Source organism: Zhongshania sp. (genome assembly GCF_041623545.1).
Classification (GTDB): Bacteria; Pseudomonadota; Gammaproteobacteria; order Pseudomonadales; family Spongiibacteraceae; genus Spongiibacter.
This window is the reverse complement of the sequence record NZ_JBFJWS010000008.1, coordinates 1-48,870: the sequence shown is the minus strand read 5'-3', so window position 1 is coordinate 48,870 and position 48,870 is coordinate 1. Positions and strand designations below refer to the sequence as shown.

Annotated in this window: 46 protein-coding genes; 25 read left to right on the top strand and 21 right to left on the bottom strand. The window is 51.4% G+C overall.

What is annotated here, in order from left to right; translation table 11 throughout:
* Window positions 1-530: FAD-binding protein (locus ABYT30_RS02530; RefSeq protein ID WP_373095149.1), on the bottom strand; the 530-nt coding region annotated here is incomplete at its 3' end.
* A gap of 238 nt (window positions 531-768) precedes the next feature.
* Here ABYT30_RS02530 and ABYT30_RS02525 point away from each other — a divergent pair.
* On the top strand, window positions 769-1,449 hold the full coding sequence (locus ABYT30_RS02525) for a DNA-3-methyladenine glycosylase I (protein WP_373077869.1): 681 nt from the start codon (window positions 769-771) through the stop codon (window positions 1,447-1,449).
* 61 nt (window positions 1,450-1,510) lie between these two features.
* Here the strand turns inward: ABYT30_RS02525 and ABYT30_RS02520 are convergent, their stop codons facing one another.
* The 6 genes from ABYT30_RS02520 to ABYT30_RS02495 all read right to left on the bottom strand — a co-directional run bounded on the left by ABYT30_RS02520 (window position 1,511) and on the right by ABYT30_RS02495 (window position 10,425).
* Complete coding sequence (locus ABYT30_RS02520; RefSeq protein ID WP_373095147.1) at window positions 1,511-3,361, bottom strand: DmsC/YnfH family molybdoenzyme membrane anchor subunit; 1,851 nt, start codon at window positions 3,359-3,361, stop codon at window positions 1,511-1,513.
* A gap of 105 nt (window positions 3,362-3,466) precedes the next feature.
* Window positions 3,467-5,650 (bottom strand): molybdopterin oxidoreductase family protein, encoded by a 2,184-nt coding sequence (locus tag ABYT30_RS02515; RefSeq protein WP_373077864.1) that lies wholly within the window; start codon window positions 5,648-5,650, stop codon window positions 3,467-3,469.
* Between the two features lie 446 nt (window positions 5,651-6,096).
* Complete coding sequence (locus ABYT30_RS02510; protein ID WP_373077862.1) at window positions 6,097-7,200, bottom strand: OmpA family protein; 1,104 nt, start codon at window positions 7,198-7,200, stop codon at window positions 6,097-6,099.
* A 242-nt stretch (window positions 7,201-7,442) separates the two neighbouring features.
* Window positions 7,443-8,138 (bottom strand): DnaA regulatory inactivator Hda, encoded by a 696-nt coding sequence (gene hda, locus ABYT30_RS02505; protein ID WP_373077860.1) that lies wholly within the window; start codon window positions 8,136-8,138, stop codon window positions 7,443-7,445.
* Window positions 8,138-9,229 (bottom strand): AI-2E family transporter, encoded by a 1,092-nt coding sequence (locus ABYT30_RS02500; protein ID WP_373077858.1) that lies wholly within the window; start codon window positions 9,227-9,229, stop codon window positions 8,138-8,140. Before ABYT30_RS02500 ends, hda begins: the two co-directional genes overlap by 1 nt.
* Complete coding sequence (locus ABYT30_RS02495; RefSeq protein ID WP_373077902.1) at window positions 9,226-10,425, bottom strand: DUF2066 domain-containing protein; 1,200 nt, start codon at window positions 10,423-10,425, stop codon at window positions 9,226-9,228. Before ABYT30_RS02495 ends, ABYT30_RS02500 begins: the two co-directional genes overlap by 4 nt.
* Before the next feature lie 43 nt (window positions 10,426-10,468).
* Between ABYT30_RS02495 and purM the strand changes: the two genes are divergently transcribed.
* From purM to ABYT30_RS02480, 3 genes are read left to right on the top strand one after another with little or no spacing between them, the layout of a single operon-like run.
* Window positions 10,469-11,518 (top strand): phosphoribosylformylglycinamidine cyclo-ligase, encoded by a 1,050-nt coding sequence (gene purM, locus ABYT30_RS02490; RefSeq protein WP_373077857.1) that lies wholly within the window; start codon window positions 10,469-10,471, stop codon window positions 11,516-11,518.
* 3 nt (window positions 11,519-11,521) lie between these two features.
* Complete coding sequence (purN, locus tag ABYT30_RS02485; RefSeq protein WP_373077855.1) at window positions 11,522-12,172, top strand: phosphoribosylglycinamide formyltransferase; 651 nt, start codon at window positions 11,522-11,524, stop codon at window positions 12,170-12,172.
* Entirely contained in the window at window positions 12,126-12,989 is an 864-nt protein-coding gene (locus ABYT30_RS02480) for a DUF3108 domain-containing protein (RefSeq protein WP_373077852.1), read from the top strand. Before purN ends, ABYT30_RS02480 begins: the two co-directional genes overlap by 47 nt.
* A gap of 241 nt (window positions 12,990-13,230) precedes the next feature.
* Here the strand turns inward: ABYT30_RS02480 and dcd are convergent, their stop codons facing one another.
* Complete coding sequence (gene dcd / locus ABYT30_RS02475; protein WP_373077849.1) at window positions 13,231-13,797, bottom strand: dCTP deaminase; 567 nt, start codon at window positions 13,795-13,797, stop codon at window positions 13,231-13,233.
* Window positions 13,798-13,838: 41 nt separating this feature from the next.
* Complete coding sequence (apbC, locus tag ABYT30_RS02470; RefSeq protein WP_373095145.1) at window positions 13,839-14,936, bottom strand: iron-sulfur cluster carrier protein ApbC; 1,098 nt, start codon at window positions 14,934-14,936, stop codon at window positions 13,839-13,841.
* A 159-nt stretch (window positions 14,937-15,095) separates the two neighbouring features.
* Here apbC and metG point away from each other — a divergent pair, with 159 nt between their 5' ends.
* The 7 genes from metG (at window position 15,096) to ABYT30_RS02435 (ending at window position 23,294) form a co-directional block, all read left to right on the top strand.
* On the top strand, window positions 15,096-17,159 hold the full coding sequence (gene metG, locus ABYT30_RS02465) for a methionine--tRNA ligase (protein ID WP_373095143.1): 2,064 nt from the start codon (window positions 15,096-15,098) through the stop codon (window positions 17,157-17,159).
* Window positions 17,160-17,334: 175 nt separating this feature from the next.
* Window positions 17,335-17,913 carry an electron transport complex subunit RsxA gene (rsxA, locus tag ABYT30_RS02460; protein WP_373077844.1) on the top strand — a complete coding sequence of 193 codons (579 nt, stop codon included), beginning with the start codon at window positions 17,335-17,337 and terminating at the stop codon, window positions 17,911-17,913.
* 4 nt (window positions 17,914-17,917) lie between these two features.
* A complete protein-coding gene (gene rsxB / locus ABYT30_RS02455; RefSeq protein WP_373095141.1) occupies window positions 17,918-18,511 on the top strand; it encodes an electron transport complex subunit RsxB in 594 nt (197 codons plus the stop codon).
* A complete protein-coding gene (gene rsxC / locus ABYT30_RS02450; protein WP_373095139.1) occupies window positions 18,508-20,874 on the top strand; it encodes an electron transport complex subunit RsxC in 2,367 nt (788 codons plus the stop codon). Before rsxB ends, rsxC begins: the two co-directional genes overlap by 4 nt.
* 28 nt (window positions 20,875-20,902) lie before the next feature.
* Window positions 20,903-21,943 carry an electron transport complex subunit RsxD gene (gene rsxD, locus ABYT30_RS02445; protein ID WP_373077838.1) on the top strand — a complete coding sequence of 347 codons (1,041 nt, stop codon included), beginning with the start codon at window positions 20,903-20,905 and terminating at the stop codon, window positions 21,941-21,943.
* 2 nt (window positions 21,944-21,945) lie between these two features.
* Entirely contained in the window at window positions 21,946-22,584 is a 639-nt protein-coding gene (gene rsxG, locus ABYT30_RS02440) for an electron transport complex subunit RsxG (RefSeq protein WP_373077900.1), read from the top strand.
* On the top strand, window positions 22,581-23,294 hold the full coding sequence (locus tag ABYT30_RS02435; RefSeq protein WP_373077836.1) for an electron transport complex subunit E: 714 nt from the start codon (window positions 22,581-22,583) through the stop codon (window positions 23,292-23,294). The genes rsxG and ABYT30_RS02435 overlap by 4 nt, the downstream gene beginning before the upstream one ends.
* Before the next feature lie 151 nt (window positions 23,295-23,445).
* Here the strand turns inward: ABYT30_RS02435 and ABYT30_RS02430 are convergent, their stop codons facing one another.
* The 4 genes from ABYT30_RS02430 to ABYT30_RS02415 all read right to left on the bottom strand — a co-directional run bounded on the left by ABYT30_RS02430 (window position 23,446) and on the right by ABYT30_RS02415 (window position 28,391).
* On the bottom strand, window positions 23,446-24,462 hold the full coding sequence (locus ABYT30_RS02430; RefSeq protein ID WP_373077834.1) for a GDYXXLXY domain-containing protein: 1,017 nt from the start codon (window positions 24,460-24,462) through the stop codon (window positions 23,446-23,448).
* Window positions 24,455-25,789 carry a DUF2157 domain-containing protein gene (locus tag ABYT30_RS02425; RefSeq protein WP_373077832.1) on the bottom strand — a complete coding sequence of 445 codons (1,335 nt, stop codon included), beginning with the start codon at window positions 25,787-25,789 and terminating at the stop codon, window positions 24,455-24,457. Before ABYT30_RS02425 ends, ABYT30_RS02430 begins: the two co-directional genes overlap by 8 nt.
* A gap of 138 nt (window positions 25,790-25,927) precedes the next feature.
* Window positions 25,928-27,487, bottom strand: coding sequence for a cation:proton antiporter (locus ABYT30_RS02420; RefSeq protein ID WP_373077830.1), 1,560 nt, complete (start codon window positions 27,485-27,487; stop codon window positions 25,928-25,930).
* Between the two features lie 37 nt (window positions 27,488-27,524).
* Window positions 27,525-28,391: a DUF1295 domain-containing protein gene (locus ABYT30_RS02415; RefSeq protein WP_373077827.1), complete on the bottom strand. Its 867-nt coding sequence runs from the start codon at window positions 28,389-28,391 to the stop codon at window positions 27,525-27,527.
* A gap of 211 nt (window positions 28,392-28,602) precedes the next feature.
* Here ABYT30_RS02415 and ABYT30_RS02410 point away from each other — a divergent pair, with 211 nt between their 5' ends.
* The gene (locus ABYT30_RS02410) at window positions 28,603-29,478 is read left to right on the top strand and encodes a TIGR00730 family Rossman fold protein (RefSeq protein ID WP_373077826.1); all 876 of its coding nucleotides are present in this window, start codon (window positions 28,603-28,605) and stop codon (window positions 29,476-29,478) included.
* A gap of 59 nt (window positions 29,479-29,537) precedes the next feature.
* Here ABYT30_RS02410 and ABYT30_RS02405 read toward each other — a convergent pair whose 3' ends face one another.
* Entirely contained in the window at window positions 29,538-29,783 is a 246-nt protein-coding gene (locus ABYT30_RS02405) for a DUF6868 family protein (protein WP_373095136.1), read from the bottom strand.
* Window positions 29,784-29,897: 114 nt separating this feature from the next.
* Between ABYT30_RS02405 and ABYT30_RS02400 the strand changes: the two genes are divergently transcribed.
* Window positions 29,898-31,352, top strand: a complete 1,455-nt coding sequence (locus ABYT30_RS02400) for an ATP-binding cassette domain-containing protein (protein WP_373077822.1) — start codon at window positions 29,898-29,900, stop codon at window positions 31,350-31,352.
* 15 nt (window positions 31,353-31,367) lie between these two features.
* On the opposite strand, the gene mrcB is transcribed toward ABYT30_RS02400, so the two are convergent.
* A complete protein-coding gene (mrcB, locus tag ABYT30_RS02395) occupies window positions 31,368-33,662 on the bottom strand; it encodes a penicillin-binding protein 1B (RefSeq protein WP_373077819.1) in 2,295 nt (764 codons plus the stop codon).
* Window positions 33,663-33,742: 80 nt separating this feature from the next.
* On the opposite strand from mrcB, the gene ABYT30_RS02390 reads away from it, so the two are divergent.
* On the top strand, window positions 33,743-34,741 hold the full coding sequence (locus ABYT30_RS02390) for an adenosine kinase (RefSeq protein WP_373077816.1): 999 nt from the start codon (window positions 33,743-33,745) through the stop codon (window positions 34,739-34,741).
* Window positions 34,742-34,870: 129 nt separating this feature from the next.
* Window positions 34,871-35,326: a thioredoxin TrxC gene (gene trxC, locus ABYT30_RS02385; protein ID WP_373077814.1), complete on the top strand. Its 456-nt coding sequence runs from the start codon at window positions 34,871-34,873 to the stop codon at window positions 35,324-35,326.
* Window positions 35,327-35,550: 224 nt separating this feature from the next.
* Here the strand turns inward: trxC and ABYT30_RS02380 are convergent, their stop codons facing one another.
* The 6 genes from ABYT30_RS02380 to ABYT30_RS02355 form a co-directional block, all read right to left on the bottom strand.
* Window positions 35,551-35,898 (bottom strand): DUF6488 family protein, encoded by a 348-nt coding sequence (locus ABYT30_RS02380; RefSeq protein ID WP_373077811.1) that lies wholly within the window; start codon window positions 35,896-35,898, stop codon window positions 35,551-35,553.
* 14 nt (window positions 35,899-35,912) lie between these two features.
* A complete protein-coding gene (locus ABYT30_RS02375) occupies window positions 35,913-36,785 on the bottom strand; it encodes a HupE/UreJ family protein (protein ID WP_373095133.1) in 873 nt (290 codons plus the stop codon).
* 1 nt (window position 36,786) lies between these two features.
* Window positions 36,787-36,933, bottom strand: coding sequence for an efflux RND transporter permease subunit (locus tag ABYT30_RS02370; RefSeq protein WP_373077897.1), 147 nt, complete (start codon window positions 36,931-36,933; stop codon window positions 36,787-36,789).
* 237 nt (window positions 36,934-37,170) lie between these two features.
* On the bottom strand, window positions 37,171-37,761 hold the full coding sequence (locus tag ABYT30_RS02365) for a YajG family lipoprotein (RefSeq protein WP_373095130.1): 591 nt from the start codon (window positions 37,759-37,761) through the stop codon (window positions 37,171-37,173).
* Entirely contained in the window at window positions 37,762-38,796 is a 1,035-nt protein-coding gene (locus ABYT30_RS02360; protein ID WP_373095128.1) for a DUF2333 family protein, read from the bottom strand. It abuts the gene before it with no gap.
* Window positions 38,796-39,299 carry a copper chaperone PCu(A)C gene (locus ABYT30_RS02355; RefSeq protein ID WP_373077803.1) on the bottom strand — a complete coding sequence of 168 codons (504 nt, stop codon included), beginning with the start codon at window positions 39,297-39,299 and terminating at the stop codon, window positions 38,796-38,798. The genes ABYT30_RS02360 and ABYT30_RS02355 overlap by 1 nt, the downstream gene beginning before the upstream one ends.
* A gap of 171 nt (window positions 39,300-39,470) precedes the next feature.
* On the opposite strand from ABYT30_RS02355, the gene ABYT30_RS02350 reads away from it, so the two are divergent.
* The 10 genes from ABYT30_RS02350 to ABYT30_RS02305 form a co-directional block, all read left to right on the top strand.
* The gene (locus ABYT30_RS02350) at window positions 39,471-41,168 is read left to right on the top strand and encodes a protein-disulfide reductase DsbD family protein (protein ID WP_373095125.1); all 1,698 of its coding nucleotides are present in this window, start codon (window positions 39,471-39,473) and stop codon (window positions 41,166-41,168) included.
* A 185-nt stretch (window positions 41,169-41,353) separates the two neighbouring features.
* Complete coding sequence (gene aroQ, locus ABYT30_RS02345; RefSeq protein ID WP_373077798.1) at window positions 41,354-41,794, top strand: type II 3-dehydroquinate dehydratase; 441 nt, start codon at window positions 41,354-41,356, stop codon at window positions 41,792-41,794.
* 34 nt (window positions 41,795-41,828) lie between these two features.
* Window positions 41,829-42,293 carry an acetyl-CoA carboxylase biotin carboxyl carrier protein gene (accB, locus tag ABYT30_RS02340; protein WP_373095122.1) on the top strand — a complete coding sequence of 155 codons (465 nt, stop codon included), beginning with the start codon at window positions 41,829-41,831 and terminating at the stop codon, window positions 42,291-42,293.
* A 48-nt stretch (window positions 42,294-42,341) separates the two neighbouring features.
* A complete protein-coding gene (accC, locus tag ABYT30_RS02335) occupies window positions 42,342-43,682 on the top strand; it encodes an acetyl-CoA carboxylase biotin carboxylase subunit (protein WP_373077792.1) in 1,341 nt (446 codons plus the stop codon).
* Between the two features lie 90 nt (window positions 43,683-43,772).
* Complete coding sequence (gene prmA, locus ABYT30_RS02330) at window positions 43,773-44,660, top strand: 50S ribosomal protein L11 methyltransferase (protein ID WP_373095120.1); 888 nt, start codon at window positions 43,773-43,775, stop codon at window positions 44,658-44,660.
* A 26-nt stretch (window positions 44,661-44,686) separates the two neighbouring features.
* Window positions 44,687-45,520, top strand: a complete 834-nt coding sequence (locus tag ABYT30_RS02325; protein ID WP_373077786.1) for a zinc-ribbon and DUF3426 domain-containing protein — start codon at window positions 44,687-44,689, stop codon at window positions 45,518-45,520.
* Window positions 45,521-45,648: 128 nt separating this feature from the next.
* Complete coding sequence (gene dusB / locus ABYT30_RS02320) at window positions 45,649-46,644, top strand: tRNA dihydrouridine synthase DusB (RefSeq protein ID WP_373077785.1); 996 nt, start codon at window positions 45,649-45,651, stop codon at window positions 46,642-46,644.
* Window positions 46,641-46,949, top strand: a complete 309-nt coding sequence (gene fis / locus ABYT30_RS02315; RefSeq protein WP_008246420.1) for a DNA-binding transcriptional regulator Fis — start codon at window positions 46,641-46,643, stop codon at window positions 46,947-46,949. Before dusB ends, fis begins: the two co-directional genes overlap by 4 nt.
* Window positions 46,950-47,011: 62 nt before the next feature.
* Window positions 47,012-48,592, top strand: coding sequence for a bifunctional phosphoribosylaminoimidazolecarboxamide formyltransferase/IMP cyclohydrolase (gene purH, locus ABYT30_RS02310; protein WP_373095117.1), 1,581 nt, complete (start codon window positions 47,012-47,014; stop codon window positions 48,590-48,592).
* A 167-nt stretch (window positions 48,593-48,759) separates the two neighbouring features.
* Window positions 48,760-48,870 (top strand): phosphoribosylamine--glycine ligase N-terminal domain-containing protein (locus ABYT30_RS02305; RefSeq protein WP_373095150.1); only part of this gene is annotated, 111 nt, incomplete at its 3' end.

The following is a 48,870-nucleotide window of genomic DNA, read 5'->3' as shown; positions in this document are numbered from 1 at the left end:
GCCGCCTCCACCTGAGTAAAATAAATTCGATTAAACAAGCGCATCATGTGATGCGAGGGGCGCAGCCGTTTCACATCATCGCCCAGCAAAGAGGAGTCAAAGCGCGCGGGCTCCATTGAACGGTGTCCAGTGCGCGAGCCTTCTATATTGGTATAGTAATCGGGGTAGTGTTCTAAGGTCTCGTAGCGAACATCACTGCGCTCGTGCAAGAAGTCGATCATTTTCGGGCCGTTGCGCAAATAGCAATCGACCATTTCCTCAGGCACGGCGCCTGCTGGCGTGGTATTTAATAGATAAGCTTTGGCGTCATCAAAGCTATCGTCGGCCCCAGCAGCCTTGGCATAGCGATTACAGGGAATCCATACCCCTCCGCCCGACGTTGCACTGGTGCCGCCAATCTCGGCTGATTTTTCGACAATTAGAACGTCCTTCACACCCATCTCATAGCTACTAAGGGCAGCGGTAAGCGCACCATTACCACTACCAACAATTAATACGTCTACGCTATGATCCCAGCTTGTTTCGGTCATTATTCATTCCTGCGTTCAATCTTAAATCGCAATGGCATTATTGATCGTATAAGCAACTGCCGGTTTGATTAAGATATGTCATTGCCGTATTGGCGATACGATGCCCATATTTGCCCTATAATAAACACCTCTGGGGCTGAACCACTATCATCCGTCTGCAGTACGCGACAGCAACTATGACGATTGCGCACACATTTTTAGGCTAGCAGAATAGCCCCGCACCAAGAGATTCCACATTATGGCGACACTTTACAACACCTTTCTTGAGCGTGCGCTGGCCCAGCACGGCACACTAGCCGCTATTGAAGACAAGCTGCCCAGCACCCTCACTCCTGAAGAACTGTGCGCTATCCCAGATAAACAGTTTTTGGCGGAAATGGCAGCATGCGTGTTTCGGGCAGGCTTTGTATGGCGAGTCATTGCACTCAAGTGGCCAGGATTTGAGGAGGTGTTTAATGGGTTTTTACCCATTTGGGTGGCGTCGCGATCACCAGAAGAGATTGAAACTATGGCCACCGACCAACGCATTGTGCGCAATTTAACCAAGGTTAAATCGGTTCAGGACAATGCCTTGTTTATACTCGACATCCAGCGCGAACACGGTAGTTTTGGCAAATTTTTAGCTAATTGGCCTAGCGACGATATTACTGGCTTGTGGGCGTACCTGAAAAAACATGGCAGTCGCCTTGGCGGGAATTCTGGCCAGTATTTTCTGCGTTTTAGTGGTAAGGACACCTTCATTTTAAGCCGCGACGTATGCACAGCATTACTCAGCGTTGGCATCATCGATAAAACTCAAGTCACTGCTCAGCGTGATCTCAAGAAGGTGCAGCTAGCCTTTAATGAAATGCAGCAGGAGAGTGGCCGCTCCATGGCCGAGTTAAGTATGATTTTGGCCCTATCCATCGGCCCTCGTTAACCTCGGCATGTGTAATTAAAAGAAGATAGCGAAGAATAGCTCTTCGCTATCTTCTTCCTCATTAGTGCGCGTGCGCTACAACGCCCACTTGGGGCATATTGGCCAAACCAATATCTCTGGCATGCTCTTCAAAGTCTTTGTTCTTCCAAAAGAACGCACCAGGCATGGTTGTCGGCACTACCAAAACATAAAACAAGCAGCGGCCAATAAGTGCGGTTACCATTATTGAGACACACAATAGCGCGCTAACCGCCAAACTCAGCAGCCCAGCTTCGGCAGTACCTAGCAGAATAATCGCGATAGCGAAGTTGCCCAACAACATTAGATTGCGCAAGGTATAACTCTTACCGAACAGCGTGCATTGAATATAATGGGACACACTGCCTTCATTGTTTGCCTTATCCATAGCAATGCCATGACGCCACAAACCAAAGCCTTCCAGAGCTGAGCCTACAACCACACTCAGCACGCATAGTTTTAGGAGCCCCAGCGCGTCCACACCAAGCAATGTTAATGTTGGCACGCCGATGCCCCCTAATACCACGCCGCCTAAACTAAGCGCTGTGCCCAAAAATGAACTACCAGTCTGCCAGTGGTTCCAGAATGGCCGAGCCGGTATGCGGTAGCAACGATACATATAATAAATACCGACTGCCCCGGCGATTAACGCTAAAAAGCCCATAGCCGATGCAGTTGCCCGAAAGCTACCCCACTCACCCATAATAGAAATAAACACAGCATTTTCAGGTAACATCGCCAATAAATGCAGACCGGCAAATACCATGAACAAGCAGATACCCAAGCCCTCGCGGCATACTGGCGAATGACGCAAATTATTAAAGCCTCGATAAAAACGCCATGGCTTACCAAGGTGCGTCGCCGACATCAGCATACCCAGACCAGCTAAGCCTACTGCTACCGCGATTAAGGGCACATACATCACCGAATCGCGAACAGCGACAATACTATCTATACCTAGCTGCGCGCCAAGGAAACTCAATAAAAAAGCGCCGAACGCCGCTTGGCCGACCAAGGTAAATATGACCAGCGGATTCTCCCGTGAGCTGAGTTTGCTAAAGCTCCACTTTTTCTCTACGCCTTTTTTCTGATCAACAACTGGGCGATATTGTCCGTCGTCGCCTTTGTGGTATTTCACTTCCATACCGTCGGGGCGGGTTACCTCGTCAGGCATATTCTTAATTTGCTGAAAGCGGATATTGGGGTGGGTAATCTCGGGATCAGGGAAACCTGGGATCGTTAATTTTGCTTGCTCTCTGTTCTCCGGCAAATCTTCGACTACGCCAAAATTAAGCGCATTACCCAAACACGCAGACACGCACGCAGGCTTAAGGTTTACCTCGAGGCGATCTACACACATATTACACTTAGAAACCTGCCCTTTTATCGGGTCGAGCTGAGGCGCGTTGTAGGGGCAGACCCAGGTACAATATCCGCAACCAAAGCACGTTTCAGGGTCTTGAAGCACCGCGCCATACTCTACGTGCTTGGTATACGCGCGAGTTGGGCAGCCTTTTAAGCACACTGGATCGTCACAGTGGTTGCAGGCCATAGAGATGTTCATGCGTTTAAAGTCGGGGTAAGTGCCACCCTCAACATAGCCAACAGAACGGAAGCTTATATGCGCTGGGTTGTCGTTTTTCTCGCTACAGGCCGCTTCGCAGGCATGGCAGCCAATGCAATTGTCTGCGGTAAAGTGGAACGCGTGCTGCTTATTGCGATTGGGGTTATTGCCAACTCCAGGCTCTTCATTGATAAACATTTCACGACCAGCAGGCAAAGCCCCACCGGTACGAGCAATTAGGTCGATGGGGGATTCGTAATAATTTACTTCTGGCGCAGTTGGTTCTTTGAGAAAGGCGTAACTGGGTTCATCATCTCTAACTTTCCACATATTTAAGACCTTTTGACGAACGCCTCGCACTAGGGTGATACGAGGCTATTCTAAAAACAATATGACAATCTACTCGGTGTTCTGCGCGACTAATCGCCGCGCCAATTAATACGCCCTGCGCTCTACATTTAGACGTCCAGCTTCTTTCTGGTCGATCTGTTCAATGCGCACTGCACACTGTTTAAAGGCTGGCTGACGCGAGTAAGGGTCAAGCAAGCCCAATGACAAGCGATTTACACAGTCGTGGTAGTGCATTGGAATAAAAACCATATTGTGGGGTACCCGCTGGGTAAGCTGGACCATCACCACGGCATCGCCGCGCTTTGACACCAAACGCACATAACTCTGGTGCTTAACGCCCTGTTCACGCGCAGAATCGGGATTCATTTCCATATATGGCGTTGGGCTAAACTTGTTTAGATTGCCGATTTTGCCGGTCTTAGTACGGGTGTGGAAATGCTCAATTACCCGCCCGCTGTTTAGCCAGAACGGATAGCTGTCATCGGGCACTTCATTGTCTTCGATATAGTCCATAGCCAATAAATTGGCTTTGCCATTCGGTGACGGGAAAATGCCATCGCTATACAAGCGCGGATTACCTGTATCGTCGCCCTCCCGCATTGGCCACTGGATACCGCGCTGAGATTCAATCAGATCGTGACTCATGCCGGAGATATCAAGGTTTCGCGCAGCACCCTTGGATAGCTGCTTCATCTCATCAAAAATATCAGAGGTACTGTCCGGGAATGTCATTGCACGGCCGCGCTCAAACCGTTTCGCCAGCTCATTGAAAATCCAGTGGTCGGCTTTAGCATTACCCGGTGGCTCAACGAATTTACGCACCAAGTTCACTCTGCGCTCGGTATTTGTCAGCACACCCTCTTTTTCGCCCCACACTGCTGCGGGAAAATACACATGAGCAAAGTTGACGGTCTCACAGTCTTTATAGCCGTCTTGCACGACCATAAACTCGAGTTTTTCAAGTGCCTTTTTTATCCGAGGCTGGTTCGGCATAGAAGTTAAGGGATTGGTCGCGACAATCCACAAAGCTTTTATTTCACCAGATTCTATGGCCGGAAAAATATCCGTTTGCTGTAAGCCCCGCTTGGCTGGGAAGAAACTCTCATCAATACCCCAAAACTTGGCCACCTCATCGCGGTGCTCTTGCTTTTCTAGGGCTCGGTAGCCTGGTAAACCAGAGCAAGACGACCACTCTCGCGTACCCATCGCGTTACACTGGCCGGTTATTGACAAGCTGGTGCCACCGGGAATACCGATGTTACCAGTAATTAAATTGAGGTTATTGATACCGCAAACACCATCGGTACCATGGGTACTTTGGTTGATACCCATAGTCCAGATACTCATCGCCGATGGCGCCTTGGCATAAATTCTCGCCACGTTCTTAATCATATCGGCATCGATACCGCAGATCCGCGATGCGGTAACGGGATCGTATTTGGCAACGGTCGCTTTCAATTCATCAAAACCGTTACAGTGGGCTTGAATATAAGCCTCGTCCTGCAGGCCCTCAGCCAAAATAACATGAGCAAGCGCATTCAATAAGACGAGATCAGTACCGGGGGTAATCGGCAAGTGGATATCGGCAAACTGGGCGAACATGGTAACTCTGGGGTCGACCACAATCAGCGGAAATTTGCGTTTTTCCAGCGCTTCCTTTAAACGCCAATAAATAATGGGGTGCTGCTCTGGTAAATTTGAACCAAACGCCATTAAGCAGTGGGTATTTTCAAAGTCGTCATAACAGCCCGGAGGGCCGTCTGCACCAAAGGACCGCTTATAACCTGAAACCGCTGACGCCATGCAGAGAGTGGTGTTGCCATCGTAGTTATTGGTGCCAATAACACCGCGCACCAATTTTCCTAGGGTATAAAACTCCTCCGTCAGCAACTGGCCAGTAGACACAACCGCTACGCTGTCGCGACCATACTTTTCCTGTATCCGCATAAACTCCGCTGCGGTTTTATCGAGCGCTGCATCCCAACTGGTCGGCTGAAATGCGTCATAGATTTTATTGCGAATCAGGGGCTCCACGCCGCGTCCGGCGCTATCACTCAATTCATGCTCAAAAATGCCCTTAATGCATAACTTGCCCTGATTAACGGGCGCATTTCCTTTTCCTCTACTCGTCACGGGCTTACCCTGGGCATTCAAGCCAACCTCAATTGAGCAGCCTGTCGAGCAATAACCGCATACAGCGTATTTCCACTCAACAACTTTCTTGTCAGTGATCGTTATTGGTTTCCGATTCTTACGGCCAAAGATCATCTATAACTCCCCTTTTCACCGCAGCACCAAATTGGAGCACACGGACAATTACAGGCCACTACAAAGCGCACCATTATGGTGATTTGTTACCGGTTTGCGGCGCTATCTGACTAGAATCTACAAGAACCGTGCCAGTTCGAAGAGGTCCCGAAAAGTAAGGGGTGTCGGGGGTAATTCAATCGATGCGAAAGCCCTAAACCAGCTCAGTTTAGATCGACAGCCAAAGTGGGAGCACTCAAGCCTAGCCGAACGCTATTCGTGGCAGAGCAAATCACCAAGCAATCAAAGCAGGCAGAAACCGACTGGGATGACCGAGGGAAAATTCAACTCTCAAGGTAGGAATACAGACATTTATTTCGTGGTAGCGCGTTCACTAGCGCTTTATACAAATCATTCAAGCATAAAAAAGGGGCCGAAGCCCCTTCTCTTACAGCGATTACTGAAGTTTATTCAGCAACTTCAGCCTGCATTACCGCAACTACACGACGGTTAGCACGACGGCCTTCCGCAGTTTTGTTGTCAGCAATCGGACGTTCTTCACCGTAGCCAACTGCGCTGAGACGATTCTCTGCAATATTGAAATCGCGAATCAGTGCATTGCGCACAGCATCAGCACGACGCTGAGACAGCTGTTTGTTGTAAGATGCCGCGCCATTACTGTCCGCATGACCTTCAACAACGGTTTTCACGCCGCCAAACTTCTTCATAAACTCAGCAACCTTTTTCAGCTCGCTCGCATAAGCCACTGGAATCGCGTCTGAGTTGTTCGGGAAGTTGATTTCAAGCTTGATGCTTTCGGTGTGCTTAAGCACAAACTTACAACCGAATTTATCAACCTGACGACCAGCAGGCGTATTTGGACACTTGTCACGGTAGTTAGGCACGCCGTCACCGTCTTTATCCAAAGCACAACCTCTAGCGTCTACAGCAACACCTGCAGGTGTACCTGGACACTGATCAACACCATCTTCTACGCCGTCGGCATCAGAGTCAGCAATCATAGGCATTGGCGCTGGCTTAGGCGCAGACGCACCAATCGCATAGCTCAAACCGATCGACGCGTTGCCGTCGCGAGTTTCATGGTCAGTACCATAAACCAAACGCGTGTCACCACGAACCGACCATTTCTCGTCAATCGCATAACGTACACCACCACCCACATTTAGCTGTGTCTGGCTGTCATAACGGCCGCTTTCGTAATCCGCCTCTATTACACCCATACCAGCCGCAACATAAGGAGTGAACTTACTGTCGTTGCTGAAATAGCGCAGCATATCAACGCTGCTACCAAGGATCTTTTGATCTAAAGCGCGAATATTGCGATCGCTCGCCGCAACACTGTACAAGCCGCGCAATTCAACACCCCAGTCTTTGCTGAGAACATATTCCGCACCGAACAAAGCAACTTCGGTACTACTTAAGTCGCGCGAACCATCAAACACTTGGTAACCAATAGCTGGGTTTAAATACCAAGTACCTTCCTCAGCTGCAGACGCCACTGTTGGCAACATGCAACTTGCAACGGCCGCACCTAATAGAAATTTACGCATAACACTCCCCTTCATTTTTTTAGAAACTTCCTTTGCTATGCCGTGAAAGCACGCCATGAACTCAGAATAACACGAGCTTCAATGCTTGCACGCCTGATTTTGTGTAATTTTACCACGCGACCCCGCATACAATGCACCACTAAAATCAGCACTCCGAACACTTACACGCTGGCAAGTTCCCATGCACACGCTAAAAATAGTCGTATTTAGGGCCATTACCAAATTTTATAATAAAAAATCGCTCACCAATCCATTACTTTTTTTATAAATGGGATAGTCAACTTTCGCTGCTCCACCAAGCTGACTTGGTCCAGAGTATTCAATATACCAAACAAACTCGCAAGGTCTCTTTGGCAACGCATATAAATATATTCAGCTACAGCGTCTGAAATAGTTATACCTCGCAGTTTAGCCCGAAACTGGAATGCCGCAAGTCGCACCGTTTCATCTGAATCACGCAGTCCGTATACACTGAAGCTTTGTAAGCGCGAATGCAAGTCTGCCAGCGCAATCCCCTGCTGAGCGATCGGCTTAGCCGAGGCCGCCAACATACGGGCCCCCGTTGCTAACATTTGGTTGTAACAATTAAACAGTGCCCGCTCCCAATTCTCTCGTCCCGCGACAACATCAAGGTCATCCAAACAGAGCAAATCCAAATATTCTGAGCCCTCCAGCAGGGCCTCCGGTTCATAATCCACGACGTCGGCAAGTGGGATATAGCGAGCATAAAGGCCATTCGCGTCTGCTAAATGGCAGCAGGCTTGTAAGAGGTGGCTGCGACCTACTCCACCGCTCAGATAAATCCACTTTTCACCCTGCGCTATTGCCTGCAGGCGAAGCTGATTAACCAACAGGCGGTGCTCGTCGGCAATGTAGAAGTTGTCAAAAGTAGCATCGTTGTCGAGCTTTAGGGCTAATGGTAGTTGCTGACTAGCCATCAATCACCAAGCTCCCGCTCTTCCGTCGACACGGGAACAGCACCATAGAAGCCGGATTGTTTATAATATTCATGTAAATGGTTAATCATCACCTTAATAACTGCTGCAAAAGGCAGGGCCAACAATATGCCAACAAAGCCAAACAGCTGACCACCCGCCAGAATAGCAAAAATAACCATTACTGGGTGTAGACCAATTTTATCCCCAACCAACAATGGCGTTAGCAACATCGACTCTAATAACTGACCGACCCCAAACACCGCAGCCACACCCGCCAATGGCCAAAGACCATCAAACTGAAAAAACGCCGCCGTACCCGCCGCACCAATTCCAACAATAACGCCCAGATAAGGCACTATACTCGCTAGACCAGCAGCCAAACCCAGAATCAAGGCCAAATCTAAGCCTACTAGCCAAAGACCCAGGGTATACACCACCGCCAATGCCAACATCACAAGTAGCTGGCCCCGAGCGAAGGCGCCAAGAATCTCGTCACACTCATTGGCAATTTGGACGGTGCGAATCTCAATCGAACGCGGCAATAAATTGCGAATCGCGGCCATTAAAACATCCCAGTCCCGCAGCAAATAAAACGTCACTACAGGCACCAGGGTCATATTGGCCATCCACGTAATCAAGGCCAGACTAGAGCCACTGATTTTATTCCACAGATAAAAAAGAATGCCGCCGGCACTTGCCCAGTGCTCGCTAATCGCTTCCCGGGCACTCGCCATTGGCCGAGTTTGTTCAGGCAGATCCAAATACTCACGCAGCTTAGGCAAGCCAGTGGACTGTACCCAACGCACGCCATCGTATAAGCGTTCCATTAATAGTTGGAGCTGCTCAATCAGCAGCGGTAGGGTAACCAGTAAAATTAACGCCCCGCCCAGACTGAGCGCAGCGAACACTGCCACTACCGCCCACGTGCGCCCCATACCGCGTGCTTCCAGCCTGTCAGCAAGGGGGTCACCCATATAAGCCAATACCGCCGCCAGCAAAAACGGCATTAATATGGGCGCCAATAAATGAATCACTAATGCGATTAGCGCAAGGCCGACAATTACCCACAGGGGTTTGGGCAGAGCATTCACAAACGTTTACCCGACCAGCGATAAAATCCGCGCATGGGCAGCGCCGTAATGCCCGCAACAACCGCACTAGAGGGCTCTTCCACTAATTGACCATCAAGATTGAGGAAGCGTTTCACTTTTTCCATATCGTCATTTAATACAAGTTCTAAAATCAATTCATTATCTGACAACCACACCGTATTGGCGTGCTGAACCACCGCCAAGCCCTCTAAGTACGTTATCATATCGGCGTAGGCCGCAAAGTTAGCGACACCACTAATATGTATTAAGCTATTAGCGCTATTTATACTTCCAGTAGCCACCACCGAATATTTTGAAGCCTGCAGGTCGGCGAGAGAATTCACTGGGCCTTCCAACAGATCCCGTCCATCTAATCCTTCGCTCTCTAGACGGATTACCTCGTCACCCTGCAATATCATCCAACTCGCAATCCACTGTCCGGTGGAAAACTGGGACGCGCGGCCCATCAGCACAAATGGCGCCGAATAACGCGCCGACGCTCTACGAACATCATCCACTGACATCTGCCAAAGTTGATCGCTCGTTAAATTTGTCGAGTCCGCCAAATCAAATAGCGGCAATTGCAGGTCCAAACCACGGCGTTGCGCCACTTCCTTTAAATCATTCAGGAGTTCACCCTGGCTATCTGCGCCCACAAACTGACGCCCTTCAGCCGTATCAGCTAAAAGCCAAACTAATACCGCAGGTCGATTTGCCGACCATACCGGCAAACCTGCCGACTGCAACTCCGCATTCACTTGGCGAGGAGAAAAACTCAGGCTAAGCTGCAGTATATCTTCGCCGTATTGATCTTTGCTGCGCTGATAGCGATATTGGGTAATCAAAGGTTCAGGCCTAGCTAATACCGCCGCCACAGCGGCATTGCGGCCCGCATCGCCGCGACCGGACACCCGCACAAAAATTCTTTCCAGCGCTTCAGCGGCGGCCTTTTTAAGGGATTCCGGCGACTGAGACTCCACCACCAACTGCTCGTCGTATAAATTAGCCACGGTACCGGCCATTACCGCCCCCACCCCCGCTACGACAAATAGCCAGAGAACAACCGACACCCTTATAATTTGCTTCACTTGTTTTAAGCCCTTTTGCCCGTCGTAAGCCGCCATTGTAGCAAGCAACCGGGAGATCGTCGTGAGTAGTGGCAAAAAGTCGCGCTTTTGCTGCTGAATTAAACTCACAATCAAGCTAGAATGGCGCCCTCTTAGAGGACAGCCAACGACTATGACTGACACCAGTAAGCCCAGCTTAAGCTATAAAGATGCCGGCGTTGATATCGATGCCGGAGATGCGCTCGTAGAACGCATTAAAGATGTTGCCAAACGCACCCGTCGCCCCGAGGTCATGAGTGGCCTCGGCGGCTTTGGTGCCCTGTGCCAAATTCCAACTGGCTATAAAGAGCCGGTGCTGGTTTCAGGCACTGACGGCGTCGGCACCAAACTCAAACTCGCAATGGATGTTGGTATTCACGACACCATCGGTATCGATTTAGTCGCCATGTGCGTCAATGACCTGCTGGTAACCGGTGCCGAGCCGCTCTTCTTCCTCGACTACTACGCCACTGGCGCCCTGAATGTCGACATTGCCGCCAACGTCGTTAGCGGCATTGGTGCCGGCTGTGAGCAAGCAGGCTGTGCATTGGTCGGCGGCGAAACCGCTGAAATGCCTGGCATGTATGAAGGCGATGACTACGATTTAGCGGGTTTCTGCGTTGGCGTGGTGGAAAAGGCCAACATCATCGACGGCAGCTCAGTCAAAATCGGCGACAAACTGATTGGCATCAACTCTTCGGGACCCCACTCCAACGGGTATTCCCTTGTGCGCAAGATCATTGAGCACAGCGGCGCCACCTTAGACCAAGCCTTTGGCGACAGCAGCCTCGGCGAAACGCTACTGGCCCCGACCCGGATTTATATCAAACCGGTGCTGCGGGTGATCAAACAGTATAGGGTCAATGCCCTTGCCCACATTACCGGTGGCGGCCTGCTCGACAATATCCCCCGCGTTCTGCCCCGCAATACCAAAGCCGTCATCGACAGCAGCACTTGGCAGCGCCCAGCCATTTTTGACTGGCTACAAGAACAAGGCAACGTCGAAGCTCGGGAAATGTACCGCACCTTTAACTGCGGTATCGGCATGGTAATGGCGGTTGCCGCCGATGACGCCGAAGCCGTCATCGACATGCTAACCCAGCAAGGTGAAATTGCGCAGGAGATCGGCAGCATTGAAGCAGCAGGGGAAGACGAGCCGCAAGTCACAATTACGGATATGTAATTAATGTCCTGCAAACTTGTCATACTGCTATCTGGTAGCGGCTCTAATCTACAGGCATTTATTGATGCCAACAGAGATGGGCTGCTACCCAACGTCGAAATCTGCGCGGTCATCAGCAATAAGCCACAGGCTTTTGGCCTCGAACGCGCCAAGCAAGCGGGCATCGCCACTACCTGCATCGATCACACACTCTTCGCCAGTCGGGAAGCCTTTGATGCGGCGCTGCAAGCCTGCATCGATAGCTATTACGCTGACTTGGTGGTGCTCGCTGGCTTTATGCGGATACTTACCCCCGGCTTTGTTCGCCACTATTTAGGTCGGCTGATTAACATCCACCCATCCTTACTACCGAAATATCCTGGCCTGCACACCCATCAGCGGGCGCTGGACGCAGGCGACAGCGAAGCGGGTGCCACCGTGCACTTCGTTACCGAAGAACTTGACGGTGGCCCAGCCATTATTCAGGCAAAAATACCGGTATTTCCTGGCGACGATGCTGCAGCACTTGCAACTCGGGTACTGTCCAAAGAGCATACGATTTATCCTCTTGCGGCACGCTGGTTTGCTGAAGGGCGATTGGTTTTGCAAAACTCAAAGGCGATATTCGATGAGCAAGTCTTACCCGAAAATGGCATTCTTTTTCAGCAGGGTTAGCCTACCCCTACTGCTACTTTTCACCTTAGCAAACCATACACTGGCAAGTGGCGGCGGCATCAGCGCAATCCCCGATACTGGACCCAAAATGCTAGTTCCCGTCCAACCTACTAAAGCCAAACCAATTGACGCCGAACAGCCAAAGACTGAGCAGCTTAAGACTCCAGTCGCCCCAAAAAGTGAAATTCTCCCCTACCAAGCTGAGTACAAAATTAGTAGCAATAGCCTGACCACCACGGCTACACGCAGCTTGAGTAAGCAAGGAGATAATTGGCAGCTGTCACAACACGCCAAACTCATGTTTATCAAAGTCAGCGAAGAAAGCACCATTGAAGATGGCGCTATGGGCCTTCGCCCACTGCGCTATGAATACAGCAATAGCTTTAGCAGTAGACAAGATCAAAAAATTAAATTCGATTGGCCAAAAGCTTCGGCCAGCGATACAAAATACCGCAGACCGTGGACTGCACCGCTAAGTCCAGGCACCTTTGATCAACTCAGTGCCCAACTACAAATGCGCCAAGCGCTGATCTTCGGCCGTTTCGACACCGCCATGGTGCAAACCGTCGTCAATCGCGGCAAACACAAAACCTATCAAATAGAAAAAATCGGCGAAGAGATTATCGATAGCCCCGTCGGCAAATTGAATACCGTCAAGCTGCGCCGCAGCCGTGAAGGCAGTGACAGCGAAACCATCGTATGGTTGGCAAAAGACTGGAATTATTTGATCGTTCGGCTTGAACAAACCGACGAAGACGACACCTACTCCCTCGAGTTACTCAGCGCGACCCTCAACGGTAAAAAAGTTAGGGGCTAGCTGCGGAAGTGCTACCTATGTGGCCGGGCTAAGCTGTAACCCATGTGACCGATTTGTACCTGTAACTACAGAGAATTTATTCGGCCGTCGCTCCTGCGAAGGCAGGAGCCCATCTTAGCAGCGGAGTACAGACCTAGGTTTACATGGATAATGGCCTACAGAGGCATGACTACTCTGTAATCGCAGGAGATTTATCTGGTCTTAGCGTATACCGTCTCCCATCAAGCGTTTAGCTCATGCCTTAGGTCTTCGGCAGGGTCACCCCAGTTTGCCCCTGATACTTACCACCGCGATCTTTGTAACTCACTTCGCAAATTTCGTCTGACTCAAAAAACAGCATCTGCGCCACGCCTTCATTAGCGTAGATTTTAGCCGGCAATGTAGTGGTATTAGAAAATTCTAAGGTCACGTGACCTTCCCACTCGGGCTCCAACGGCGTGACGTTTACAATTATTCCGCAGCGCGCATAGGTCGATTTACCCAAACACATCGTCAATACACTGCGCGGAATCCGAAAATACTCCACTGTGCGTGCAAGCGCGAATGAATTGGGGGGAATAATGCAGTAGTCCGCAGTGATATCCACAAAGCTTTTTTCATCAAAGGCCTTGGGATCAACGGTTGCAGAGTAGATATTCGTAAACACCTTAAACTCGTTGGCGCACCGCACATCGTAACCGTAGCTTGAAGTGCCATAGGAAATAATCTTAGAGCCACCCTGCGCCCGCACTTGGCTCGGTTCAAAGGGTTCAATCATGCCCTCATTCTCAGCCATGCGGCGAATCCATTTATCCGACTTGATACTCATTGTGTCCCCTTCTTAATAAACCGCGGCTTGATAAAATTGAATTAATCGTCACTGATAGAAATATTTGGAAAGGCGTTGCTCTGCACCCGCTGGCGCTTGGCCAACTCCGCGGTCATGCCAATTGCCACACTGCGATATAAGGCCGCTGCGTCACCAGATGGATCTGCCACCATAACCGGCTTACCACAATCGGCCTGACTGCGAATTTGCATCGACAAAGGCAGTGAGCCCAGCATTGGCACCTGATAATTACTCGCCATTCGCGCACCGCCACCCTCACCAAACACATGTTCATGATGACCGCACTCACTACAAATATGCACGGCCATATTCTCGACAATACCCAGCACCGGTACCGATACTTTGCGGAACATTTCTATACCTTTCTTGGCATCAAGCAGGGCGATGTCCTGGGGGGTGGTAACCACAATTGCCCCCGATACCGGCACCTTTTGCGACAGGGTCAGCTGAATATCACCGGTTCCCGGCGGCATATCAATAATCAGATAATCCAAATCCTGCCAATAGGTTTGATTCAATAACTGCTGCAGCGCGCCGGTTGCCATCGGTCCCCGCCACACCATAGGTGTATCTTCGGTGACTAAATAGCCCATCGACATCGACTGCACGCCGTGCGCCTCGATCGGCAGTAAATAATGAGTGCCATATTGCTTAGGCCGCACACCGTCGGCAACACCCAGCATCATCTGCACGCTGGGGCCGTAAATATCGGCGTCCAAAAGGCCAACTCGCGCCCCCTCTGCAACCAGCGCCAAGGCCAAATTAACTGCGGTAGTCGACTTACCCACCCCGCCTTTGCCCGAGGCTACCGCAATAATATTGCGGACATTCTCCATGCTTTTAATATTTTGCTGTGCGGCATAGGGGGCGATCTTCCATGTCACCCGCACGGCGGCATCGGCAACACCATCCAAAGTTTTGATCGTGGAGCTCAGCACTTGCTCGTATTGCTGTTGCGCGCTGCGCGCTGCAAAGCCTAATTCAATAACCGCATCGATACTGCCGCCCTTTACCGCAAGAGATTGAATATCGGCGAACTGTGCTAAAGGCGCAGACAAACCCGGCAAAACTACCGTCATTAACGCTTCGCGAACCCTAGATTCCAATTCTGTCGCCATTTCCCGCCTCTGCTCAGATAAATCTTTTAATCAGCGGGCGAGTATACGCGGCAGACAAGCATCGAACAACGCCATAGCAGATGCATGAGTGGGCCAAAAACGCTATAGTATGGCGCCTCGGAATCCACCCGCGTCGCCAGCCACTTCGCTGCCGCCGCCATGCTTACAACAAGGACACTCATGTCGCGCCAGATCCTCGTCACCAGCGCTTTGCCCTATGCCAATGGCCCTCTTCACCTCGGCCATTTACTGGAATCCATCCAGACTGATATTTGGGTACGTTTCCAGAAACAGCGTGGCAATGACTGCATCTATTTATGCGCCGACGACGCCCACGGCACGGCGATTATGCTCACCGCGGAAAAACTGGGCATTACGCCAGAAGAGCAAATCGCCCGGGTAAAAGCCGAACACGAGCGAGATTTGGCCGGATTTTTAATCCGCTTTGACAACTACCACTCCACCCACTCCCCAGAATGTAAGCATTACTCCGAGGAGATTTATCGTCGCCTCGATGCCAATGGCCATATCGAGCGCAAAGACGTTACCCAGCTATTTGACCCTGAAAAAAACCTATTTCTCGCCGATCGCTATATCAAGGGCACATGCCCTAAGTGCAAAACCGAAGACCAATACGGCGACAACTGTGAAGCCTGCGGTGCGACCTACACCCCCGCAGATCTGATCAACCCCCGCTCGGCAATCTCTGGTGCCACCCCAATTGAGAAAAGTTCTACCCATTTTTTCTTTAAGCTTGGCGACTTTGAAAATCTGCTGCGGCAATGGACTAGCAGCGACGCCCTGCAGCCACAAATCGCCAATAAACTCAAAGAATGGTTAGAGGCGGGCCTACACAGCTGGGATATCTCCCGCGATGCGCCGTATTTTGGCTTTGAAATTCCCGGTGCCCCAGGCAAATTCTTCTATGTCTGGCTAGACGCGCCCATTGGCTATATGGCCAGCTGCGCCAACTGGTGCGAAGCCAATGGCCGCGATTTTGATGACTACTGGGGTGTCGACTCGAAAGCCGAGCTCTACCACTTCATCGGCAAAGACATTATTAATTTCCACGGCCTGTTCTGGCCCGCCATGCTCGACTCTGCTGGCTTCCGCCAGCCTACCGCCATTTACGCCCACGGCTTTTTAACGGTTAACGGCAAGAAAATGTCCAAGTCGCGAGGCACCTTTATTAAGGCCGAGACCTATCTTGAGCACCTGCCTGCCGAATACCTGCGCTATTACTTTGCCGCCAAACTATCTGGCGCAGTAGATGACATCGATCTAAACCTAGAAGACTTTATCAACCGAGTGAATTCTGACCTCGTCGGCAAACTCGTCAATATCGCTAGCCGCAGCGCAAAATTCGTACACAAAGGCAATGCCGGCAAACTATCTAGTCGACAGCACAACCCAGCGCTTTGGAAGCGGGTCACTACTGCCAGCGATGCCATTGCCGAACTCTACGAGCAGCGCGAATACAGTAAAGCGGTGCGCGAGATCATGGCACTGGCCGACGCCACCAATGAGTATTTTGACTCCTGTGAACCGTGGAAACTGGCAAAAAGCGAAGACACAGCAGGGCAAGCCGCCGACGTAGCCTCCCAGTGTATCGATATTTTCCGGGTGTTAATGACCTACCTCTTACCAGTACTGCCGGAGCTGGCGGTGCAAGCCGAAGCCTTCTTAAACTGCAAACTGACATGGCAGGGTGAATTTAGCCCACTGCAAGACCACGCCATTGCGCCCTTCAAAGCAATGATGAGTCGCGTTGACGCCGACAAAGTTGCGGCAATGGTCGCCGCCAGCAGTGACAGTAGCACCGCCGCGGCGCCAACAACTCCAGCAAAAACTAAAACAAAAAAGGCGGCGAAGGACAAAGACATGGGTATCGCTGACACAATTGCCTATCCTGATTTCGCTAAAATCGACCTGCGGGTAGCCGAGATCGTCGCCGCTGAAAACGTTGATGGCGCCGACAAATTGCTTCGCCTCACCTTAAGCCTTGGCGAACACGGCGAGCGTCAAGTCTTTGCTGGTATCAAAACCGCTTACACTGCAGAACAACTAGTGGGGAAACTCACGGTAATGGTCGCCAATCTCGAGCCCCGCAAAATGCGCTTTGGCCTATCAGAAGGCATGGTCTTGGCCGCAGGCCCAGGCGACCAAGATATTTGGTTACTCAGCCCCGACAGTGGCGCCACGGCCGGAATGAAAATCCAGTAAATTCAAGCCGCTGCGCGGCCCATCGGCGCGCTAGCGTTACAGGATTTTAAATTGAACGCTTGATCGAAATAAACTAAGATCCGAGCTATAAGTGTCTTAGGCAGCACAAAACAGCTGGTCACTGCGCCTCACCACTCCGCGCAGCGTAAACACAGAACTACATGAGGCTACAATTGTGTTAGCAGACTACTCAATACTGTTAATCGGCGCCATCCTGGTTAACAACTTTGTACTGGTACAGTTTCTGGGGCTGTGTCCCTTTATGGGGGTCTCCAATAAATTGGAGACCGCCATTGGCATGTCCAGCGCTACCACCTTTGTACTCACCCTAGCCTCGATTTGCAGTTGGCTGACCTACGAGTGGTTGCTCGTACCCCTCGGCCTTGAGTACCTGCGCACCATTACCTTTATCTTAGTGATCGCCGTTGTAGTGCAATTCACTGAAATGGTAGTACGCAAATCTAGCCCCATGTTATATAAAGTTCTTGGTGTCTTCCTACCGTTAATCACCACTAACTGCGCGGTACTCGGTGTTGCCCTGCTCAATATCAACAAAGATCACAGCTTTGTCGAATCCGCCCTATACGGCTTTGGCGCTGCCGCAGGCTTCTCGATGGTATTAGTCTTATTTGCCGCCATGCGCGAACGTATCGCCGCCGCCGATGTGCCCCAGCCATTTAAAGGTCCTGCGGTCGGTATGATCACCGCCGGCTTGATGTCACTGGCCTTTATGGGCTTTGCCGGCTTGGTATAAAAAAATGATTGAATTGATTGCCCAAAACCCGTTTATCGCGTCATTGCTCGCACTCGTTAGTCTCGGTGTGGTGTTCGGCGCCCTGCTAGGCTTTGCCGCGGTGAAGTTTAAAACCGAGGGCGACCCCATTGCCGACCAAGTTGAGGCCCTGCTACCGCAAACCCAATGCGGCCAATGTGGCTACCCCGGCTGTCGACCCTATGCCCAAGCAATCGCTGACGGCGACGACATTAACAAATGTCCGCCAGGCGGCGAAGCGACGATCGCCGCACTGGCCGACTTACTTGGCGTGGAAGCAAAACCCCTCGACGCCGTCGAAGAGTCGGTGCCATCGGTCGCCTATATTCGCGAGGACGAATGTATTGGTTGCACCAAGTGCATTCAAGTCTGCCCCGTCGATGCCATACTAGGCTCCGCCAAACATATGCACACCGTTATCGCCAGTGAATGCACTGGTTGTGATCTTTGCGTTGAACCCTGCCCCGTCGACTGTATAGAAATGCGCCCCATCGAAACCAGCTTGCAAACATGGCACTGGGACAAACCTAAGCCTCCCGAAGACCTGATCGCCACCGACCGCAGTGGAGCCCACGCATGAGAAAAGTATGGGATATTCACGGCGGTATACACCCAGCAGAAAACAAACAGCAATCCCTGCAGTCACCTATTCAAGCTGCCGGCATTCCACCGCAGCTGATCTTGCCCTTGGCTCAGCATATTGGCGCGCCAGCTAGCCCGATCATTAGCGTCGGCGACCGCGTCTTGAAAGGCCAAATGATTGCCGAAGCAAAAGGCTTTGTCAGTGCCCCAGTCCACGCACCAAGCTCTGGCACGGTCGTCGCTATTGAGCCCCGCTTGATCCCCCATCCATCTGGGATGAGCGGCAACTGTATCGTTATCGACACCGATGGCCAAGACGAATGGGTCAAACACAGCGGCGTAGAAGACTTTCGCAGCTTAAGTAAAATCGATTTGATCGACCGTATTCGCCAAGCCGGTATCGCGGGCATGGGTGGCGCGGGCTTTCCTTCGGCGGTCAAACTTAGTACCCGCGACGACAAGCCGATTGAGACCCTAATTCTCAACGGCACCGAGTGTGAACCTTATATCACCGCCGACGATATTCTGATGCGCGAACGCGCTGCGGAGATCATTGCCGGCGCCGAAATTCTTCGTCATTTAATCAGGCCCAGTAAAGAAACCTTAATTGGCGTTGAAGACAATAAGCCCGAGGGCATTGCCGCGCTACAAAAAGCCGCCGAAGGCACCGGTATCGAGATTGTACCCTTTCCCACCAAATACCCCTCCGGTGGTGAAAAGCAATTGATTCAAATATTAACGGGCAAAGAAGTTCCCGCTGGCGGCCTGCCCGCAGACACCGGTATCGTCTGCCAAAACATCGGCACCGCCACCGCAATCTACCGCGCTGTTTGCTTTGGCGAGCCACTGATCTCACGCATCACCACCATAACCGGCGAAGCCTGTAGTCAGCCCCGCAACTACGAAGTACTACTCGGCACCCCGGTACAATTCCTGCTGGATCAGAGCGGTTTTAACAAAGACAACTGCATTCGCTTGGTCATGGGCGGCCCAATGATGGGCTATACCCTGCAGGACACCGCAGTACCTATTGTGAAAACCAGTAACTGTGTGCTCGCGCCCAGCGTTGCCGAATTACCACCGCCACCGCCAGCGCAGGCCTGTATTCGCTGTGGGATGTGCGCCGAGGTCTGTCCGGTATCACTATTGCCCCAGCAAATGTACTGGTTCTCCCGTGCCCAGGAACACGAGAAACTCGAAGAGCACAAACTCTTCGACTGCATCGAGTGCGGCGCCTGCTCTTACGTTTGTCCCAGCAATATTCCGCTAGTGCAGTATTACCGCGCCTCAAAAGCGGAGATTCGCCAAGCCCAGCAAGACAAGATAAAAGCTGAGCGCTCCAAGGAGCGTTTTGAAGCGCGCACAGCGAGGCTCGAGCAAGAAGAAGCCGAAAAAGATGCTAAACGCGCCGCGCGCCTAAAAGCCGCCAAAGATAAAGCGGCCGCCGCCGCAAGCAACCCCGACAGCGGTAAAGCTGATCTTATCCAAGCGGCGATCGAACGCAGCAAGGCCAAAAAGGCTGACGCCGCTGATCCCGCCCACGATGCGATTGCTAGGGCACAAGCCAAACGCGAAGGCAAAGTCGAAGAAGAAAGCCCTGCAGCCAAGACCGAACGCCTGCAATTACTCATTGCCAGCGCCGAGCGGCGCCTCACCAGCGCCCGTGAAAAACTCGCCCTCGCCAAGGAGCAAGGCGGGGAAAACGTCGAAGCCTTTGCCACTGCGGTAATCAAAACCGAAGATAAGCTCACTGCGCTGCAAAAAGAAATTGCCGAGCATCAGGCTAGTTTGACAACTGCACCTAGCAAAAATGAGGAAGCTGACCCCGCTCAGGCCGCCATCGCTCGCGCGATGGCCAAACGTGCCGGCAACAGCACCGACGAGAGTGATGAAGACAAAACTCAGCGCCTGCAAAATCTCGTCGCCACCACCGAGAAGCGCCTCGCCGCGGCCCAGCAAAAACTGAGTATGGCCCAGGAGCAAAACGACGCTAATGTGCCAGCCTTTGCCACCGGCGTTGAAAAAACCCAAAACAAGCTAGACGCTGTAAAGCGCGAGCTGGCCGAGCACTTAGCCGCACTTTCTGCCAAGCCCTCTAGCGCGTCTGAAGCGCCTGCAAACAGTGACGATCCTGTGCAGGCCGCAATTGAACGAGCTAAAGCTGCACGCTCCGCACAAGCGAATATGAGCGATGAAGACAAGCTAAAGCAAAGCATTGCCTCCTTAGAAAACCGCATTGCTCGAACCCAAGAAAAGCTGCAAGCGGCCCAAGCAAGCGGCGACGATAAAGCTGAGATTCTCGCCGATTCAATAGCGAAGTTAGAAGACAAACTGGCCAGCGCTAAACAGCAGCTGGGCTAATACCCTTATATAGAGCACAAAGCAGACTATGGGATTTTTAAAAGTCAGTTCACCCCACGCCCACGGCCCCATGAGCACCGCCAGTGTCATGCGCCTTGTGTTGCTGGCAACCCTGCCCGGTATGCTAGCACTGACCTGGTTCTTTGGTTTTGGCACCATCATCAACGTACTGTGGGCCAGCGTTACGGCCTTGGCGTTCGAAGCCATGGCGCTGCGCTGGCGCAAGCGCCCTATTGGCTTTTACCTCAATGACTACAGTGCCCTCGTCACCGCTTTTTTGCTCGGTATCGCGCTGCCGCCCGCTGCGCCCTTCTGGCTCATTATGATCGGTACCGGCTTTGGTATTTTGATTTGCAAACAGCTGTATGGCGGCATGGGCTACAACCCCTTCAACCCCGCGATGGCCGCCTACGTCATGCTGCTGATCTCCTTTCCGGTAGAAATGACCACATGGATGGCACCAAAAGGCAGTTTTGCCGGCGACTTGCTCGGCCCAATTGACGCGCTGCGTTACTGCTTTGGCTTTGGCCGTGAAGCCATTGATGCTATTACTATGGCCACCCCACTGGATGTACTCAAACAAAATAACGCCCTGCTGATCGACGACCTGTGGTCGCAGTCACCGCAATTTGGCCAATTGGCGGGTAAAGGCTGGGAGTGGGCGAACGCCGGCTTTTTACTCGGCGGTGCCTACCTAATATACCGCCGTATTTTTACCTGGCACGCGCCGCTGAGCATGCTTGCCGTACTCACCCTCATGTCGCTGCTTTTCTACGACGGCGGCAGTTCTGCCTCTGGCGGCTCACCATTTTTCCACCTATTTAGCGGGGCCACCATGCTTGGCGCCTTCTTTATTGTTACTGACCCCGTGACCTCGGCGGTGTCTAATCGCGGCCGCCTCATTTACGGCGCCTTGATCGGCCTGCTTATTTATATAATCCGCGTATGGGGCAACTACCCTGACGCGGTCGCGTTCTCAGTGCTCCTAATGAATTTTGCTGCGCCCTTTATTGATCACTTCACCCAACCTCGCACCTACGGGCATAAAACGAAGGGAGCCGAAAAATGAATATTCTCGGCCAATCGATCAGTAAAAACAGCCTTTTACTTGGCCTGTTTGCCGTGCTCACCACCGGCGTTATTGCCGGTACCTACCTATCTACCCGCGGCTTAATTCAAGAAAATATTCGTCACGCCGAAGAGCGCGCTTTGCTGCAGATCATTCCTAAAACTCGGCACGACAACTCCATGCTCGACGATGTCGGCGCCGTCTCTGACAGCGAGCTATTGGGGCTGCGTGAAACTAAGAAATTCTACCGCGCGACACAGAATGCTAAGTTCGTCGGCGTCATTTTGCCCGCCACTGCCCGCGACGGTTATACCGGCGATATTGATATGATCGTCGGCATTAACCTCGACGGCAGCATTGCTGGGGTGCGGGTTTTGTCGCATCGCGAAACCCCCGGTCTTGGCGATCAGGTAGACTACAAAAAAAGCCACTGGGTAGACGGTTTTCTTGGCAAGAGTCTAACAAACCCAGAACCAAGCAAATGGACGGTAAAGAAAGACAAGGGCGTATTTGACCAATTTACCGGTGCGACCATCACCCCCCGCGCCGTCACTGGCGCGGTACACCGCGCCCTACTTTATTTTGAGGCCAATCGCAGCTCGATTACCGGTATCAATCCAACACAGGAAACACAGCCATGAGTGACATCAGCTATCGCGAGATCTCCCTGAACGGTTTGTGGAAGAACAACCCTGCCATTGTTCAGCTACTCGGCTTGTGCCCTCTACTCGCGGTTACCGGCTCAGTGATAAACGCACTGGGCATGGGGCTAGCAACCATGCTGGTCCTCACCATATCCAATACCTGTGTGTCGATGATTCGCAGCTTTGCCTCAGACGCCATCCGCCTACCTGCGTTCGTCATGATAATCGCGGCGGCCGTAACCTGCATCGAATTATTAATGCAGGCCTTTGCCTATGAGCTGTTTCAAATCCTCGGGATTTTTCTGCCGCTGATTACCACTAACTGTGTCATTCTCGGTCGCGCCGACGCGTTTGCCTGCAAGAATAAAGTGCTACCCGCCATGTACGACGGTTTTATTATGGGCGTTGGCTTTGCGGTTATTTTGATGTTACTCGGCGCGGTACGGGAAATTATTGGTACTGGCGCTATTTTTGCCAATATGGACTTACTCTTTGGCGAGAGCGCCAAGACGTGGAAGATTGTACTCGTTGAGGATTACACCGCGGTGCTGGTGGCCATCCTACCACCCGGCGCGTTTATCTTTACCGGCATGATTATCGCGCTGAAAAACATTATCGACGACGGCATTAAAAAGCGCGAAGCAGCTAGAACAATAGAATCTGCGCCCACTAGCCGCCGAGTCCGCGTTACCGGCAATATTAGCTAATTACCTGCAATACTTTGGGGCTGTTGATGCAAAAAGCACGCAGCCCCACACGTCTCCAGTTCATAATCACTAAGCGTTTTCAAAACCAGAGGCAGCCATTATACCAAGTAGTTTAAACTAAGCTTGTTGGCTGCTTCTAAATATACCCTGCTCAATCCACCCGCCCCCGAACACTAAATGCCGGCGTCGCTAAACTACCTCGCCACAACGATGGTATATCCGCGCCAGACAAGACCCTAGGCGCTTGGTAAACCAATCTAAAACGCTCATTCGCCGCACTTGCCACCAAGGCAGATGACACGGCGCTGCCGCGCTCTACTACATACCAGCGCGGCGAGCCCATATTCAACTCTATGCGGTAAGCCTCACCGGGCGCTAAAGTAATAAGATCGTCCTCGCGCAGGACAAAAGATAAGCAGCTATTATCCGCCGGACTAAAGCTGCGGCTAGTATCCCCTAGCGACTGCAAACTAAAACCACAGTGCGTTTCATTATCCGCGATCTTCAGTTCAGTATCCGACACATTTTGCAATGTGATGACCATCACTGGACTGCGCTGAGCGATTGTTGCGCTGTCCCAGTTAAGCGAAATACTCTCCGTGTTATTTGCCGGATTTATTTGCTCAAATCCGATGCCAAGTTGACTCCAGCGATAACCGCGAAGCACACTCAAACCGTTACTCCCGACCGCAACCGCCATTTCCAGCGGAACTTGAATACCATCACGGCCATCACGCCTGCTTTCTATTGCTCGCCCACTACCTTGCTCAACAAAGTATTGCTCGATACCATAGCTTACGGCGATATGGCCTGACAGTACGTCTCTGTTCACTTGGCCGCGGAGATAGATACCGCCAGGCGGCGCCTGATCACTCAAATAATCTAACTCATAGACGTCGTCTGCCCCACCTTTAAGTAAGGCATACACTGGCGTTCCACGCTTAAGCTGTGCTGCGGGGATTTTTCCGCGATATCGGCTGATATCGACTAAGTTCAAACCGTAACTGAGGCTAACGTAGTCACCGCGCATCGGATCGCGGGGATCGATTGGCGCAGTTCGCAAATAAATTTGCTCTCCGCGCTGACGTATCCACTCTCGCTCGCCAGCCATATAGGCAAGCACCCCAAACTGAGTCAACACCAGCGCTAAAATTAATCCTTTACGCACGAGGCTTCTCCAGCTTGCGACGAGTATTCTGCTTGGCGTAGCGCTGACCTATTACAAATAGCAACAAACCGAGTATTAGGAATACGCTGGACCGCGCTAGTAAGCTGTAAAACAAATCGGTGAACCGAGCGAAGGCTAAAACACTGAGCATAACGCAACCCAGCCCCAATATTTTGCCCCGCCCATATTCAGTGCCGCGATAAATAAGCAATAAGCTGTAGCCGAGGAAAGCCAAGTTGAATACAAGTCGGCCCACACCCGACACATCTGCGCCAACCATTGCGGGCAGCACGGTCAGTAGTAAAACGCCAATTATTAGACCGCTTTCGCACCAGCCCTCTAGCCCGGACGGCCGCGTACTAGGTTTTGCCAAAGCCCACAACCACACTGCCACCGCGATCAGCAATGGTATAAGTATATGTAGCAAACCAAATCCAGGTAGCTCGGACATCCCCTGTAATTTAGGAATACCAATAAAGCTGCCAATAAAAATCAACGGCAGCCAAAGCCATACCGCGACACCGTAAAACACAGGCTCTGCCGCAGGATAAGCCAAACTGGCGGTAAGCTTAGCAATCGCAAAATAGCTTCCTACCAGCAGTAATAATACCGGCATAACAAACTGCTCACCCAAGCCCCAGAGGCCAAAGAGGTAAGACAGCGGCAAACTTAACAAAACTACTGCCAGTAAGCTCGCCGAACGCTGCCACCATGCAAGGGGCAGCAAGGCGCACAGCAGAATCCAACTGGTTTGTGGCAAATGCCGTTGATACTCGAAGGTTTCTAAACTACTCCACAGCAGAACCAAAACAGCGGCCAAGATGCCGTGGGCAGCGGACGGTAGGGCCCACGCCAAACTCAGGGCCGCAATAAACCACAATAGAAAGCCATCAGGGTAATGGGCGTCAAAATGATAAATTTGGGCAACCAGCCAAATCCCAGCACCGAATAAGATTGTGCCAAGTAAATGCAGGCTTTCGCCGATGTGCCGGCGCTGACTGTCAGTGCGAAACAGCGCCATACCAGCCCCGTGCGCGAACAACACCGAGACACCAATAACAGTCAGCTTAAGATAACGATGCATGTCTGCCCAGTTATAGGCAAATAATAAAATAACCCCCATGCCAAAAATGGCAACGCCTAAGGCCGCGAAAATCACCTTACCCCAACGACCATCACCACTGCGCAAGCGAGGACCAACAGCGCCCCGTGTATTTACCGTTGCAGGATAACGAGCGTAAAGAATTTTGGCCTGTTCGTCACTGATAACGCCTTCCCTGAGCCACTGAGCAATTTCAGCTCGCAACCAAGGATTGTTATTTTCCATAATACCCCTACAAACTACTCATTTGCCGGACGGATAGATCCATCTACCTATCAATTGGTTCCCGTTCATTATGCGTATTTTTTGCAAAGGCTAAAAGCGCTCAAGATCGGTAGAAAGCACATAAAACACCGTCAATAGTCAGGACATTTCTTCCAGCACGCGCTCGGCAAAACCGTGGCCAGCTTCGGCGTAGAGATTAAAGGTAACACAGCCCATGCGCAGCAATTCATCGTGTTGATCAGGAAATCGTGACACCACCGCAATCTTACCCTGATAATTAAGTTGATTGAGTAATTTCACAACCTCAATATTTTCCTCGTGATTACTGAGGCTCACTAATATCATTCTGCGACGCTGTAGCTCTGCTCGCTCTAAAAAGTCCCTATCACTGGCATCACCAGCGACACAATTCACCCCGCCCAATTTCAGTTTTACGGCTTTGTCAGCACTTTCTTCAACACCCACAATTTTTTCCGGGTAGTGCTGACTGAGATAGTCATAGGCGCCACTACCAATTCGCCCCATACCAAAAATGATAATCTCGGCTTCACCCATGTTAACCGGGCGCTCCTGCACTAGAAGCTGCTTCCTTTCCAATTTTTGCAAGCGTTCCGCAATACGCGCATACAAACTGTGGACATGAGTATTAAACGGCACAGCGATAAACAGAGAAAGCGCCATTGCCACCGCCAGCGTCGTTAGCCACTCCGCCGGCAAGGTACCTGCTTTTACAGCCATAGCGGCTACAATTAATCCAAACTCACTGTAATTGAATAAAGATAGCCCAACCAATAGTGATGTGCGCGCCCGCATACGGAATAACAGCAACAAGACAAAGTATATAAAGGGTCGTAACAAAATAAGACCGGCGAGAGCAAGCGCCACGGTTAGCATCGCGCCACTCGGCATACCGGCATAACCAATGCTCAAGAAAAAAGCGGTAAGGAAAATATCCTTAAAATTAATTAGGCCCTTGTACAGCTCCACACTTTTGTTCGTTTTAGACAGCAGCACGCCAAACAGCAGTGCCCCTAAACCACCTTCGAGATGCACCACTTCGAACAAGGCCGCTGCACCCAATGCCGTGCCAATACCAAACAATACCAGTAATTCACCGTGCCCCGCCTGCTTCAGCAATGCCGCCAATATTGGCCGCAATAACGGGATCGCCAGCAGCGCGATAGCCCATTGTGATGGCTGCTGTTCAGCAGAAAAGACTAAAAAGCAAACGGCAAAAATGTCTTGTACGATTAAAATACCAATGGCAATTTTGGCATGCAGTGCCGCGCCTTCGCCACGCTCATCGAATATTTTTACCGCAAACACTGTGCTAGAAAATGATAAGGCAAACGCCAGCATCCACGCCACCGAGGTCTCAACTGGTTGAAAGTGAGGAATTACCCACTGCAAACTCAATAACATCAAGGCCGTCAAGGGCACCACAACGACAGTGTGCAGACTTGCCGTAGCCCATATCTGGGGAGCAAAGAGCTCTCGTATATTGAGTTTTAAGCCGATCGTAAATAGCAGTAGAATTATGCCCAATTCAGACAGGGCATGAATTACCTCAGGGTCGCCCAATTGCAAGCCACCAGCCAAAAAGCCCGCCACCAAATACCCCAATAGCGGAGGCATACCAAGGCGCTTAAATACCAAGCCGGCTATAAAGGCAAGTCCGACCAGCATGGGTTCAATCATTACAACTCACTCGTCAATAAATATAAGAAAATTAAAATTATGGTCTACGCGGAATTAACACTGGAGTTTGAGCCTTGTATACCTCGTAGTCAGGATCTCCGCCCCAACGCTTATTAGCACTGGCTTCAAGTAGCGGAATTCCCGTCACCTTAGTCAACACTAAAATAACGAATAGCGGCGACACTAAGCCCAAGTACAACCAGCCACTCAAGACTGGTAAGGCGACAATACTGATCCCAACCCACACCAGTATTTCGCCAAAATAATTCGGGTGTTGAGACCAAGCCCATAGCCCGTGGCGAATAAATTTCCCGCTATTACTAGGCTCTGCGCGAAACTGCCGCTTTTGTACGTCTGCCGTCACCTCCAGTATGAAGCCGAGGAGCCAACACGATATTCCTAATCCAGCCAGCCAATTTAAAGGCTCGTCCACCCCCGATGCCATTGCCAAGATTGCACTAAGTGAAATCACAAAGACCCACAGCGCCTGCAATGTCCAGGTTATTAAAAAGCGATAAAAATTGACTCTAATTTTAACAAAACGCGTATCACCACCGTCCGCACATACTCGCCAAAATAGAAAACTACCGAGTCGCACAGCCCAAATAATGATTAAACCGGCAAGCAAATAATTCCGCGCAGTCGCCGTACTTAGGCTAAAGCAAAAAACGACGACGGTGATATTGCTCAATGCGCCGGTTAAATCATAGAACCGCTCAGTCTTCATTAAATAGGCAGGAATAAAAACCAACCACTGCACCCCAAAAGCAATCACCAGAGACCACATCGGCAAACTCAGACCGCCAAAAGTAGGCAAGCCCTGGCCAGAGATAATCGCTATCGCGAGGCCAGTTAATGCCATACCCAGCACCGCAAGCATCGCGATCAGCTTAGACTTTTTCATTACCGTCAACCCCGCGGGCTCTGCTTCTAAAAATGAATACAAGGCAATCTCAACGGTTTTCTATGCCCCGCGAGACTACCTCAAGATCATACTGACTCCGACCAGCAACACAATGCTTTCTATTGTGTTTCGACGCTATGCAATTGTAGCGATTCACCGCTATGCTTATCGCTAAGCGAGAATAATACTGAAACTGCGCAGGAAACAATCAATGACCGATAAGTCTAAGTTACGTGGAGCCAATTTCCCCTCAGCAAGAGATGAATTGCCCAGTAATCAGCAAAACCAACCTGCGGCCTACCGGCTTGCTTATACGGATCAGGACTTTTTGCTTCGCGAAGAGCTACGTGGTCTGCGTTTCCATTTAGAATTACAAAAGCCAGAGATGACGCTAAAAGAACACGGTGTGGAATCTACCATTGTCATTTTTGGCAGCGCGCGCTTTCCCTCGCCCAGCGAAGCTGATGCCGCACTGCTCATAGCTCAGGACAGTGGCGACCCCGCCAAAATACGTTCAGCCAAGCGTGATCAGCGCAATAGCCACCATTACGAACAAGCTCGACGTTTAGGCGAGCTAATCGCCTCGCACTCGGCTAACTGTGACCCTGCGGAACAGCTTTATGTGGTAACAGGTGGCGGTCCCGGCATAATGGAGGCAGCCAATCGTGGCGCCAGCGATGCAGGCGGCAAATCCATTGGCCTAAACATTGTGCTGCCCCACGAGCAGGAACCCAACCCCTATATCAGCCCCGAATTTTGCTTCCGATTCCATTATTTCGGCATTCGTAAAATGCACTTTATGCTGCGAGCTAAAGCCGTAGTGGTTTGCCCCGGTGGCTTTGGCACCTTTGACGAATTATTCGAGGCCCTCACCTTAATTCAAACCGGCAAGTCGAGGCGCGTACCCATTATTCTCATCGGTCACGAATTTTGGCGACATGCGATTAATTTGGAGTTTCTTCGCGACGAAGGCGTTATCAGCCCCGAGGATGTCAACATGATCAATGTGGTCGACACGGCTGAACAAGCATGGCAACACATAGTCGATTTTTATCAGCTCAGCCCCGGCGAGAGTATTCGCTGCTAGTAATGCAATTTGGCAAACTAAGCGGGCAGGCGTGGCGGACCAGCCATCCCATTGCCCGTCTAATGACCCATTATTTTCAGCGCAATATAAGGCGCAAGGGCAAAAACCAGTGTCGCAATTTTATAGTTCGCCAAAAAATCGAAATACTTGGCATGTAATTCTGCGTCGTCTAAGCCAAATAATTTACGGTGAATTGCCGCAACTGGCCTCCGCATAAACACCAGTATAATTGTCGCTAATAACAGATAAACTATATTGATGACCGAAACCCAACCTAGCAAGGCTGTTAATTGTGAAATAGTCATTCCCACTGCACCTTAAAGCCATTTATCACCATGACACTCTGAGCCTAAGTGCCACATATGGCAATGACAAATATGGTATAGTTGCGGCTTATTTAGACGCTAACACGGTTACCCATGCCCACCCCAATTATTCGTTTTGACGCTGTACGCTTTGCTTACCAACTCGACCCTATTCTTGAAAATTTCAGCTGGCAGTGGCCCCGCGGTCAACACATCGCCATTCTCGGTGGCAATGGCGCTGGCAAAACCACTCTCGCCAAGCTGATCACCGATCAACTCCGGCCTAATCAGGGCAATATTAGCTATGCATCGGACTTCGGCCCTGATGACATCGCCCATATATCCTTCGATTTGCACCGCGAATTAATGGAACATGACCGCCGCTTTGACGACAGCGAGACGCGAGAGGATGCCTTTGATATAGGTACGCCAGTACGCAATATCATTCTTCAAGGTCAACCCGCCGACAACGAATTTTTAGCGCTCTGCGAGCGCCTTGGTATTAGCCATATTCTCGATCAGGGCATTCGGTTTATCTCAACAGGCGAAAGCCGTAAAACCCTATTGGCGCGCGCCCTATTCGCCAACCCGGCCGCCCTAATACTCGACAACCCCTTTGAGGGCTTAGACATTCACGCCCAAGCTGAAATGCGGGCAATGCTTGATGAACTGCTCACATCGCCGACACCGCTGATACTATTGACGAAAGACGCCACCGACATACCCGATGCCATCGACACCGTATATACCATGCGCCAGGGTAAGTTGACTGGGCAGTGCACCGCCGCTGAAGCAAAGCGAGCCAGCGCCAAAGTGCATCACTACGCTAAACCGATGCCCATTGCTGCGGCGCCCAGCCACCCCAGTGATACGGCGCTTCTGGAACTGCGTAATATCAATGTGAACTTTAGGGGGAAGCAGGTACTTAGCAATATTAACTGGCGGCTAATGCCAAACCAGCACTGTTGCATCAGTGGCCCTAACGGCGCCGGCAAGTCGACGCTACTTGGCCTACTGTGCGGCGAAAATGACAAGGCCTACGGCCAAGAAGTCATTTTATTCGGCAAACGTCGGGGCAGCGGCGAAAGCATATGGGAAGTGAAAGCGCAATTTGGCTTGCTCAACACCAGCATGCAGATGAGCAATTTAAAGCGTACCAAAGTGATCGACGTCGTCGCGTCGGGTTTGTTTGATTCGGTGGGTTTGTACACCAATTACAGCGAATCGCAGCGCCAACTATTGCTGGCATGGTTAGACTCCTTAGAAATACTGCCCCTCAAGGAGCAGCGCTTTGACCGCCTGTCTTTTGGCGAACAACGTATGGTTTTATTGGCAAGGGCAATGGTGAAATCACCTCGTATCCTGATTCTCGACGAGCCCTGCATCGGCTTAGATAATGAGCAAAAATCCAAGCTGCTTGGCGCCGTCGATCAAATCGCCGCCCACGGCCAAACCCGAATTTTATTTGTGAGCCACCGCAGCGAAGAAGTACCCGCGTGCATAAATCAGTTTATGGACTTAATTCCCGCAGCTGAAGGCGGCTATACCGCCCAGATTCGCGAGTCTTAAGGCGGCATACTGGGTTTAATCGAAAACGCTGCGGAACCACCCCCAAACCTTCTCTGCCTCTGGCGCGCAGCCGCCATGCTCACTAGGTGCACTGCCACTCATAAATGGCATATAGCGCGCGTTTTCACACCACGACTGACTCAACTTACCACTGATGCCGTCCACCCATTCGTATTCCACGCCTGAGACAGGGGAAAAAGGCATCTGCTCAGTACTCGCCTCGGCCATAAATTGCCGCCAAACCTGCAAAGCACCACTGGCACCAGTCAAACCTGTCGACGTATTATTGTCCGTGCCCATCCACACGACTGCCATATAATCTCCGGCAAATCCGGCAAACCAAGAGTCGCGAGTATCGTTACTGGTGCCGGTTTTCCCCGCCACGCGATAGTCCTTGGGCAACACCTGATACACCCCTTTGCCGGTACCTTCACGTACGGTTTCTAACATCGCGTATTGCAGCAGATGGACAGCTGCCGGATTAACGACTTGTTTTGGCTTTTGGGGATAGCGCGCCAACAACTCACCCTTGCTATCAGTAATCGCGTAAATGGTGCGCAAAGGCGTGTAACGCCCATCTGCCGCTAAGGTTTGATACATGGCCGCCACTTCAATGGGAGCCAATTCCGCTGAACCCAATAGCATCGACGGCACTTCCAACAACGGGCGCTGCACACCCAGCCGCTGAAACATGTCCATGACATTCCCCAGCCCAACCTGCATACCCAGCCTGGCCGTCGCTAAATTATAGGAATGCGCCAACGCTGTGTGCAGCGGTACATCACCATGGGATTTGCGATCGTAATTGGAAGGCCGCCACTGGCTACCATTGGCATTGCTGATCGACACTGGCTCATCTGATACCTTAGTCAACAAATTATAGCGATTGGGCTGATTTAAGGCGGCCAAAAACACCGCGGGTTTTGCGAGAGAACCAATGGGCCGCAATGCATCCAAGGCGCGGTTAAAACCAGCGTATTTTGGTCGTTTGCCACCGATAACAGCAACCACATCACCGCTATTCACCTTGGTGACTACCATCGCGACCTCTAAGTCTTTTTGTTTATCTTCTAGGCGCTTTATGGATTTGACTGTGGCGGCCTCGGCCCGGCGCTGAAGAACCGGATCAAAGGGCGTAAATATCCGCAGTCCACTGGTTTGTAATTCCTTGCTCTGGTAATCACGACTCAATTGCCGGCGCACCAAGTCGACATAAGCAGGATACACACCGGCTAGCGCCGATGTTTTAGCTAGGTCCAGCGGTTCTTTTTGCCATGCCGTCAACTGCTGAGCAGTTAACCAACCCTCTTCTTCCAGCTCGCCCAATACGATATTGCGGCGAGTCTTGGCGCGCTCAGGATGACGCCACGGGTCGTAATACGAAGGCCCTTTGACAAGTCCGACTAGCATCGAAACCTGCGCTAAATTCAACTCCTCCAGAGGCCGATTATAATAATGTCGGGCGGCAAGGCCAAAGCCATGAATGGCGCGATTGCCCTCCTGACCAAGATAAACCTCATTAATATAGGCCTCAAGAATACGGTCTTTGCTGTAATGCATCTCGGTTAAGATCGACATCACCGCTTCTTTGGCCTTGCGCCATAAGCTGCGCTCATTGCTCAGAATGGTATTTTTAACCAGCTGCTGGGTTAATGTACTGCCGCCCTGCACCGTGCGCCCCGCCTTAATATTGGCAAGCATGGCCCGCACTATACTGCGCGGCGAAATACCAAAATGGCTATAAAAGTGCTGATCTTCTACTTGCAGCAGAGTTTCGATCAACATCTGCGGCGCTTCGGCCAAACTAAGCATTAAGCGGTCTTCGTGGCGGCCCGGATACACCCCGCCGATCACCATGGGGTCAAGTTGCTCCTCAGCAATACGATCACCCAATTTATTACGTACCACAGCGACGGTGGTCGAATTAAATTCGACCACGATCTTACGGGCGGGTTGCGACCCATCAGCAAAGGCAAAGGGCCGGAGATAAATAGTAAAATGATCACCTTGACGGAAATAGCTCCCAGGCTGGTCAACTAATCGGCGACTGCTGTAACCGATTTCAGCCAGCTCAGACTCGAGTTCATAGGGCGTCAGGATCGCTCCCGTCGCCAAGACCAACGGCCTAGCGTAAACCTTGGCCGGTTGCTCATAGCGCTGCCGATCAAAGGCGCCACGCACCTTGGCATCGCAATAGGCGAAAAAAACCATCATTAGCACCACAAACACCAAGCACAGCTTGGCGAAAAGGCTCCACCATGAAAATGTTGCAGTGGCCGCGCCACTCCCTTTAGATGCTTTCTTAACCATTCAATACGACCAGATACATTGCAAATCAGAATTCAAACCGGATAATAGCGGCACTTTACCGCAAGTTACTGGCAAATCAGATGAAAAAATACCACCTCTATGGAATTGGCGCCGCACTGGTCGATACCGAGATCGAAGTTAACGACGCTGAACTGAAATCCCTTGGCGTGGATAAAGGCCTGATGACGCTCGTCGATGCCGCCCGTCAACAGGAGCTCTTGGACAAGCTCAGTGGCCATATGGTTCACGCCAAGCTCGCCAGTGGCGGCTCCGCGTGTAACTCGATTGTAGCGGCGGGCTATTTTGGCGCCAGCAATTATTATTCGTGTAAAGTCGCCAATGACGATCACGGCCAATTCTTTATGAACGATATCAAAGCCGCTGGCGTCGACGCCGACTTTGATGGCGACAAGGCAGCGGGCGTTACCGGCAAATGCCTCGTGCTAATCAGCCCAGACGCTGAGCGCAGCATGAACACCAACCTCGGCATTAGCGAAACACTCGCCGTGAGCGAGATCAACGAGGCAGCCCTCGCCGTCTCAGAATACTTTTATATGGAGGGCTATTTAGTCACCTCCGACAGCGGTCGCGCCGCCGCCATTGCCGGCCGTGAAATCGCCGAGCGCAACGGCGTAAAAACCGCACTGAGCTTTTCAGACCCCGGCATGGTGAGCTTTTTCCGCGACGGCTTAGTCGACATGCTCGGCAATGGCGTAGACCTAATCTTCTGCAACGAAGCCGAAGCGCTGGGCTGGGCTAACAGCGAATCGATTGAGGAAGCCGTAGCCGCACTAAAACGTGTTGCCAAAACCTTTGCGATCACACTCGGCGCCAAGGGCGCACTGGTGTTTGACGGCGGACAGCTGCATCAAATTCCAGGCCACAAAGTCACTGCTGTAGACACCAACGGCGCGGGCGATATGTTTGCCGGCGCTTTTCTCTACGGCATTACCAACGGCTACAGCTACGCAAAGGCTGGGGCACTGGCCAGCCGCGCCGCTGCCGAGGTAGTGTCCCAATACGGTCCTCGCCTATCAGGCCCACGACATCAAGAATTACTTAAGGAGCTCAATCACTAAGTAATGCTTTCCACGGTTTTCTCGCCCGCGCCAACGCCGAGAAAACCGTGCCCACCATCCTGCACACCTTGAATTCCCTATACGCAGACCTCATATCACCGGTATAACCCGCTGCATTTAGGACCCCAGATGAGCAATACACTCGCACTACAATTGATATGCCCAAGCTGTACTGCGATTAATCGCGTGCCCGAACAGCGCATCAACGATGCACCAGTTTGCGGGAAGTGCAAACAGCTATTACTGAACGGCAAGGTAATAAGCGCCAATGACGCCAACTTCAATCGATACATCCAACAGAGCGGGCTACCTGTCCTAGTGGATTTTTGGGCACCGTGGTGCGGCCCCTGCCGTTCATTCGCGCCGGTGTATAGCGAGCTTGCCGCCGAAATGCCTAGCCGCGCCAGTTTTATTAAGTTAGATACTGAAGCCAATCAAAACACCGCTGCGCAATTTCAAATTCGCTCAATTCCAACTCTAATGCTCTTCCATCACGGCAGAGAGGTAACACGGCTGTCTGGCGCTCTGCCCAAAGGGCAATTTAAGCAGTGGCTAAATCAGCAGCTGGCTGGTTTACGCAATTAATTAATAGTTATTCAAAGGTCCTGTTGAATTGGCGACTTATTCTAATCGCGAGCTAAGCTGGCGATTAAAAACGGCAAAGTACAAATACGAAATTAGCACCCCAAACAAGAGCCTTTTGGTAAAGGTGATGCTGATTGCGGATCGTTATGTTCTATGCAAGAAAAAAAAGCTAGAAAAAAATCAATGGTAGCGCGGCAAACATATAGGCAGCCATAGGCTCACCGTTAATTGACGCCGTCAAACTTACCGCTGGTATTCGCATCATAGACTTCGCCTTCGGCTGACATCAGTATATAAAGTGCGCGCTCGTCATTCGGATTGACAACTTTGACGATACGGTAGCCTTCACCACTTTGGTAAATCGTTGCCGCATCACTCGCAATATTTGCCCAGCTCGCGGGTACTTCCCCAAAACCAAGTTGGGGGTCGATATTGGCAAAACCTTTAACAATTTGAGTCGCTATGAGCAAAGCCTTTTGCTCAGTAATTGGCGCGTGACCACTGCCATGAGCCAAAAGATTTGAGCTTATAAACAAGCTTACGAGTAAACACAGAGTAATGCGAATTTTCATGTTTTCACCTTTATTTAGTGGCTATGGTAGGCACCATCGCCATGCTCATGGGGGCCTTGGTCATGCTGTGAAGACTGAGGGCTAATAATACGCCGAGGATAGCGATCGAGGATATTTGATTTCGCTTCCGCCGCCATATCTTCGTGGATATGGGCGTGATCATCATTATTAACCGGGAAATTATCAGCAAACTCGGTATGCTGGTAGCCGTGTAGCTGATGTAGGAAAAGCAGTCCACCAATGATGACGAGCAATGTATTGGCCATAACGCTAAAGCGCTTGAATGAGGCAGTTTTTCGCCACCCGGCTAACAGTGCCAACATGGCGGAGAGAGCCGCGATTTGACCCAGCTCGACACCCACATTGAAGGCCAGTATTTTCATAACGATACTGCCCTCCCCCATGGGCAGCTGCTGCAACCGAGTAGACAGGCCAAAACCGTGTATCAAACCAAAGCCAAACACCATATACATCAGGTTTGGCGAGCCCACACTAAAATAGCGTTTAAAACCGCCTAGGTTCTCGAAGCCCTTGTAACAGACTGTGAGCGCGATAACCGCATCAATCAGGAAGTAATTTGCCTGCACGAAATAAAGCGTGGCAAAAACCAGTATAATCGAGTGCCCCACCGTGAACGCCGTGATGAATTTTACAATATCGCTAAAGCGGCTGAGAAAGAAAACAACACCAAACAGAAAGAGCAAATGGTCATAGCCGGTGAGCATATGTCCCGCACCCAACACAAGGTAATCTGGGAGGCCCGCTTCTATCGCGCGCTGTTTATCTGCATCAGACATACCGTGGGCTAAAACACTTACACTACTGAGCATCGCCACTATTATGGCAATGAGCGCATAAATACGGCCTCGAATCATTGTTTTTGCCACTTCATACCTCCAGTTCAGTTCGACGCAGCATACTGCATAAAGTCGGCAGTACAAATAAGGTCAGCAGCCTCGACGAAAGAATGCCGCCAATCACCATGGTGGCTATAGTCCGTAGCATTTCTGAGCCTATGCCTGAACTCAGGGCCATTAGCATGAAATGAAAGACCTAAAAGATTGCAAGACTTTAACCGGCGCCCTATTGGCTCGGTACTGAGTCGACTGAGGAAGACCAGTCCACCATCTTATTATCCACTTACGAGCTACCCCCAAGATATAAAAGCTAGGCGCGTATGCCGCAATCGAGCAACGCTACTCGTCGACATTCAGGCACAAAAAAAGGCGGTGCAATTAACGCATCCGCCCTTCTCGAAATTACCCGCGTTTACTAATTTTTTCGTAAAAAGCCAACTAATTTCGGGTCTTCAAACATGCTGTTCAGTACCTCTACCACAAGGCCGTTAACCAACTCAGCATTGTGAGATTCACTTGGTGCATTAAAAAATTTCTGCTTACGCTTAACTCGATAGCGGCCTTCGTAGCGTTCATTACCGCGGCTTGCCATCACATTTACAACTGCAAGCATGTCCATGTCATAGCCAACGCCATCTTCTTTGGGGTGGTTATAAACCAGTGATTCAAAGATAACATGGAAGTCCGCCGTGTCGGCGCGAAGGCTGTCGGTATCGTAGCCCATCGCCGCCATGTGCTTAGCCAAGGGCTTTTCTACTGCCAAGGACAAATCATTGGCCAGTGTGACCACCGACGTCTCACGATAAGTGCCACCGCGACTACCCAATACTTTGTTCTGGCGCTGATCGCTAACCCTGACATGGACAGGGCTATTATTGCCAATACGCGCACTCGGCGCAGTAAATTGCGGCGCAATCTGAATCGCTTGCGGACTAGATGCGCACGCGGTGAGCCACACACTGGCGGCCAGTACACAGGTTTTAAGCAAAGTTGAGTAAACCATCATTTATCCTTGAGATAACAAGTCACGTAAATCAGTTATAGCACCATTGGCACGGCTAATATAAGACGCCATCACCAAAGAATGGTTTGCCAAAAAGCCAAAGCCGCTGCCATTTAAGACCATTGGGCTAAACATTGCCTGCTGGGTTCCCTCAAGCTCGCGAATTATTTGTCGCAGGCTTACCGCGGCGTTTTTATTGGCCAAAACATCGGCAAAATCCACTTCAACCGCCTTTAGAAAACAAATCAAGGCCCACGCCGTACCGCGAGACTCATAAAACACATTATCAATTTCTAACCACGGCGTCTTTACTTGCACCTCAGACGAGGCTGCCGTTGACTGCCTAGCATTCGGGTCATTGGCGAGATCGGTATTCAGCCGTGGCCGACCAACACTCGCGCTCAAGCGCTGAGACAAACTTCCCAAACGCGATTCCACCCCCGCCAACCAATAGCGCAAATTGTCAGCGCGGGCGTAAAACTGGGCCTGAGGCTGGTCAACATCGGCAAGTCGACTGCGGTAAGCCTTAAGAAATTTAATCCCCTGACGGTACTCCGACTCAGAGGCGGGTACCGCCCAGCTATTATTGGAAAAGTTAAATCGTGGCTCAGCTTTAGACAAATCGCCATCTTCCTGAGATTGCGACTGGGAGCGGCTAAAGTTTTCACGCATGGCGCGGCTGAGATCCCGAACTTGGATAAGCACGCCATATTCCCAGGCCGGCATATCGTCCATAAAAATGCCTGGCGGGCTAATATCATTGCTAATGAAACCGCCGGGTTTGTCGAGCAGTGTTTCAGTAACATCTATTAACGCCGAGGTTGTCGCAGTACCAATAACGCCGACACTTGTATCTTTTTGTAAATACTGAGTATTGGGCATATCTGGCGTAAAGCTCCAATAAACCCCAAATATAACCACGATCACCAAGTATACCGGGACAAGCACTGCGGCGACTTTTAATATAAGTCCGTTGCCAAGCCAATCCTGAGCCCCCTCCTTCGCGCTTGTTGCGAGGTCTTTTATTTTCTCAATCATTAATGCATTCCTGTATGTTCGGTCGAGCCCATCTTAGAGGTAGAGGTGTTGTCGCTAGGCGCGGGTTTAAGCACACTGACTACAGGGGCGTCGACAACAATAAGCTCACCTGCACTGGTTTTAAGAGTAAATTGCACTTTATCGCCATCTGCCAGCGGCCGCGTCAAGTTGATTAACATCAAATGATAAGCCCCCGGTGCAAAGGCAAACACACCACCTGGGGCCACCGTGACCTCGTCCTCGCGCTGCATCGACATCATGCCATTGCGGTGCTGGTGGCCGTGTATTTCAAGGGTTTCGGCGGCATCACTGTGACCGGCAATAACCTTAATCGCTTGATCACGGTGATTATGCACACTAAAAAACGCCGCGGTATTGCGCTGGCTTGGCGGCAATCCCCTCACATAGGCGTTTTCTACCGTAATTTGATCGGGCTGAGCTTGAAGCACACCGCTGAGTAACAACGTGACCACCAAACAACCACGCATCCGTTTACAATTCACAAATCCTCCACGGCGCCACCGCTTGCTTATCGGCGACACAATTATTCGAACGAGCTAGCCGGCACTAATACCTTCACCGCAAAACCTGTAAACTCGCTAGCAAGTTCTAGCTGAGCATCGAAACAAGTCATTATGACGTATCATAACGCTACCACCGCAGTGATTGTATTTATGAAGCCGCTTTTATTATCGCTTATTTTTCTGGTCTTTGGCGCCAGCGCCCATAGTCAGGATTTTTTTAACACCACACCGCAAACTTTTGGCGATAGCAATCCCAGTTTTTTACCTGTGGAACAGGCCTATCAGTCAGAGTTACAGTGGAATAATGAAGAAATGTTACTAGGCTGGAAAATTGCGGAAGGCTATTACCTCTACCGCGAACGCTTTCAGGTCAGCGCCAGCACCGACGGCAAGCCACTAGCCATTTCCAGCCGATATGAACCGGGTAAACTCAAGCAAGACCCTTATTTTGGCGAAACCGAGGTTTATTACCACAACACCGCCATTGCCATTAGCAATATACCCGGTGACCGTGCATTCACCCTGAGTATTACCTCGCAAGGCTGCGCGGACGCAGGTTTGTGCTACCCCCCCCAGACCGAGTACTACCGCGTTGACCCAAGCAGCCAAGCAATTGCAAAAACCACGGCGCCAAGCGTTGCTGCCACTTCCAATATACCCAGCACCGCCGACACTCAGGCGCTTTGGTTAATACTGATTTTTGCCGCACTGGGCGGCGCTATACTCAATTTAATGCCCTGCGTGTTCCCTGTGCTTGGCCTAAAAGTACTCAGCTTTGCCAATGCCCGCAGCGGCAGCCCGGCGAGTCACGGCCTTGTTTACAGCGCCGGGGTCGTCTTAAGCTTTATCGCCGTTGCCGCTGTTTTGATTTCACTGCAACAAGCTGGGCAGGCTATTGGCTGGGGCTTTCAATTGCAAACACCATGGTTTGTCGGCCTGCTGGCCAGCCTGTTTTTTGTGCTGTCATTAAATTTGCTGGGACTGTTTGAAATTGGCGGCAATTGGATGAACATTGGCGGCGACCTCAGCCGCCAATCAGGTTATAGCGGCAGCTTCTTTACCGGCGTACTGGCGACCGTGGTGGCCAGCCCCTGTACCGCGCCGTTCATGGGAACCGCTGTTGGCTTTGCGGCCAGCCAACCCCCCGCCATTTCACTGCTAGTGTTCGCCGCAATCGGCATTGGCATGGCCCTCCCTGTATTACTCCTCACCCTCTACCCTGCGGGACTGCGCAGCCTGCCTAAACCAGGGCAATGGATGGTAAAACTTCGGCAATTACTCGCCTTTCCACTCTTAGCAACCGCCATTTGGCTCAGCTGGGTAGTCGGTCGCCAAACCGGCGCCAATGGTATGGCCGCCATTTTATTAACGTGGCTGCTCATTGGTTTTGGTCTGTGGCTCTACGAGCATGGCAGGCTAGCCAAAATAGTTGCGGTAGCCATCTATATTGGCGCGCTGGTATTGATGCTTAGCAGCCTAAACAAGCCTATTCAACAGGCCACAAGCCAAGCAGGCTTTGATCCACGTGTCATTCAAACGCTCCGTGAAAGTGGCCAAAATGTGTTTTTGGATGTCACTGCCGACTGGTGCATTACCTGTGCAGCGAATGAAGCCCTTGTCTTGCACACTGACACTATTCGCGCTGCGTTCATCCTCCACAATGTTAACTATGTCACAGCAGATTGGACCCGCTACGATCCAGCAATTACCCAATTACTGGCGGACTATCAGCGCAACGGCATCCCCCTCTATGTTTACTACCCTGCAGAACTCAGCGCGACGCCAATAGTGCTACCCCAGGTCCTAACCAAGGCAATGATACTCGAATTGCTCGGTGAACCACTTTAGGGATCAAAATCCGCCCACTCAGTGTTAGCACCGAAAACACTGAGTGGCACAAAATTCCGCTTAACTTCTGCAAACTTGCAGCTAACTTCACTCTATCTCAAAAAATTCATGAGATGGGTTGGACTCATAAAACCAATTGAGGCACAATCGCTCTATATATTGAATATGCAACGAGAAATCGATTTATGGCGTCAATACTTGTACTTCACGGCCCAAATCTAAATCTGCTTGGCAGCCGTGAACCGGAGGTTTACGGCAGCTTAAGCCTCGCCGACATCGACACTAAGTTACAGTTGTCTGCCAAATCTGCAGGTCACCACCTGCAATCCATGCAAAGCAATGCCGAGTACGAACTCATTGAGCGCATCCACTTGGCGCGCCCAGAAGGCATCAATTTCATTATTTTCAATCCCGCGGCATTTACCCACACCAGTATTGCCCTGCGGGATGCTTTATTAGCTGTCGACATTCCCTTTATTGAAGTGCACTTATCCAATGTCCACGCAAGGGAAAGTTTTCGGCACCACTCCTATTTTTCAGATATTGCTCAGGGCGTGATCTGCGGCTTAGGTGCTGCCGGTTATGAATTCGCCCTTCAAGCAGCAATGAACCAGTTAAACGAATAACAACTTTAATTCACTCACATTTAAGAGAGTTACTATGGACATTAGAAAAGTAAAAAAACTAATTGAGTTGCTCGAAGAATCCAATATCGACGAGCTAGAAATTAAAGAAGGCGAGGAGTCTGTGCGCATCAGCCGCAACAGTGCCGCCAAAGGCATGATGGCGGCTCCCCAATATATGCAACAGCCCGTGCAATATGCGCCGCAACCTGCTGCCGCGCCGCCTGCCACCGCTGAAGCTGCTCCTGTTGAAGCAAAAGGACCTAGTGGTCACGTGATCAAATCGCCCATGGTCGGCACGTTCTACCGTTCACCCTCGCCATCATCGCCCGCCTTTGTTGAAGTGGGTCAACACGTCAAAGCTGGCGACGTTATCTGCATCGTCGAAGCAATGAAAATGATGAACCAAATTGAAGCGGATAAATCCGGCGTGATTGAAGCTATTCTCGTTGACGACGCCGAACCCGTTGAGTTTGATCAACCCCTAATCACCATTGTGTAACACCGGCAAAAGCCATGTTCAAAGCACATAAAGAGGGATTGATTCCAAATGCTTAAAAAAGTTGTCATAGCCAACCGTGGTGAAATTGCCCTGCGGATTTTGCGCGCCTGCAAAGAACTGGGCATCAAGACCGTAGCGGTGCATTCTGCCGCTGACCGAGACCTGATGCACGTTCGCCTCGCCGACGAATCAGTCTGTATTGGCCCGGCACCATCACCAGCAAGTTACCTCAATATTCCAGCAATTATCAGTGCCGCTGAAGTCACCGATTCAGTCGCCATTCACCCTGGGTATGGCTTTCTTGCTGAAAACGCGGACTTCGCCGAGCAAGTCGAGAAGAGCGGCTTTATATTTATAGGCCCAACCCCTGACTTAATTCGCATGATGGGCGACAAAGTCTCGGCCATTAAAGCCATGAAAAAAGCAGGGGTTCCCACCGTACCCGGCTCCGACGGCCCCATTACCGATGATAATGAACACACCTTAAAAGTGGCCAAGCGCATTGGCTACCCCGTGATCATTAAAGCCGCTGCAGGTGGCGGTGGTCGTGGTATGCGGGTTGTTCACAGCGAGGCAGCCCTTCTTAATGCTGTATACGTTACTCAATCGGAAGCTGCTTCCGCCTTTGGCGACGGTACGGTATACATAGAGAAATTCCTCGAAAATCCCCGCCATGTTGAGATCCAGGTTTTAGCCGACGGCCAAGGCAGTGCGATTCACCTCGGCGATCGCGATTGCTCCCTGCAACGCCGCCATCAAAAAGTATTAGAAGAGGCGCCAGCACCGGGGATTCCTGATGAGATTCGCGCCCAAGTGGCCAAATCTTGCGTCGACGCCTGTATCGCAATCAATTATCGCGGTGCCGGAACCTTTGAGTTTCTCTATGAAAATGGTCAGTTCTTCTTTATCGAGATGAACACCCGCATTCAGGTCGAGCACCCGGTTAGTGAAATGGTGACTGGTGTCGACCTTATTAAACAACAGCTTTTAATTGCTGGCGGCGAAAAACTGTCTATTACCCAAGACGATATTCAGATTAAAGGCCACGCCTTTGAGTGCCGGATTAACGCCGAAGACCCCAAGACTTTTATGCCTTGCCCTGGCTTGATCAAGCACTACCATGCGCCAGGTGGCTTAGGAGTGCGGGTCGACTCGCATTTGTACAGTGGCTATACCGTCCCCCCGCATTACGACTCGATGATCGCCAAAATCATCACGTGGGGAGACAACCGCGAAATCGCCCTCAATCGCATGCGCAACGCCTTGGACGAGCTGGTTGTCGATGGTATTCGCACCAACACCGACCTGCATCGCGACTTGGTACGCGATGCCGCTTTCCGCGAAGGTGGCGTGAGTATTCACTACTTGGAAAAGAAGCTTAAGCTGTAAAATGGTTTAAACTGCACTTCCAAAAGGGGCTTCGGCCCCTTTTTTATATTCGTGACTTACACCCATTTATTACCGAAAAGAGTTAGCACTATGACTTGGCTACAACTGCGTTTGGACACCAACCCAGCATCCGCGCCAACGCTGGAAGATGCACTACTGGAAATTGGCGCCGCCGCAGTGACCATGGAAGACAACGCCGACCAACCGGTATACGAACCCGGCGTCGGCGAAACGCCCATGTGGCAACAAACCCGGGTTACTGGGCTATTTACCGCAGACACTGACATGGAAGCCACCCTCATTGCACTCGAAGCCTTGTTCGGCCAAGCTTTGCCACCGCACCGCAGTGAAATTTTGGAAGACCGCGATTGGATACGCGAATGGATGGATAGCTACCACCCGATTCAATGCGGTGAGCGCTTATGGATCTGCCCAAGCTGGCGCGAGCCCGTTGACCCCACCGCGGTCAATCTCTTGCTTGACCCCGGCCTCGCGTTTGGCACCGGCACCCACCCCACGACATGGCTGTGTATGCAGTGGCTAGATCAGCAAAACCTCGACGGCCTAACTGTCATTGACTATGGCTGCGGGTCAGGCATTTTAGGCATTGCGGCACTGCTACTCGGCGCTGAAAAAGTCATCGCGATTGACAACGATCCCCAAGCACTCATTGCGACCCGCGACAATGCTCAGCGCAACAATATTGACGATAGTCGTATCGACTGTCTGCTACCGGAGCAGATTCCTAGCAATTTACATGGCGATGTCATGGTCGCTAACATTCTCGCTGGCCCACTGATTGCTCTGGCACCTAAGTTGGCGGCATGCCTCGACCCTGATGCGCCTATCTGCCTGTCTGGCATACTTAATACCCAAGCGCAGGAATTGCTGAATTGCTACCGTCAATGGTTTAATGACCTTGAACTAAATGCGAAGGACGAATGGGTTCGCATTAACGGCAAGAAAAACCACACGTAATTTAAGCCTAAAAGTACATTGAGCTAATGCCTACCGACCATCAAAAAAGCACTGATTCAGCAACTAACGCTACACCATCAAGTGTTACATGCCCCCAGTGCAGCACACGTTTTCGGCTCAAAGCCCAGCAACTTGAGTTAGCAGGGGGCTTGGTACGCTGCGGCGTGTGCATGGGTATCTTCAATGCAACAACAGGGCACGAAGCACCGATAATTAGCGCTGCCGCAAGCGCGGAAGCCAAGGAATCTGCAGTAGCGAGCATTTCCACTGAAGATAGCGAAAGCCACACACAAGCCCCAGTGGCAGACTCACCCCTAGACCTCATTGCCAATCTAAGCACGGTCAATCATGATTTTGAGCACCACCGCCCTCGCCACCAAAGCCGACGCTGGCCATGGCTAATCGCAAACTTCACAGCCCTTTTGCTTCTCGCGGGTCAAATTGCCCTTTGGCAAAAGCCCGCCTTGTTTGCCAGCCCAGCAGGCGAGTATTTGCGCCCGCTATGCCCAGTGCACCCGCTCCTATGTGAAGACAGCGCCCCGGAAGTTCGCAAACTCGGCGACGTGGTCAGTACCAATTTGCTGATCCGCAAGCACCCCGAAGCCCCCAACGCGCTAATTGTCGACACGATTCTATTAAATCGTAGCACTGAACCCAGCGCCTTCCCCGCACTGAAACTGGACTTCAGCGACATCTCCGGCCAAACCCTTGCCAGCAGGGTGTTTCGCCCTCAGGAATACCTTGCAGGGGAGCTCAATGCACTGTCAGACCTTGCCAGCCAGCAACCCGTCCACATCGCTTTAGAGATTGTTGACCCGGGCTCCGCGGCAGTTAACTACCAGTTACAGCTGCTGCCGTAAAGCCTCATTTTTGCACTTCTTTCACACTCAGAACTGGTTATTTTCTGAGCGCAAGTCTTCCGGTAAAGTCTGCAAACGAGTATCATAGCTGCCCTGTTTTCCCACTGTTAAACACCCTCTCTCAGGGCATGGCGATGATCCAGATTGGTTCTCACAAGCTTCCTGCTCGCGCTGTATTGGCGCCGATGGCAGGCATCACCGACCTGCCCTTCCGCAGATTATGTCGGGAGTTTGGTGCCGGTTTAACCGTGTCAGAAATGGTGATTAGCGACACACAGCTTTGGCAAAGCCGCAAAAGTCATTTGCGCTTGGCGCACGACAACAACACACCCCGCGCGGTGCAAATTGCCGGCGCCGAGCCAGCGATGATGGCGGATGCGGCGCGCAGCTGCATGGAGATGGGCGCCGATATTATTGACATTAATATGGGCTGCCCAGCAAAAAAAGTCTGTAAGCGCGCCGCCGGCTCTGCCCTATTAAAGGAGCCAGAGCTGGTTGAGCAAATTCTTAAGGCGGTGGTAGCGGCGGTCGATATTCCGGTGACATTGAAGATTCGCACTGGCTGGTCCCCCGATCAGCGCAACGGGCTGGCCATTGCCAAACTTGCCCAGGATTGCGGAATTAGCTCACTGGCAGTGCATGGTCGTACCCGAGAGTGCCGGTATTTAGGCATGGCTGAGTACGACACGATTGCCGAGATAAAGCAGGCTATTAACATACCGGTATTCGCCAATGGCGATATCACAAGCGCTGAGCAGGCCAAGTATGTGCTGGACTATACCGGCGCCGATGGTGTAATGATCGGTCGCGGTGCCCAAGGTAAGCCCTGGCTATTCAGAGAAATTGCCAGCTACCTAGAGACGGGGGTATTAGCGCCGGCAGCGACCGCAGCCGAAATAGAAGCAGTAATGCTGAGTCATATCAGCGCGTTACACCTTTTTTACGGGGAACAGAACGGCCTGCGTATCGCGCGCAAACATTGCGCATGGTATTTGCAGGAGCACAACGCCAACACTGGCTTTCGCGGTGAATTCAACCGCCTAGAATCTGCCAGTGCACAATTAGATGCTGTACATCGCTATTTTGAACAGCACGGCCAATACCTACAGGACGCAGCAGCATGAACCTAACCAGCACCGACACCGCAGTAATGACCGAAGTTAGCGCTAATCCAACACCGTCGGCCGACGATATTAGCAAGGCCAAAACCTTGCGCGACAGCGTGGCAATTGCCCTGAATAACTACCTGACCAATCTCGATGGCCAGGATGTTTGCGATGTCTACAATATGGTTTTATCCGAAGTAGAAGCGCCGCTACTGGAAGAAGTTATGCGTTACACCCGCAACAACCAGACCCGCGCCTCACAAATGCTAGGCTTAAACCGAGGCACCTTGCGCAAAAAGCTTAAGCAATACGATTTATTGTAAGACACTGATCTACCGCCAAAGATTAGCACCGACTTTTTAAACCTTAAGGTAATACTCTCTGCATGACTACTGACAATCAGGCCCGTCCCGTAAAACGCGCGCTAATCAGCGTTTCCGATAAATCTGGCATCGTTGAATTCGCCCGCGAACTCAGCAAACTCGGCGTTGAGTTACTGTCGACCGGCGGCACCTTTGCCCTGCTTAAACAAAATGACATTGCAGTAACGGAAGTATCCGATTACACCGGTTTTCCGGAAATGATGGATGGCCGAGTCAAGACCCTGCACCCAAAAGTACACGGCGGCATTCTTGGCCGTCGCGGCATTGACGACAGCATCATGGCGGATCACGGCATCGACGCGATTGATATGGTCGTTGTCAACCTCTACCCCTTTGAGGCGACCGTTGCCAAACCTGGCTGCACACTAGAAGATGCAGTAGAGAATATCGATATTGGCGGACCAACCATGGTTCGCGCCGCGGCCAAAAACCACCGTGATGTCGCTATCGTAGTAAATGCTACAGACTACCAAGTAGTGCTCGACGAACTGCAAGCCAATAACGGCTGCACTAATCTCGCCACTCGTTTTGACTTAGCCATTAAAGCTTACGAGCACACCGCCGCGTACGACGGGATGATCGCCAATTACTTTGGTCGCCTCGTTCCCGGCGGTACCGAAAAATTCCCGCGCACCTTTAATAGCCAATTTATCAAAGCCCAAGACATGCGCTATGGTGAAAATCCCCATCAGGACTCCGCCTTTTACGTTGAACGCCACCCCAGTGAGGCCTCCGTTGCCACTGCGACCCAACTACAAGGTAAAGCGCTATCGTACAATAATATCGCTGACACCGACGCAGCACTGGAGTGTGTTAAATCTTTTGTAAAACCCGCCTGTGTCATTGTTAAGCACGCCAATCCCTGTGGTGTTGCCGTATCGTTAAACGGCATTGGCGAAGCCTATGATTTGGCATTTGCCACTGATCCCGAATCCGCGTTTGGCGGCATCATCGCCTTTAACCGCGAACTTGACACCGCCACCGCGAAAGCAATCTGCGATCGTCAATTTGTTGAAGTGATTATTGCGCCAACGGTTAGCGAAGAAGCCGCCGCCATTGTCGCTGAAAAGAAAAACCTGCGCCTACTCAGCTGTGGCCAGTGGAGCACGAGCAACCCTGCCTTCGACTACAAACGGGTAAATGGCGGCCTACTGGTCCAAGATCGCGACCTCGGCATGATCACCGCCGCCGATCTCAAAATTGTCACCAAGCGTCAGCCTGAACCAAGCGAAATAGACGACATGATCTTCGCGTGGAAGGTCGCTAAGTTCGTTAAGTCCAACGCCATTGTCTACGCTAAAAATCGCCAGACCATCGGTGTCGGCGCAGGCCAGATGAGCCGCATCAACTCCGCCCGTATCGCCGCGATCAAAGCCGAGCATGCCGGCCTGCAAGTTGCCGGCGCGGTCATGGCCTCTGACGCCTTTTTCCCCTTCCGCGACGGCTTAGACAATGCGGGCGCGGCAGGGATTAAATGCGTTATCCAGCCCGGCGGTTCGATTCGCGACGAAGAAGTAATTGCCGCTGCCGACGAGTACGGTATTGCGATGGCATTTACCGGTATGCGTCACTTCCGCCACTGATCGCGCGAGATGCTGGACGGGAGACGGGAGACGGGAGATGCAAAAGACACCCCTGCCTCCCAATCCAATCTTGAACTTAAATACAGATAAAGGAGCCTGAACGCCGATAGCGATGACAGACCGAGGTTTTGCGTCTCTCATCTCCCATCAAGCGTTCACCCAACCATATGAATGTACTCATTATTGGCAACGGCGGCCGCGAACATGCTCTGGCCTGGAAAGTTGCCCAGTCAGCACAGGTTGAAACAGTATTTGTTGCACCCGGCAACGCCGGTACG

What these genes read in the sequence shown, in the direction of transcription:
- ABYT30_RS02390 (WP_373077816.1), top strand. Translation starts at nt 33,743, where the DNA reads ATGAAAAAATACCACCTCTATGGAATTGGCGCCGCACTGGTCGATACC.
- ABYT30_RS02325 (WP_373077786.1), top strand. Translation starts at nt 44,687, where the DNA reads ATGCCTACCGACCATCAAAAAAGCACTGATTCAGCAACTAACGCTACA.
- ABYT30_RS02520 (WP_373095147.1), bottom strand. Translation starts at nt 3,361, where the DNA reads ATGTGGAAAGTTAGAGATGATGAACCCAGTTACGCCTTTCTCAAAGAA.
- apbC (WP_373095145.1), bottom strand. Translation starts at nt 14,936, where the DNA reads ATGGCGACAGAATTGGAATCTAGGGTTCGCGAAGCGTTAATGACGGTA.
- ABYT30_RS02525 (WP_373077869.1), top strand. Translation starts at nt 769, where the DNA reads ATGGCGACACTTTACAACACCTTTCTTGAGCGTGCGCTGGCCCAGCAC.
- prmA (WP_373095120.1), top strand. Translation starts at nt 43,773, where the DNA reads ATGACTTGGCTACAACTGCGTTTGGACACCAACCCAGCATCCGCGCCA.
- mrcB (WP_373077819.1), bottom strand. Translation starts at nt 33,662, where the DNA reads ATGGTTAAGAAAGCATCTAAAGGGAGTGGCGCGGCCACTGCAACATTT.
- aroQ (WP_373077798.1), top strand. Translation starts at nt 41,354, where the DNA reads ATGGCGTCAATACTTGTACTTCACGGCCCAAATCTAAATCTGCTTGGC.
- ABYT30_RS02510 (WP_373077862.1), bottom strand. Translation starts at nt 7,200, where the DNA reads ATGCGTAAATTTCTATTAGGTGCGGCCGTTGCAAGTTGCATGTTGCCA.
- ABYT30_RS02415 (WP_373077827.1), bottom strand. Translation starts at nt 28,391, where the DNA reads ATGAAAAAGTCTAAGCTGATCGCGATGCTTGCGGTGCTGGGTATGGCA.
- ABYT30_RS02370 (WP_373077897.1), bottom strand. Translation starts at nt 36,933, where the DNA reads ATGGCCCTGAGTTCAGGCATAGGCTCAGAAATGCTACGGACTATAGCC.
- dusB (WP_373077785.1), top strand. Translation starts at nt 45,649, where the DNA reads ATGGCGATGATCCAGATTGGTTCTCACAAGCTTCCTGCTCGCGCTGTA.
- ABYT30_RS02360 (WP_373095128.1), bottom strand. Translation starts at nt 38,796, where the DNA reads ATGATTGAGAAAATAAAAGACCTCGCAACAAGCGCGAAGGAGGGGGCT.
- accC (WP_373077792.1), top strand. Translation starts at nt 42,342, where the DNA reads ATGCTTAAAAAAGTTGTCATAGCCAACCGTGGTGAAATTGCCCTGCGG.
- rsxD (WP_373077838.1), top strand. Translation starts at nt 20,903, where the DNA reads ATGGGATTTTTAAAAGTCAGTTCACCCCACGCCCACGGCCCCATGAGC.
- ABYT30_RS02515 (WP_373077864.1), bottom strand. Translation starts at nt 5,650, where the DNA reads ATGATCTTTGGCCGTAAGAATCGGAAACCAATAACGATCACTGACAAG.
- ABYT30_RS02405 (WP_373095136.1), bottom strand. Translation starts at nt 29,783, where the DNA reads ATGACTATTTCACAATTAACAGCCTTGCTAGGTTGGGTTTCGGTCATC.
- ABYT30_RS02410 (WP_373077826.1), top strand. Translation starts at nt 28,603, where the DNA reads ATGACCGATAAGTCTAAGTTACGTGGAGCCAATTTCCCCTCAGCAAGA.
- purM (WP_373077857.1), top strand. Translation starts at nt 10,469, where the DNA reads ATGACTGACACCAGTAAGCCCAGCTTAAGCTATAAAGATGCCGGCGTT.
- metG (WP_373095143.1), top strand. Translation starts at nt 15,096, where the DNA reads ATGCTTACAACAAGGACACTCATGTCGCGCCAGATCCTCGTCACCAGC.
- dcd (WP_373077849.1), bottom strand. Translation starts at nt 13,797, where the DNA reads ATGAGTATCAAGTCGGATAAATGGATTCGCCGCATGGCTGAGAATGAG.
- fis (WP_008246420.1), top strand. Translation starts at nt 46,641, where the DNA reads ATGAACCTAACCAGCACCGACACCGCAGTAATGACCGAAGTTAGCGCT.
- rsxC (WP_373095139.1), top strand. Translation starts at nt 18,508, where the DNA reads ATGAGAAAAGTATGGGATATTCACGGCGGTATACACCCAGCAGAAAAC.
- rsxB (WP_373095141.1), top strand. Translation starts at nt 17,918, where the DNA reads ATGATTGAATTGATTGCCCAAAACCCGTTTATCGCGTCATTGCTCGCA.
- ABYT30_RS02425 (WP_373077832.1), bottom strand. Translation starts at nt 25,789, where the DNA reads ATGGAAAATAACAATCCTTGGTTGCGAGCTGAAATTGCTCAGTGGCTC.
- ABYT30_RS02350 (WP_373095125.1), top strand. Translation starts at nt 39,471, where the DNA reads ATGAAGCCGCTTTTATTATCGCTTATTTTTCTGGTCTTTGGCGCCAGC.
- ABYT30_RS02400 (WP_373077822.1), top strand. Translation starts at nt 29,898, where the DNA reads ATGCCCACCCCAATTATTCGTTTTGACGCTGTACGCTTTGCTTACCAA.
- ABYT30_RS02435 (WP_373077836.1), top strand. Translation starts at nt 22,581, where the DNA reads ATGAGTGACATCAGCTATCGCGAGATCTCCCTGAACGGTTTGTGGAAG.
- purN (WP_373077855.1), top strand. Translation starts at nt 11,522, where the DNA reads ATGTCCTGCAAACTTGTCATACTGCTATCTGGTAGCGGCTCTAATCTA.
- ABYT30_RS02420 (WP_373077830.1), bottom strand. Translation starts at nt 27,487, where the DNA reads ATGATTGAACCCATGCTGGTCGGACTTGCCTTTATAGCCGGCTTGGTA.
- ABYT30_RS02480 (WP_373077852.1), top strand. Translation starts at nt 12,126, where the DNA reads ATGAGCAAGTCTTACCCGAAAATGGCATTCTTTTTCAGCAGGGTTAGC.
- purH (WP_373095117.1), top strand. Translation starts at nt 47,012, where the DNA reads ATGACTACTGACAATCAGGCCCGTCCCGTAAAACGCGCGCTAATCAGC.
- accB (WP_373095122.1), top strand. Translation starts at nt 41,829, where the DNA reads ATGGACATTAGAAAAGTAAAAAAACTAATTGAGTTGCTCGAAGAATCC.
- hda (WP_373077860.1), bottom strand. Translation starts at nt 8,138, where the DNA reads ATGGCTAGTCAGCAACTACCATTAGCCCTAAAGCTCGACAACGATGCT.
- ABYT30_RS02380 (WP_373077811.1), bottom strand. Translation starts at nt 35,898, where the DNA reads ATGAAAATTCGCATTACTCTGTGTTTACTCGTAAGCTTGTTTATAAGC.
- trxC (WP_373077814.1), top strand. Translation starts at nt 34,871, where the DNA reads ATGAGCAATACACTCGCACTACAATTGATATGCCCAAGCTGTACTGCG.
- ABYT30_RS02365 (WP_373095130.1), bottom strand. Translation starts at nt 37,761, where the DNA reads ATGATGGTTTACTCAACTTTGCTTAAAACCTGTGTACTGGCCGCCAGT.